Below are 57,671 nucleotides of genomic sequence, written 5' to 3' on the forward strand. Positions count from 1 at the left end.
GATGGTCGCGACCATGATCGAAATGGGCCTGCCCTGCGATAAGCACCACCACGAGGTGGCCGCTGCCCAGCACGAGCTCGGCCTCACCTTCGGCACCCTGGTCGAAACCGCCGACAACATGCAGATCTACAAGTATGTCGTGCACCAGGTCGCCCATGCCTATGGCAAGACCGCGACCTTCATGCCCAAGCCGATCAAGGACGATAACGGCAGCGGCATGCACACCCACATGTCGATCTGGGACGACGGCAAGCCGACCTTCGCGGGCAACCAGTATGGCGGGCTGAGTGAAAACTGCCTCTATTACATCGGCGGCGTCATCAAGCACGCCAAGGCGCTGAACGCCTTCACCAACCCGACCACCAACAGCTACAAGCGTCTGGTACCGGGCTTCGAAGCGCCGGTGCTGCTGGCCTATTCGGCACGCAACCGCTCGGCTTCCTGCCGCATCCCTTACGGTGCGGGCGACAAGGCGAAGCGCGTAGAATTCCGATTCCCCGACGCGATGGCCAACCCATACCTCGCCTATGCCGCGCTGCTGATGGCGGGCCTCGACGGGATCCAGAACAAGATCCACCCGGGCGAAGCGATGGACAAGAACCTCTACGACCTGCCCCCGGCAGAGCTCGCCGAGGTCCCGACCGTCTGCGGAAGCTTGCGCGAAGCACTAGAGGCGCTGCAGGCCGACCACGAATTCCTGCTGCAGGGCGACGTTTTCACCAAGGACCAGATTGACGCTTATTGCGAACTGAAATGGGAAGAAGTCATGCGTGTCGAAACGACGCCGTGCCCGGCAGAATTCGACCTCTACTACAGTGCTTAACCTTTAGCGGTCATAGCAACCCCATCACCGAGGAGGGCGTCCGGAGCGATCCGGGCGCCCTTTTTCTTCGCGGACCGGACGAGCCTCGTAACGATCATCCCCGATATGTGACGAAAGGGACCGCCAGTTCTGGCGATTTGCACCCAAACCATTTTCCTACTGCGCCATTTCCTGCTTGATCGCTTCGCGTCCTGTTTGAGCAAGGAGCGCTTTTCATGAACCGCAAATCCGTTTTCGATGCCGTCCGCCGGCTGCTTGGTCGGGGGTTTCGCCAATCCGAAGTCGATGCGCTCGACCGCGCACTCGACGAGGCGACCGGCGTTGCTACCGAGAGCCGCGACGGCGTGCAGCACAAGGCAAGTCAGCGCGGGATCGATCTCATCAAGCGCTTCGAAGGATGCGCCCGCGTCAGGCGCGACGGGCTGGTCGAAGCCTATCCGGACCCCGGGACGGGCGGTGCGCCCTGGACCATCGGCTGGGGCGCGACGGGTGCGGGCATCGGGCCCGGTACCGTATGGACGCAAGCACAATGCGACGCGCGGCTCGAACGCGATATAGCCCGTCACGGGGAGGATGTTGCGCAAGCCCTCGGCAACGCCCCGACCACGCAAGCCCAATTCGATGCTTTGGTCAGCTTCCATTACAACACCGGCGCAATCGCACGGGCCACGCTCACCAAGCGCCATCTCGCCAGAGATTACGAAGCTGCCACCGCAGAGTTCGCACGCTGGAACCGCGCTGGTGGCCAAATCATGCAAGGCCTCGTCCGCCGGCGCGAAGAAGAAGCACGGCTATATCGCTCCGGGTATCGGATGAACGCCGGCTAAACGCTCCGTTGTGAAGGAACCGCGCGCACACACGCGGCGTTGCTTTAGCCAAAGGAGACTTAACATGCGTTATATTCTGTGCGGTGCGGCAGCGGTTGCGCTTGCCGCGTCGGGAGCCATGGCGCAGCCGGGAAACGGCAAGGGCAATGGTAACGGCAACGGGGGCGGCGGTCAGTCTGCCGCCTCGATGAACAAGGGTAATGGGAATGCCAACCGCGGTAATCGCGGGAATGGCAATGCCGCCAAGCAGCGTGGGCCCGATCGTCAGGTGCAACGCGACCGTGGGCCGCAGCGCTCGGCCAATCGCGGCAATGGGAACGGAAACGGAAACGACAATGGCAATGCGATCCGTGCCGACCGGGGTAACGGGAACGGCAATGCCGCTCGCGTAAATCGCGGCAATGGTAATGGAAACGGCAATGAATTCATTCGCCGCGGCGATCGTGACGTTCGCTCGGTAACGCGTGTGGACTATCGCGATGGCCGCGACTTCCGTCGCATCGACCGATCGCGCAGCTACATCGAAGGCTGCCCTCCGGGTCTGGCGAAGAAGCGCAACGGTTGCATGCCTCCGGGCCAGGCGAAGAAGTATTACGATCGCGGCCTTTTCGGCCAGTCCTATCGCCCGAGCCTGTTCGGCCTGAACAATTATCGCGACGGTCGCTATGCCTATAACGACGGGTATCTGCTGCGGCTCGGCAGCGGCGGCGGGATCAGCGGTTATATCCCGCTACTCGGCGGCGCGCTCGGCATCGGGAATCCGTGGCCGAGTTCCTACGATTATTACAACGTCCCCGACTACTACGTCGATTATTACGACCTCGGCCGCCAGGGGCAGTATCGTTATGCGGACAATGTGATCTATCGCTACGATGCGGAAGACGCGGCGATCATGTCGGTTGCGGCCCTGCTGACCGGTGACGAGTTCCAGGTCGGCCAGCCGATGCCGCGCGGGTATGACGTCTACAACGTCCCCTATGCATATCGCGACAGGTATTACGACACGCCCGACAGCATGTACCGTTATTCCGACGGTTACGTCTATCGCATGGACCCCGAAACCCGCCTGGTCGCCGCGGCGATCGAACTGCTTATCTGAGGAGGATGGCATGAAATCGATCGTTAAGAACGCGCTTGCCGCGGCGGCACTGGCTGCCTTACCTCTCGTCGCAGCATGCTCCGACGGGGCCGAGGCCGATGCCGAGACGCTGTCGGAAACCCGCGATGAAAGCACCCAGTCTCTCGGTGGCGCGCTTGGCGCCATGAACGACGTGTCGACGTTGCGAAATGCCCTCACCGAAACGGAACTGGCCGGTATTCTCGATGGTCCCGCAAGCTATACCGTGCTCGCGCCCAACGATGCGGCTTTCGAGAAGCTCGGCGAAGCGTCCGCCGACCTGTCGGAAGAAGAGCAAAAGCCAATTTTGCTTGCCATCGTCCGCGATCACCTATTGCCGGGGCACCTCACGCCGGAAACCATCCGCAGCGCTATCGAAGCGCAAGGCGGTTCGGTGAGCATGACCACGCTCGGCGAAGGTGATGTGACTTTCGCGATGGAGGGCAACAACCTTACCGTTTCACTCGGCGATGGCGCCCAGGCGCGCATCATTGGCGAACCGGTGGCGTCCAACAACGGCGTCATCATTCCCCTCGATACCGTACTGGTCCCGAGCGAAAACGGCTGACCCGCCTTGCTCAATAATCGCGGCTGATCTCGGCGACGACACTTTCGCGTCCGACCGTCGAGACGGCCGCGAGGAGCGATAGCCAGCTGGTTACGCGGAACTCGACCTCGGTCGCGCTATATCCGCGCCCGTCGGTAATGATCTCCGCGTAGAACCTGCGCCCGAAATTCTTGCCCAGCGCAACGCCGGTCCCGCGACCCAAAGCGGGATCGGCGCTTACTATGCGCAGCCGGTCCAGCCCGATGGCACTACGCAGCTGGTTGATCGGGTCCATCCCACCGCCACCACGCAGGCTGGCCAGCGCCGCGCCGAGCTGCAGCGCATCGGTTGCCGAGAGGCTCGTGACCGATCCGCCGAACAGCAGGCGAGCGAGGATTTCCTCTTCCGGCAGTGCGGGATTGGAGCTGAAGGTGATCTCCGGTTGGGTCGCGCTGCCGCGCACATTGACTTCGACCGTCAGACCGTCGCTTTCGGTTTCCGCGCGAATGTCGAGGCGCGGATCGATCGGCTGGTTCGCATCGAATTCGATCCGTCCGCGGGTCAGCTCGAAGCGCGTTCCGGCGAAGGTATAATCGCCGCGCACCACTTCGGCGCGTCCGCCGATGCGCGGATCGTCGGTCGTCCCCCGCAGAATAATGTCGGCGCCCCATTCGCTATCGAGGCCCATCCCGTCGACGTCGATCCGGCTCGGGGCCGTCGCATCGATCAGATAGCGCCATGGCCGCGATGGTGCGACGGCCTGCTCGCGATTGGCCGGCGTGTTGATTTCGCGCGTCGCGATTTGCGGCAAGCGTAGATCGTCCGCCGCAGTTCCCAGCCGCCAGCTTGCTCTATCGACACGCACCCGGCCTGCAATCGTCCCGCCAAGGCCGTTCGATACGATCCGCAACGGCCCGCTGATAGTGGCATTGAGTCCGTTCGCTTGCAGCAATTGCGCGTTCGATGCCGAGGCCCGCAGGTCGATGATCGGCCCACGCACCTCCAGCACCCGCCCTTCGACCGGCTCGCCGATGGTGCGCAGATCGACGATCCCGCTACCGCTGACCGTGCCGCCGTTGGGCGTCTCGCCGCTGAAGCGCGTCAGTTGCAGCCGCGACCCGGAGAAACGCCCGCGCATCGCGACGCTGCGGATGTCGGTGCCTGATAGCGAACTCTGTACGCGCATAGCATCGCTCGAGACCGACCCTCGCACCGTCGGATCGGCCAGCGTGCCGGTAGCATCGGCCGCGACCGAGACCGGCCCGGTCAGGTCGAAGGCATCGATCGCGGCAAGGCGCCAGAGACTCTCTGCCGCACCATTGTAACGCAGCTGGCCGAACAATCGCCCTGCCCGCAGGCGTTCGAGCAGATCGCCCGATTGCGGCAGACCGGAAATGCGCGCCTGCAGGCGTCCGCGCCGGATGTCCTCGTTACGCATGAGCGCGCGGGTTTCAAGATCGCTTTCCGTAAGACGCGCCACCAGCGACAAATCGACCGGTCGAGACGTCAGCACCAGGCCGGAGCGCGTCAGCCCGTCGACTTTCACGCGCGCGAGCCCGACCGGCAGGCCACCTTGCCCGACGCGGTATTCGACCGTGCCCGATATCGTCCCGCCGAGTCCGGTATCCGCGCTCGCCAGATCGACCAGCGACAGCGGCATACGCGCAAGCTTGAGATCGAGCTCGGTCCGCTCGCCGCCGAACAGCCCGGCGGCGATCATTCCGCCATCGCCGTAGATCACTTGCGCCGGCGCAAGGCGCCATCCGGCGTCGGTGCTGGTGAGCACCGCGCGGCGCGGCATCTCGATCGCCTTGCCCGCGAATGTCCCGTCCAGGGCCACAGCAATTTGCTCGGGCCGGAAGCGCGCATTCATGTCCATTTCGAAGCGCGCGTTGCGGCGGCCCGAAATCGAGGCATCGACGCTACCGATCCCGTTCTCGACCTCGCCCTGCGCGGCGAAACGACCGATGAAGAGCGAGCCATAAGAGAGGCCAGCTCCGCGCGCGGAGCCGGAGAAGCTGGTCAGCCCTTCGCCGACTACGCCCGTCGCGTCGATCCGGGCGCGGGCGATCCGGATGGGGGTGGCGCCACCGAAGCTGGCATTGCGTGCGGTAAGATCGACGTCGACACCCTGGCCGCCACCGCGCGGTGCCAGCGCCACAGTCCCGTCGAGTCCCCCGCCCACGAACGCGAGATCGCCTTGTGCGCCGCCATCCACCAGCGTCAGCGCACCGGTGACGGTCGTATCGCTGACGGTAAGCGTCTCGACGTCTATGCGGGTGGGCCCGTTCGCCGGCGAAAATAGACCGAGCTGACCTGCGAACGGCCCGAGCGGCGAACCGCCTTCGGTCTCGATGGCGAACCCCTCGTCGGTCGGTGCAATCGCGACGCGCACGTCGGTGAACCCGCTGACCGGTTCGGCGAATACGAGTTCGGCCTCGGGACCGGAGTCCGTGAGCGCGGCGACGACGGTAAAATCGCCATAGTCCACATGCCGCCCGCTGCCCGCGATGCTGGTGGTGCCGTCACGCACGCTGCCGTTCAGCCGCATCGTAAGCTTGCTCGCATCGAGCCTCACGTTGTCGAACACGAGCGGGCGATCCCCGCCGATGGCCAGCCCGCCGCGCACACGGATCGGCGTCCCGGCGAGATTGGCCAGCGTGTCGTTCGTGACGGGCGAGATCCGGGCATAGAGATCGGCGGAAACGCGCCAGGGCGCGCCCGACGCAAGCGTCAGGTCAATGACGGCCGTGCCGCCTGCCGTGCCCACATTGTCAAGCGCCAGCCGGTCGGCCCGCACCGGCCCGCGGATCTGGTAACTACCGCTGTCGAGGTTGCCCCGCAGCGCAAGGTTCGCACCGAGACCGGGAAAGGCGATCCGCAAATCGTCTGCCAGCAATTGCGAGCCGCTGAGCACGATCGTGCCCTCCCCGCGTCCGTTCACAAGCCGCGGATCGACCAGCGCATTGCCGCTGGTGATACGGCCCACGGCGAGATTGAGCGGCAGCGTCCAGCGCGTCCCGTCGTAGGTCGCGGTGCCCTGCTGCCGGACATTCGCCAGAACGGTCCCGCTCGCATCGAGTTCATCGACCGTCAGATCGTGCACGATGGTCAGGTCGGAGAATGCCCCGTCGATCGTGGCATTCACCTCGCCGCCGCGGATCGCGAGGTCGGGCCCGAAGAGATTGGGGTCGCGCAACAAGCCCTGCACGACCAGGTCGTCGGCGCGGTTCTCGGCGAGGTCGACTGCGCCCTCGGCATCGAGCCGGATGCCGCTTCCGAGCAGTTGCGTGCGCCCATCGAAGATGCGGTCGTCGATAGTGGCGGAGGATTTGATTGCGACATCGCTGCCGAGCGCGGCCAACGGCAAGCCCTCGAGGAAGGCAGAAGGGTCAAGCTTGCCGACCAGGCCGAAGCGTCCGCTGCGATTGGTGATCTTCAGCGCGGCGACGCGATCCGTTTCGCTGCGCAGGAGCAGGCCACCGTTCCACGCGCTCCAGGTACCGGATCCACGCACGCGGGCTTGATAGGCTTCGTCGAGGCCTGCCAGAGCCACGACCGGGCCGTCGGCTGCCGCGTCGAGATCGAGCGACAGGTCGAAATTGTCGCCATCCGGCTCGGCATCGAGCAGCAATGCGATGCGGTCCTGCTGGCCCAGACGACCGTCCGCCTCGACCATCAACCTCCGGTCGGTGACCTGCACTTCGCCGGCCAGGTCGACTCGCTGGGCGGTGTCGCCGGCGATGCCGGGTGCGAGCATCAGATTGTCGATCTCGAACGCGTCGATCGAGATGTCGAAACCGGGCAGGATCGGCCCTTCTTCCTCGCTCGGGATGAATTCGGGAATACGTTGCAAGGTGGCACGGCGCGCTGCGAAGCTATCGATCTCCAGCCGGTTGTTCAGCCATGCGCCGGGGTTCCAGTCCACTTCGGCCCGCGGGATGGTCATGAAGACGCCCTGCGGATCGGACAGCCGCACATCGTGCAGCACGGCGGCACCGTAGAGATTCCCCTCGATCCGCCCGATCTGAATGTTGAGCCCGTTCGGCAACGTCCGCTCGCCGATCTGCTTGGCGAGAAAGCGCTCTCCCAGCGGCGTGTTTAGCACGACCACCGCGCCGACGATCAGCAGGATGATCGCCCCTATTATCCCCAGCAGCCATTTGCCGACGCGGCCCATGCGCGATTTGCGGCGCGGCGCGGGCTCTGCGGCGGGTGCCGGTTCGACTTCGGTGGCCTCTGCCATCAGAAGGCCTGCCCTAGACCGACATAGACCGCGACGGGAGAATCGTCAGGACCGGGATTGAGAGGCACGCCCACGTCGAGGCGGATCGGGCCGAAGCCCGTGGTGTAACGCACGCCGATGCCCGCGCCGATCTTGATCTCGCCGAAGTCCGGCGTTGCCGAGGTGGAGACGCTGCCCGCATCGACGAAAGGCACGACCGACACGGCGCCGTCGAGGAAGCCGGTGCCGATCCGCGCCTCGAGCGAGAATTCGACGAGGCTGCGTCCGCCGATCGGTTCGTCAAACTCGTTCTTCGGCCCGATCGAGCGATAGGCATAGCCGCGCACCGATCCGCCGCCACCGGCATAGAGCCTGCGCGACGGAGCCACACCGACGAGGTCCGCGCCCTGGATCGTCGCAAACCGCGCCCTCGCCGCAACCACATAACGGTCGCCGATCGACTGATAATACGAGGCGTCGGCCTGATTGCGCAGGTAGTAGTATTGCTGGCCCTGCGTTCGCGAGGTTTCCGGGGCAAGGAATCCGGTCAGGCGATAGCCGCGGGTCGGGTCGAGCAACGAATCGCTGGTGTCGATGGTAGCCCGCCCGAAGATCGAGCCGACGAAATAGGTCTGCCGCGGCCGCGGCATGCCGTCGACGATGCGATTGCGCTCGTCGGTAGCGAGGATTTCCGCGCCGACGGCCCAGGATAGCGGTTTCTGGAACAGGAGGGTCGACAGCCGCTCATAGGTGCCGGTCAGCGCCACGGTGTTCGCGTCATAGGCCGCATTGTCGATCGTCGAGGCATAGGCGTCGAGCGTCAGCACCTTGTCGCGGCCGCCGAGATTGTTGCGGCGGAAAGTCACCCCGGCAAGCTGCTCTTGCGTGCCGACGATGCCGCGCACGCGCAGCGATCCTTCGGGTGGGAAGAAATTGCGATGCTCCCAGCTCGCCTGGACCCGGATGCCCTCTTCCGAGCCATAGCCGATCGCGCCCGCGATGGTGCGCACCTTGGCGCGTTCCAGTTCGACATCCATCGCCACCACGCCGGGCTCGTCGCCCTGCGGTGCCTGCACCTCGCGCGGGGTAACCGAAACCGTCGAGACGAGGCCGGTCGCCGTGACCGCACGGCGCAGGTCGAGATCGAGGCTGCGCTGATAGACATCGCCCGGATCGAAGCGGGCGATCGAGGCCAGGTGTCGCGAGGACAGGAAGTCGGGATCGTTACTGACGACTTCGCCGAACACGTACTTCCCGTTCGGGCGCACCGGCATGGTCAGGTCGCCCTCTTCGCGCTCGTGATCGATCAGCAGTTCCGGCTCGTCGATCTCCGCGAAGGGATAGCCGGTCTCGCCCAGCTTACGGTCGAGATCGAAGCGTTCCTGCACGATCATATCGCTCTGCAGGAAATCGCCCGGCTGAATTTCGAATGCCGCGCGCAAAGTGTCCGCATCGGGCGCGGTGGGCAGCTCGCCGAGGTCGATGGCGCCATAGCGATACCGGTCGCCGGGAATGACATCGAAACGCACGCGCGGGCTGGTATCGGCATTGTCCTCGCCCGGCTCCGGCGAAGCGAGCGTCCGGATGACCTGCCCGTCGTAATATCCATAGACCCGCAACAGGGTCTCGAGCAGTTCCTGATCGGCCTTGGCGCGGGCGGCGACCTGCGCTGGATTTTCCTCGCCGTCGTCCTCCAGTTCCTCGATCGTCGACAGCGCCTCGAAGCGCTCGACGAAGACGGCGCTTTCGAGAAACGGGGGCTCTTTTTGCGGGAAGGCCAGCATCAGCGAGTCGGAAAGATCGAAGGTCTCGGCTTCGTCGAAGGCGAGGCGCGGGTTGTCGGGCAGCAGGTCGACGAATTCGATATCTTCGTCTGGCTCGAGATCCTGCAATGGCTCGAACTCGAGATCCTCGGGCCAGGCGAGGTCCATGCCGGGAATGTCGTCGATCGGAGTGTCCGCCTCGATCTCGGCGAAATCGTCATTCTCGGACCCCTGCGGGCCGTCGGTGCCCTGCGCTGCCCAGTCTTCCGGATTATCCAGCGCGCTGTCGGGGATCAGCTCCTCGAGTTCCTCTGCGGTCGAGCGATCTTGCGCTAGCGCGGGTTGGGTAACGAGCGCGGCCGAAGCCATGCCGAGCGCCAGGGCCCGGCGAGCCACGTCAATCGGCGAGCTTGTACTCGGCGGGGTTGCCGTCCTTGGCGGGCAGCGCACCGTCGCGCTTGCGGCTTCGCGGTGCGGTGGCTGCAGCAATGAGCCGGCGCTGCTCGTCGTCGCCCATGCGTTCCCAGCCTGCGCGTCCGAGCTTTTCGAGCGGACGATAGCGGACCTTGTACTGCATCCGCTCCGCCCCTTCGACCCAGTAACCGAGATAGACGTAAGGCAGTCCGCGCTCTGCCGCGCGGCGGATGTGGTCAAGAATGATGTAATTCCCAAGCCCAGCCCGATCCTCATGCTCCGGGTCGTAGAAGCTGTAAATCATCGACAGCCCGTCACCCTGGAAATCCGTTAGACATGCTCCGACCAGGCGACCCGGCTCGGCGCCGATTCCCGGCTCCCTGTATTCAACGACATAGCTGGATACAGGCGTGTGTTCCACCATATCCGCAAAGTCGGTATCTTCCATCTGCGTCATTCCACCACCCGGGTGCCGCGATGCAAGGTATTTCTGCAACAGCTGGAACTGCTCGTCGGTCGCCCAGGGGCGGCATTCGACCGAAACCAGGTCGTCATTGGCCTTGAGTGCACGGCGCTGCGTCTTGGATGGCTTGAACTCGTTGGCGACCACGCGCACCGAAACGCAGGCCTGGCAGTCGAGGCATGAGGGGCGGTAGGCGACCGTCTGGCTGCGGCGGAAACCGATCCGCCCGAGCGCTTCGTTCAACTCGTCGGCATTGGCGCCGCGCAGTTCCGTGAACACCTTGCGCTCGCTCTTGCCCGGCAGATACGGACAGGGCGCAGGGCTCGTCACGAAAAAGCGGGGAAAGCGGATCGGTGCTGTCACGGCTGCGGGCATCCTTTCATCGCGAAATCGGCTTACGGCAAAGCATCTTTCTGCCGCATTTACGATTTCTTGACTCTGTTATGCAGCTTCCGGTTCCGGGTTAAAAGGCCCTTAACCATGAAAAGCGGGCTTGCCTCGTCAAACGACTCGCGATTTGTGGAAAAGCGTGCAGCTGCCGATCAGGCCAGTTCGGCCAGTTCCACATCGTAGCCTTTGGCCCGCAGGCCTTGCACCAGGCCGTTTATCTGCGCCTCGTCGCGCGCCTCGCATTCGATTTCGGCCGTCAGCCCCTTGGCAGGCAGCAGAGTGAAGATGCGCTGGTGATAGATTTCGATGATATTCACATTGTGCGCATCGAATTCGCGCATCACCTTGAAGAGAGCGCCCGGGCGATCTTGCAAAGTGATCTGGAGCCGGGCAAGGCGACCGGAGCGAGCCAAGTCGCGCAGCAGAACGTTGGCGAGCAGCCGCGTGTCGATATTTCCGCCGCACAGCACCAGGCCGAGGGTCTTGCCAGCGAACTTCTCCGGATGCGACAGCACCGCCGCCAAACCCGCGGCGCCCGCGCCCTCGACGACGGTCTTCTCGATCTGGAGCAGCAGCGAGACCGAATGCTCCAGCTTCGGCTCTTCCACCAGCAGCACTTCATCGACCAGCTCGCGAATGATCTCGCGCGTGAATTCGCCGGGTGCCTTGACCGCGATGCCTTCGGCAAGCGTATCGCCGCCGCAGGGCCGCTCGTCGCCGGTGACTGCCGAATACATCGACGGATAGAGCGCAGCCTGTACGCCGATCATTTCGATGTTCGGGTTCAGCGCCTTGGCGACCGTAGCCATGCCGCTCATCAGCCCGCCCCCGCCGATGGGCACCACCAGGCAGTCGAAATCGTCCTTTTGCTCGAGCATTTCCAGCGCAACCGTGCCCTGCCCGGCCGCAACATGCGGATGGTCGAAGGGATGGACGAAAGTCAGCCCGCGCTCTTTTTCAAGCTTGCGTGCGTGCGCATAGGCCTCGTCGAATGTCTCGCCGTGCAGCTCGACATTTCCGCCGACGCTTTCGGTCTGCATCACCTTCACGCTGGGCGTGGTCTGCGGCATCACGATCGTTACCGGCACACCAAGCCGCCGCCCGTGATAGCTCAGCCCCTGCGAATGATTGCCCGCCGACGCCGCAATGACGCCCCGCGCCCGCTGTTCTTCGGGTAGTTGCAGCAGGGCGTTGAGCGCGCCGCGTTCCTTATAGGCCGCGGTGAACTGGTGGTTCTCGAACTTGAGCCAGATGTCCGCCCCGGAAATCTCCGACAACGTCTGCGAGCGCAGCATGGGCGTCTTTACCACCGCGCCGTCGATGCGCGAAGCCGCAGCCCGCACGTCGTCGAGGGTCAACAGATCGGTCGCCTTGTCGTGGGCGCGCGCGGTGGATGCAGTGCTCATGGCCCCCGCCCCTACGGCGCACACGGGGACGGCGCAATCTCGTAAAGGGTTTGCCTGCGCCAAGCTATGCCTTATCGCGCCGGGACACGATGACACGGGGCCGCTCGATGAAACTGAAATTCCTCACTGCACTTCTCGCCTGCACCATGGCGACACCAGCACTCGCCGACGTGCTGATCGACAATGTCGAGGGGCTGACCATCGACGAGGACGGCGATGTCAAGCGCTTCACGGGCCTCGTGATCGGCGACGACGGCAAGATCGTCCAGTTGCTGGAGCGCGGCGACGACAAGCCGCAGACCGATTACCGAGAAGACGGCCAGGGCCGGGTGATGATCCCCGGTCTGATCGATGCGCATGCGCACGTCATGGGTGTCGGCATCGGAGCGCTGACGCTGGACCTGTCCGACACGCGCTCGCTCGACGAAGCACTGGCGAAGATCGCCGCTTTCGCTGCCGAGAACGAGGCGCGACCCTGGATTCTCGGGCGCGGCTGGAATCAGGAGCAATGGGGCCTCGGGCGCTTCCCGACGGCGGCCGAGTTGGACCGGGCGGTTTCGAACCGGCCGGTCTATCTCCAGCGGGTCGATGGCCATGCCGGCTGGGCGAATACCCTCGCCTTGGAGGCCGCGGGCATAACCGCGGAAACGAAGTCCCCGGAAGGCGGCCGGATAGAACGGCTGGCCGGATCGCAGGAGCCATCCGGCGTTTTCGTCGATGCCGCCGAAGTGCTGATGAACCGCGCCATCCCCGCGCCGCGCCCGGTCGAGCGCGACCTTGCCTTCGCCGAAGCGCAGAAGGTTTTGCACCGGCAGGGCATCACAGCGGTGGCCGACATGGGCACGACGATCGAGGACTGGCAGGCCTTCCGCCGCGCAGGCGATCGCGGCACGCTGACGCTGCGGATCATGAGTTATGCCGCCGGGCCCGACCAGATGGAGCTGATCGCAGGCTCTCGCCCCTCGCCCTGGCTGTATGACGACAAGCTGCGGATGAATGGCGTAAAGCTCTATCTCGACGGCGCGCTTGGCAGCCGCGGAGCGTGGCTCAAGCAGCCCTATGCCGACGATCCGGGCAACACCGGCCTGCCGCTGACCAGCCCGGCCAAGCTGCGCAACATCCTCGTCCGCGCGGCGCAGGGCGATTTCCAGCCCGCCGTCCATGCCATCGGCACTGCCGCCAATGCCGAGGCGCTCAATGCCATTAGCGAGATCGCCGAGAGCTTCCCCGGCGACCGGCGCTGGCGCATCGAGCACGTGCAGATCGTCGATCCGGTCGACCTGCCGAAACTCGGGCAGAACGGCGTCATCGCCAGCATGCAGCCGGTCCACCAGATCAGCGACCGCCTGATGGCGGAAGCACGGCTTGGTCCGAACCGGCTTGACGGGGCCTATGCCTGGAACACGATCCTCGGCCTTGGCGGGAAGCTGGCCTTCGGCTCGGACGCGCCGGTCGAGAGCGCCGATCCTTTCGCCGGGATGGCCGCCGCGACGACCCGTATGGACGCCAATGGAGAACCCTTCGGCGGCTGGCGACCGCAGGACCGCGTCAATCGCGAGCAGGCGCTGGCGGGCTTTACCGCTTGGGCGGCCTATGCCGGATTTGCCGAAGGGCGGTTCGGTCGGCTGCTACCCGGCGAGCAGGCGGACTTCGTGCTGGTCGATACCGATCCGCTGATGGCGACACCAGCGCAGCTACGCGCGACGAAGGTGCTGGAGACCTGGGTCGGCGGCCGGAAAGTCTACGACGCGGACTGAGGCTCTTCAGGCTCGGCCTCGTCCTTGATCTTCTTGCGATCGGTAAAGCGCATGAGGATCAAGGAGCCTTCGAAGAGTAGCAGCAGTGGTATCGCCAAGAGCAATTGCGACCCGGGATCGGGCGGCGTGATGATCGCCGCGAGCGCGACAACGAGCACGATGACATAGCGGCGCGCGCCGACCAGCTGCTCGCGTGTCACGATGCCGGCGCGATGCAGCAGCAGGAGCAGCACCGGCAGCAGGAAGCTCATCCCGAAAGCGAGGATGAACTGCATCACGAGGCCGAGATATTCGTTCGCCGTCGGCAGCGCCTGGATTTCCAGCCCGCCAGCCGTTCCCTCGAAGCCGAGAAACCAGCGGAAAGCCGTCGGCATGACGACATAATAGGCCAGCGCCGCACCGGCTCCGAACAGGATCGGCGTCGCGAGCAGGAACGGCAGGAAAGCCCGTTTCTCCTTCGCATAGAGACCGGGGGCAACAAACGCCCACAGCTGGTTGGCGATGATCGGGAAGCTGAGGCAGAAGCCCGCGAACAATGCGACCTTCAACTCGACGAAGAACACTTCGTAGAGCTTCGTGAAGATCAGCTGCCCCTCCCCGGCCGGAAAGGCAGCCTTGAGCGGCTGGATCAGGAAGCCGAGGATCGGATCGGCAAAATAGAGGCACACGCCGAACGCCACCACCAACGCGAGGATGCAACGCACCAACCGTGCGCGCAGCTCGATCAGATGGTCGAGCAATGGGGCCTGCGTTTCGTCGATGTCCTTGATTACCGCCATGTCACGCGTCTTTCGTGGGTGGCGGAGGGGGATCGAGCGGCAGCGAAGGCTCTTCGGTTTCCGGCGGAGCGTGCTCGGGCGCTTTCACCGGTGCCGCGCGGCGAATGGCCGCTTCTGCAGCGGCGTCGGGATCGGGCACTTCGTCCGCAGCGGCCAGCGCCTCCATCTGCGGCGGGACGAGATTGTCGGGCGCACCGCCGGCGGGATCGTCTCCGGTCGGATATTCGGCCATGATCCGCTTGTTGCGGTCGGCCCATTCCTTTTCCATGTCCTCGATCTCGGCCTGCCGGACCATCTCGTCCAGCCCGGCGCGGAAATGGCCCGAGACCTTGCGCAGCTTGCCGATCCAGCGACCCGCCGTGCGCATGGCCTTCGGCATATCCTTGGGACCGATCACGATGATCGCCACCACGACGATCACCAGCAGTTCGGCAGCGCCGATATCGAACATGGAATGCCTACCGCGGTCTAGCCGGTCACTTAGTGTCGCTGGTCGATTTGACCTGACTGTCCTTCAGGCCATCGTCGGCCGGCTTCGCTTCGTGCTGGATCCGCGGGGCAGGCTTCTCGTCGTCTTCGTTCATGCCCTGCTTGAAGCTTTTGATGCCCTTGCCGAAATCGCCCATCATTTCGGAAATACGCCCGCGCCCGAACAGGACGAGGATGACGATGGCGATGATGATAAGCTGCCAGGGACCGAGCGACATGATGAAACCTTTTTCGTAGCTGTGCTGCCTATATAGGCGTGTGCGGCGCGCTACGCCAGTGAGCTATCGTCCGGCGCGTCTTCCGTTTCGCTATCGGTCACTGCCTCGCCCATCAGGTCTTCATAGGCATCTTCGACCGGGTCGAGCAGGCCAGTGCCGCGCAATTCCGCGATACCGGGCAGGTCGCGGCGGCTGGCAAGGCCGAAATGTTCGAGGAAGTCGGGCGTTGTGGCGTAGATCGTTGGGCGACCGGGCACCTCGCGCCGTCCGGCGATCTTCACCCAGCCCGCCTCCATCAGCACGTCGAGCGTCCCGCCGCTGGTCTGTACGCCGCGGATCGATTCGATTTCGGCGCGGCTGACCGGCTCGTGATAGGCGATGATCGCGAGAACTTCGGTAGCCGCTCGGCTGAGGCGGCGCAGCTGTTCTTTCTCTCGCCTAAGGAGATGCGCAAGGTCCGGCGCGGTTTCGAAATGCCAGCGCTTAGCCCGCTCGACCAATCGGATGCCGCGCTCCTCGTAATGCCCTGCTAGCTTGCGTAGCGCCTCGCGCACATCGCTGGGCGCCGCATCGCCGAGGAAACCTGCAAGCGCATCAGCAGTCATCGGCTCCTCGGCAGCGAACAGCGCGGCCTCCAGCGCGCGGGCAAGGTCATCCATGTGGCGCAGCCCGCCTAAGGTGCAGCGGCCCGAAGGTCTCCTCCTGCTGCAGCTCCGCCTTGCCTAGGCGGGCCAGTTCCAGCGCGGCGACGAAGCTGGAAGCCAGCGCCGACTTGCGCAGCCGCGGTTCGGCATGCGGCGGCAGGAAGCTGCGCAGCTCCATCCAGTCGAGCGATACGCCGAGCATGTGCGACACCCGGTCGAGCGCGCTTTCGAGCGTCATCACCGGCCGGTCGCGCACCATGTGGATGGCCGGGGCGGTGCGCGCCTTGACCCGTCCGTATGCCTCGATCAGCGCGAACTGGTCGCTTTGCCACAGCGTCTTGCGCGCGATCTCCAGCCCCTCCGGTGCGCCGCGCAGGAAAACATCGCGCCCGATGCGGTTGCCGCCCATCAGCCGCGCCGCCGCATCGCGCATCGCGCCGAGCCGCTGCAAGCGCAGCTGGAGCTTGAGCGCCAGTTCCTCCGGGCTCGGATCCTCTTGCTCGTCCTTGGGCAGCAGCATCGCGGATTTGAGGTAAGCGAGCCAGGCGGCCATCACGAGATAGTCCGCCGCCAGCTCCAGCTTCAGCGCACCGGCCTGCTCGATGTAGTTGAGATATTGGTCGACCAGTGAAAGGATCGAGATCGAGCGCAAGTCGACCTTCTGCCGCCGCGCGAGGTCAAGCAGCAGATCGAGCGGCCCTTCCCATCCGTCGAGCTCCAGATAGAGCGCATTCTCGTCCACTTTCGCCTCGGAGGCGATGCCGTCCCAGTCGTCTTCGGCATCCGCTTCGGCGAAGAGGAAGCCGTCGCCGGTCACGCCGCCGCGCCTTCGGCCACTGCCAGCAAGGCATCGCGCTTGGCCAGCAGCTCCGCCGTCTCGACGGCGTCCAGCGGATCGCCCATGGCGGCGTGCACGCGGTCCAACCGCTCGCGCGCCTGCTTCGATATCGTGCCGCAGCGTTCGACGATGCCTTCCATATCGTCACGCTTCGCCCAGCAATTGAGCACGATATCGCACCCCGCAGCGAGCGCCTGTTCGGAGCGTTCGGGAATCGTCCCGTCGAGCGCCTGCATGTCGATGTCGTCGGTCAGCAACAGGCCGTCGAAGCCGATCTGCTGCCGGATGACATCGTCGATCACCTTGCTCGACAGCGTGGCCGGGCGATCCGCATCCCACGCAGTGAAGACGATGTGCGCGCTCATGCCAAGAGGATGGTCGGATAGCGTGCGGAAGGGCTCGATATCGGCCTCGAGCTCCGCAGCACTCACCTCCACGGTCGGCAGTTCCTTGTGTGTGTCGCAGGTCGCGCGGCCATGGCCCGGCATGTGCTTGAGGCACCCGACCACCCCCGCCCGTGCCATGCCGTCGAGCAGCGCGCGACCGAGGGCGGCCACCTGCATCGGTTCGTTGCCCAGCGCACGGTCCCCGATCACGTCGTCGGTCTCCGGACGCCGCACGTCCAGGGGCGCGTGGTAATCGACGCTGATACCGGCGAGCGCCAGTTCTAAAGCCATGGCTTCGGCATTGCAGCGCATCGCCTCGATGGCGGAAGCCGGCGCGATCTCGTATAGCCTGGCGAATGCCTCCCCCGCAGGATAGCGCGGCCATTCGGGCGGCTTCATCCGCGCGACGCGGCCACCTTCCTGGTCGATCGAAACGATCAGCCGGTCGCGGCCGTGGATGCTGCGCAGATCGTCCGTCAGCCAGCGAAGCTGCTCCCGATTTTCGCAGTTGCGTGCAAACAGGATGTATCCCGCGGGATCGGCTTCCTTGAAGAAGGCCCGTTCATCGGTCGTAAGCTCGGGGCCGGAAATGCCGAAGATGGCAGGTGTCATGAACGCAAACTGCGGTGTTTCGGGGGGTGCGGCAAGCTTTTACCCCGTGCGAAGTGTGGAAATTACGTCGGCTTGCAGTCCTATTTCACGAAACAGGCAAGACCATCCGACTTCAAGGCGTTGCACAGGCGGTTTGCGGCAGCGCGGTCACCCGGCAGAGCCTGCAGGCGGTAGACCCGTCCGATGTCGACCTGAGCCTCCACCACTCGGTGCCGCACGCCGTTCAGCGCTTCGGTCTGGCGCGTCAGATTGGTCCACGCCGCTTCCGCATCCGCGCGATTGGGGAAAGCCCCGACCTGCACGGCAGTGCCGCTGGCCGCCGGCACGGGAGCCGGGGCCGGACGCGTCGCGGGGCTTTCCGCCGCGCCGTCATCGTTGAGAGTCGAAGCGATCGAAGGACCGGCGACCCTTTCGCCCTCCCGCTCGGCCTGCCCCTGTTGCGGCGAATCGGCGAGGCGGCCCTCTCGGGTTTCGCCTTCACCGACAGCGAAACTGGAATCGCCGGTGCCGGGGAAGACCTTGCCACCCTCGTTTTCCGGCTTCGTCTTGTAAGGTTCTTCCGGTGCAGCGATCAGGCTGCCGTCGGCGGGCGGCTCATCCGAGGTCGCGCGTCCGAAATACCAGATACCGCCCACGACCACCGCGAGCGCCAGCAGCGCCAGCACGCCGACCAGGACGATGCGTCCGGTGTCGAAACCGCCGCGCGGCTCATCGTCATCGGTTGCTTCGAGCCACGGCAGGCTCTCGTCCTCGGCCAGGTCCAGTTCTTCGCTGTCTTCCCAATTGTCGTCGCTGTCATAGGGCGTCGCAGCCATGCTCACATCTCCTCGACCGCTTCGACGCCGAGAATGGCGAGCCCGTTGCGGATGACCTGTCCGACGGCATCGGCGAGGAACAGGCGCGCTGCGGTGAGCTCGGCATCCCCCTCCTGAATGATCCGCTTGGACGGATCGTCGTTACCCGCATTCCAGAAACTGTGGAAGGCGGCAGCGAGATCGCCGAGAAAAAAGGCGATGCGGTGCGGCTCGCGCGCTTTGGCGGCGGATTCGACCACGCGCGGGAATTGAGCCGCCTCGCGCACCAGCGCGAGTTCGTCCGCGCCGAGCCGGTCGAGATGCTCGCCGGACGGCTCGACCCCGGCCTTACGCATGGTCGAGCGGATGCGGGCGTGGGCATATTGCAGGTAGAAGACCGGATTGTCCTTCGACGCCTCGACCACCTTGGCAAAGTCGAATTCCATCTGTGCTTCGGGTTTGCGAGTCAGCATGGAGAAGCGCACCACGTCCTTGCCCACTTCCTCGACCATGTCGGCGATGGTGACGAAATTGCCCGAGCGCTTGGACATCCTGATCGGCTCGCCGTTCCGCATCAGCTGGACCATCTGGACCAGCTTGACGTCGAAGGGGATAGCCTTGCCTTCCCCTTCCGACAGCGCGGCGACGGCGGCCTTGATGCGCTTGACCGTGCCGGCATGGTCCGCGCCCCAGATGTCGATCAGCTCGTCAGCGGACTGCGCCTTCTGCAGGTGATAGGCGAGATCGGCACCGAAATAGGTCCACGCACCGTTCGATTTCTTGATCGGGCGATCCTGATCGTCGCCGAATTGCGTGGACCGGAACAGCGGCAGTTCGACCGGCTCCCAATCCTCCGGCGGGGCCTTGCCTTTGGGCGCTTCGAGCACGCCGTCATAGACGAAGCCATGCTCGCGCAGCCACGCTTCTGCCGCTTCGGGCTTCTTCGCAGCCTGCAATTCGGCCTCGGAGGAGAAGAGGTCGTGATGGATGCCGAGCAGCGCCAGATCCTCGCGGATCATGTCCATCATCGCCGCCACCGCCTGCTCGCGGAAGATCGGCAGCCACTCGCTCTCCGGCGCATCCTTGTAGGCATCGCCGAACTGCTGCTTCAGCTGCTCGCCTACCGACCTGAGATAGTCGCCCGGGTAAAGCCCTTCGGGGATTTCGCCGATGTCTTCGCCCAGCGCTTCCCGATAGCGCAGGTGTGCGGAGCGGGCGAGCACGTCGACCTGCCCGCCGGCATCGTTGACGTAATATTCGCGCACCACGCGATGGCCGGCGAATTCCAGCAGGCCCGCCAGCGCATCGCCCACCACCGCTCCGCGGCAATGACCCATATGCATCGGGCCGGTCGGATTGGCGGAGACGTACTCGATGTTGACCGTGCGCCCGTCGCCCATGGTCGAGCGACCGTAATCCGCGCCGAGCGCAGCGATCGCTTCAAGCTCGCGCCGCCAGGCATCGTCGGCCAGGCGCATGTTGATGAAGCCCGGCCCGGCAATTTCGGTCGAGGTGATATCGGGATCGCGATCGAGATGCTCGACGATCTTCTCCGCCAGCGCGCGCGGATTGGTCTTCGCCTGCTTGGCCAGCACCATGGCGGCATTCGTCGCAAGGTCGCCATGCGAGGGATCGCGGGGCGGCTCCACCGTGACATTGCCGCGCGGCGTTTCGGGCGGAAGCGTGCCTTCCATCTCCAGCGCGTTCAGGATTGCATCGATACGCGCTGCGAAAGCCGCGTGGAGGGTCTGCATGTCAGCCATGGCGCGCGCCTAGCCCATTGGGCCAGATTCGCAAGAGAGCAGCGCTTAGCGCGTGGCGTTGTAGCGCAGCTGCGGTTCGGACAGCTGGAAGCCGACCAGCAGCTCGAACGTCGCCCGCTGCACGGCAGCACGCACCGCCGGATCGGCCAGCGGGTCGAGTGCCGCATCGGGATCGCCGGCCTTGCGCTTGCGGGTGATCTGCTCGCGGATATCGGCGGGCAGCGAAGCGTCGGCGCGGTTCACATAGGCACCTGCCTGCCCACTGGCGGAGGCGCGTTCCTGCCCGTCCGCGAATTGCAGTGTGACCTGTCCGATCCGCTTGGTCACCACCTGCGATCCGCCGCGCAACACGGTGGAGAAATAGGGCAGCGTTACGGTGCGTGCACCGCGCGTATCGGCGCGGCGGGCCAGCACGTCGAAGGTCGCCTGCGTATAAACGCGCTCCGCACCCTCGTCGCAGGTCGAACGCAGATTGGTGATCGCCGCCGTCACGTCGAGGTCGGCCAGCGTGGTCGATCCGGGCGTGCGGAAGGTCGTGATGTCGCCGGTGTAATCGGGAATGCCGACCGCCGGGCACGCGGTGCGGACTGCCTGGATACCGACGCCTTCGTTGATCACCAGTTCGCCTTCGCGGCTGCATCCGGCGAGCGCCAGTCCGACTGCGAGCACGGATAGGAGGCGATTGCGGCTGGTCATGCGGCTTGTATTCCCTTGTCGAATTCGAACTCGGCCCGCCATGCGGGACGCGAGGACGCCCTAGCTTGCGTGCGGCGAAAGCGCTAGAGGGCAGCACATGAACGCCCCCTTTCAATCCACCGATGCGGCAGCTGGCAGCGATCCGCGCCTGCCCCTCCAGCTCCTGATCGCCGCCCCGCGCGGTTTCTGCGCCGGAGTCGATCGCGCGATCGAGATCGTCGAGCGCGCGCTCGAGAAATACGGCGCGCCGGTCTATGTCCGGCACGAGATCGTCCACAATCGCTATGTCGTGGAGAGCCTCAAGGCCAAGGGCGCGATCTTCGTCGAGGAACTGGACGAGGTGCCGACCGACGCACCTGTGGTCTTCAGCGCGCACGGCGTGCCGAAGTCCGTCCCGGCAGAGGCCGAACGGCGGAACATGATGTATGTCGATGCGACCTGCCCGCTGGTGAGCAAGGTCCACCGCCAGGCCGAGCGCCAGATCGAAAAGGGGCAGCACATCCTTTTCATCGGTCACGAAGGCCATCCCGAAGTCATCGGCACGATGGGCCAGGTGCCCGAAGGCCAGATCACGCTGGTCGAGACGGTCGAGGACGTCGCGAAACTGCCGTTCACGCGCGACGACAAGCTGTCCTTCCTGACGCAGACGACCCTGTCGGTCGATGACACGCGGGAACTGGTGGAGGCCCTGCAGGAACGTTATCCGCAGATCGTCGGACCGAAGGCGGAAGACATCTGCTACGCCACCAGCAATCGGCAGGCGGCGGTCAAGAAGATCGCTCCGGCCAGCGACCTTGTGCTGGTTATCGGAGCGCCCAATTCTTCCAACTCGCTACGGCTGGTCGAAGTCGCAGAACGCCTTGGGACCGATGCGCGGCTGATCCAGCGGGCCGAGGAGATCGATCCGACATGGCTGGAAAGCGTCGGCACGCTCGGCCTGACCGCTGGTGCCTCGGCTCCCGAGAAGCTGGTTCGCGAAGTCGTCGACCGCCTGTCCGAGTGGCGCGCCGTTAGCGAGGAAACGATCATGACTGCCGAGGAAAACATGATCTTCAAGCTACCGCGCCAGCTGACCGACTAGGTGGCAGTCTACACCCACCTCGGCGCGGAGGATCTGGCGGATCTTATCGCGGCCTACGATGTCGGCGAACTGGTTTCCGCCAAGGGGATCGCCGAGGGCGTGTCGAACTCGAACTGGCTGATCGAGACGACTGGCGCGGATGGCACCGGTGCTCGCTTCATCCTGACAATGTACGAATACCGCATCGATACCGCGCAGCTGCCCTTCTATCTCGGCCTGCTCGATCATCTTTCGGCCAGGGATTGCCCGGTCCCGCGCACCATCCACGACCGGACTGGCGCAGCCTATCGCACGATTGGCGACAAGGCGGTGGCGCTGATCGAATTCCTGCCCGGCGTCTCGGTCGACCGCCCGACACCGGCGCAAGCCGAGGCGGTGGGAGCGGCTTTGGCGCGATTGCACGGTGCGGTCGGAGACTTCGACAAGTCGCTGGCGCAGGCTATGGGCTTGGCAGAATGGCGGCGGTTATTGGAGGACTGTGGCAAGGAGGGGCTGGCGGGGATCGATCCTGCACTGCCCGACCTGGCCTTTTCGGAGCTGGACTACCTCGATGCCCATTGGCCCGAGGGGCTGCCGCGAGACGTCGTCCACTGCGACCTGTTTCCCGACAACGTCCTGATGCTGGGCGACAAGGTCAGCGGCCTTATCGACTTCTATTTCGCAGCCGAAGATTTCCTCGCCTACGATCTCGCCGTGACCCATGCAGCCTGGTCCTTCGAAGACCGAGGCAAACGCTTCCGCACGGAAGTCAGCGATGCGCTGCTCGCAGGCTACGCTAATGGGCGAAGCCTGTCGGACGCCGAGAGAGCGGCGCTTCCCGTGCTGGCGCGGGGGGCTTGCATGCGCTTTATCTCGTCGCGCGCCTACGACTGGGTGAATACCCCCGCCGACGCGCTCGTGGTGCGCAAGGACCCGATGGATTTCGCCGCGCGACTGGATTTTTACCGCGAGCATGGCACAGCGCTCTTCGCATGAAGAAAGTCGAGATATTCACCGATGGCTCCTGCAAGGGCAATCCCGGCCCCGGCGGCTGGGGCGCGCTGCTGCGCATGGGTCGTCATGAGAAGGAACTGTCCGGCGGCGAGCCGGAGACGACCAACAATCGCATGGAGATGACCGCCGCGATCCGCGCGCTGTCCGCGCTGATCGAGCCGTGCGAGGTCGAGCTTTATACCGACAGCAAGTACCTGATCGATGGCATCACCAAATGGGTGCACGGCTGGAAGAAGCGCGGCTGGGTCAATGCCAGCAAGAAACCGGTCCGCAATGCCGAGCTATGGCACGATCTGATCGAGCTTACCGCGCGTCACACCGTCCACTGGCATTGGGTCAAAGGACATAGCGGCCACCCGGAGAACGAACGGGTGGACCAGCTCGCCAGCGACGCGGCCGATGCCATCGCCGCCGGCTGAGCCTGAGGCAGCTTAACTGTTGTCCATCACCTCGGCACCCGGGCCGTTCTTCTTGATCGAATCGATCGCGTTCTGCGCGCTGGCCTTGGAGCTGTAGCCCTCTGTCGAGAACATCGTTTCCGAATTGTATTTGAAGCGCACGCGGTACTCGCCTGCCTTGTCCTTATAGATTTCGAAATGATGGGCCATGGCTTGCAGCTCCCGTGTTTGCGATTGGATTCGGTCTTGCAAGCCTAACAAATGTTGTCCAATTGGCTACCCGAAGCGTGACGCCACATATGGCGATGGATCGACCGCTGCTGTCAGATCGTCGCCGGACGCCCCGGTGAACAATTGCGCTGCGAGGCGCGCAGCGGCCGGTGAGGTCTGGATTCCGAAGCCGCCCTGGCCCGCGAACCAGCCGAAGCCTTCGACATAGGGATCCCAACCGTAAACGGGTCGCCGGTCGGGCGCGAAGCTGCGCAATCCGGCCCATTTTCGCTCGACCGCTTCGACCTGCCAGTCCACCACGCTTTCGAACCGATCGATTGCCTGAGCAACGGCCAGCTCTTCGGGAGCGGCATCGCAAGGCTCGCTCGGTTCTTCGTCATGCGGGCTCAGCCAGACCCGGCCCGATTCGGGCTTGAAATAGAAACCGCCGCCGATGTCGAGCACGAGCGGGAGATCGGGCGGGACCTGCGGCGCGACCCTCAATTGCACGACCGTGCGCCGCAGCGGCTGGATCCCGACCGGGCGCGCGCCTGCAAGCTGTGCGAACTCGTCCGCCCAGGCGCCGGCTGCATTGATGAGCGCTCCGGCGGTCCAGCTTTCGCCCGCTGCGCTCGTCAACGTCCACTGGCCATCCCGGCGGGACGCGTCGACGATCCTGGCGCGACAGACAAGCTGGACGCCACCGCGCTTGGCCATAGCGAGATAGTGCTGATGCAGCGCGCCTACGTCGATGTCGGCACAGGCAGGCTCCCAGATCGCGCGGGTCCAGTCCGGGCGCAGGCCGGGCAGCCGCTGTTCCAGCGCATCCCGATCGAGCTGCTCTATCGTCACGCCCGTCCCGTCGAAACGCTGTTCGAAGCGGTCGATGGCATGCGTATCGCTAGCGCGCCCGATATAGAGCGCGCCGCGCTGCGTCAGAAAGCCGCCCTCGCGCAAATATCGTCCCGATGCGAGCGTGAGCGGAACGATGTCCGGCCCGCCATAGCATTCCTCCCAGAACGCGGCCGAGCGGCCGGTCGAATGGTATCCCGGCCGATCCTCCGCCTCGAGCAGCAAGACGGTCGCTCCGGTAGCGGAGAGTTCGGCGGCGAGGCTGGCCCCGGCGATCCCGGCGCCGACGATGGCGAAATCGAAAGTGTTCACGATGTTTGCGGTGCAACCCTGTCCAGAAATTCCTCGATCGCACTCATCGCGCGGCCCCGCACCTCATCGGTCTCGCGCAGAATCTCGTGATGCGCTTCCGGCCCGAATGCGACCAGTTCGCCTTTCGGCAGGCGCTCGCTCGCCCGAACGGCGGCGGGATGGCTGACCAGCTTGTCGTTGGATGTCGACACTATCAGCACCGGAACCTCCATGGCTTCCATTGCGCCTGTCCGTTCCAGCACCCGGCTCGAGGCATAGGCCCGCTCGACCCAGCCCCAGCTGCCCGGTCCCATCACCAGTTCGGGCCGCTGCTCGCGCCACCACAGTTCGTCGGCATAGCGTTGGGCGTCGTGGCTTAGCAGGTCGCGCCGCCGCGCAGGGATTTCTCCCGGCTTTTCGCTCCATTTCCATGCCGGGCGCGTGGGTTTGCCCAGCAACGTCATCAATTTCGCGACTCCCTGCAGCATGGGCAGCGGAAGCGGCGGCCCCGCCATGCCTAGCATCGGCGCGCTCAGGACTACGGCATCGGGATCGACAACCTGCTCGACCAGGGCACGCATGACGAGATGCCCACCCATCGAGTGGCCCGCAAGGACATGGGGTCCGGGCGTCTCCGCTTTCCATGCGGCCCACAGAGCCGCCAGATCGGCCACCCAGTCGCCGAAATCGTCGATATGTCCGGTGACGTCGTCGTCGCCCAGCCGACCAGACCCGGCCTGGCCGCGCCAGTCCGCTGCCGTCACGCGCCAGCCGGCCCGATGCCATTCCTCCAGCGTCTCGAGATACTTCTCGTAGAAGTCGCCGCGCCCGGGAAGGAACAGGATCGAACCGCGTGCAGGCTTTGCGCCAGGCCAGTCGATCCGGCGCACGGCATGTCCATCGGGTGCAGTCCAGCGGGTCTCGCTGGCATCTGCAGGAATGGAGCGGCGGTCGATCGCCGGGGTCATGGCCGTATCCGAGATATGCGGGTCCTCGCTATGGTTACTGTTTGGTAAGTCATGATCTGTACCACCGGCACCGAAAGGACTTTCGGGGACATCATGGCCGGTATCGAAATCACCTACGTATTGCTCGGCGGATTGGCAATCGCACTGCTCATTGCTGCGGTCACCGACCTCAAGAGCCGCACGATCGGCAACAAGCTCAATGCTGCAATCGCACTCGGCGCCCCGCTGTGGTGGTGGGCGAGCGGGCTGACGCTGTGGCCGGGTGTCGCATGGCAGATCGGCTTTGCCGCGCTGGTATTCGCAATTTGCACCGCAATCTTCGCTCTGCGCCAGATGGGCGGCGGCGACGTCAAGCTGCTGACCGTACTCGCGCTGTGGATTCCGCCGCTGCCGTTTCTCAAGCTGATCGTCATCATGGCCATCGTCGGCGGGGCGCTGACGATCGTTTTCGGCGCGGCGCACATCCTGCGTCGCAGCAAGGACCGCATCGCCATTCCTTACGGTCTGGCGATCGCCATCGCCGGTCTGTGGGTGCTCGGCACCGAGCAGTTGGGCCAAGTGCCTGCCGTTTCGGGAATGCTTTGAAAACCCGATCTTAACCAATTCGCCCGTAAGCGAAGAAACCATACCTGCCCGCACCAACATTTTCACGCGGGCCATACGAGGGGGCTAGATAGCCATGGACAGGAAGAAGCTGGTTCTGCTGGTAGGCGCACTGATCGTTGCGATCGGTACCGCACTGGTTGCTCGGAGCATGTTTGCAGGTGCCTCGGCACCGCAGGCAGAGGCCGCGCAGGTGGAAGCACAGGGACCCAAGGTTCTCGTCGCGCAGCGTGCGCTGCCGGTGGGGACCATCATCACCGCAGATGCGATCAACTTCCAGCTGTGGCCGGAAGAGCTGGTGCAGAACGCCTACTTCCTCGATGGCGAAGCGGATATGTCCAAGCTGCTGGGCACGGTGGTCCGCCACCCGATTACGGCAGGCGAACCGGTGACCCAGGGTGCGCTCGTCGCGCCGGGCGATCGCGGCTTCCTTGCTGCCGCCCTCGCCCCGGGCATGCGTGCCGTTACCGTGCCGGTGTCCGCCCAGTCGGGCGTGGCGGGTTTCGTCTTCCCGGGCGACCGTGTCGACATGGTGCTGACCCAGACCGTCGAGGGCGGTGACGATACCGAAATGCGCACCTCGGAAACCATTCTTCGTAACCTTCGTGTACTCGCCACCGACCAGTCGACCGTGTCCGAAAAGGCCGAAGACGGGTCTACCATCGTCAAGCCTTTCCGCGCCGTTACGCTGGAAGTGACGCCGGTAATCGCCGAAAAGATCGCCGTGGCGCAGACCATCGGTACGCTCAGCCTGTCGCTGCGTTCGCTTGCCGACAACCAGAGCGAACTCGAGATGGCGCTGGCCAAGGGTGATGTGACCATCCCGGACGACGCTACGCCGGAAGAAGAAGAAAAGCTGCTGCGCGAAGCCATGGCGCGTCCCGACGATGCCAAGGGCACCTTCGTGACCGGCGGCGACGTGTCGCGCTTCCAGCGCCGCAGCGTCCGCCCGGTCGGATCGTCCAACAAGGGCGGCGGCGGCGGCACCGCGGACTTCAACCCGGCCGATCTCTTCGGCGGACGCGAAGTCAAGCATACCGGCCCGACCGTCAGCGTGACGCGCGGCAAGGACACCGAAGTCGTGCCGATCGGCAAGAACGGTTCGGTCACCACGCCCGCAATGCGCGAGGCCTCCGTCTTCGAGAAGATGATGGAGACCGCCATCAAGGCACAGGCGGGCACCGCTGGCCAGGGCATGCCGACGCCGACCAATTCGAAGCCAGTTCGATGATTGGCCGCGATACCAAGACAGGAAGCCATTCAGGGGGCAATTCCATGAAACGTCGTCTCACTACCAAAGTGCTGCTCGCCAGCCTGGCGCTCGCGCCCTTGGCCAGCATCCCGGCCAATGTCGCCACCGCCCAGTCGGTCGCACGGCCCAGCTCGGAAATCGTGCTGTCGATCGGTCGCGGTGAACTCGTCACCGTCCCGGGCGCCATGGCCAACGTGTTTGTCGCCGACGACAGCGTTGCCGATGTGCAGGTCAAGTCGACCCGCCAGCTTTATGTCTTCGGCAAAGCCGGCGGCGAGACCACGGTCTACGCCAGCAACTCGGCCGGCGACATCGTCTGGTCCGCCAACGTCCGCGTGGGTTCGAACATCTCGAGCATCGACCAGATGCTGGCGCTGGCCATGCCGGCCGCGAAGGTCAATGTCGCGACGATCGGCACGAACACCGTATTGCTGACGGGTACGGTCGGCGCGCCGGAAGACGCTGCCGAGGCCCAGCGCCTGGTCGAAGCCTTCCTCGGCGAAGATGCCAATGTGATCAGTCGCCTGCGCACGGCAACACCCCTGCAGGTGAACCTGCAAGTGAAATTCGCCGAGGTCAGCCGCTCATTGGTGCGCGACATCAAGGGCAACCTCGCCACGCGCGACCAGTCCAACGGATTTGTGTTTGGCGCACAGAGCAATAACGCAGGCAACATCGTCGGCAATCAGCCTACGGCAAATACGGTTCCGCTCGATCCCTGCGCAGTTTACCAGTTTGCCTGCACCAGCGAACCGCGCCCATACGACTATATCAACCAGCGCTTCGTTACTCCGCAAACCACGTTCGAAACCGTGCGTGGCAATGCGAACGGACTGCTTGCACTTGGCGGCCGAGTTCTCGGGTTCGATCTTCTTGCAACGCTCAACCTAGGTGAGCAGATCGGCCTTGTTACCACGCTGTCGGAACCGAACCTGACCGCCCTTTCGGGCGAGACCGCCGAGTTCCTCGCAGGTGGCGAGTTCCCGATCCCGCAGAGCCAGGGCTTGGGCACCGTCACCGTCGAGTACAAGAACTACGGTGTCAGCCTGACCTACACGCCGACCGTGCTGGCCAATGGCCGTATCTCGATGCGCGTGCGCCCGGAAGTGTCGGAACTTTCCAGCCGCGGTGCGGTGACGCTGAACGGGTTCACCGTTCCCGCCCTCACCACCCGCCGTGCGGAAACGACCATCGAGCTCGGCTCCGGCCAGAGCTTTATGATCGCGGGCCTGATGCAGAACAGCTCGCAGAACGCCCTGGAGAAAACCCCGGGCCTGGCGGAGCTGCCGATCCTCGGCAATCTGTTCCGCTCCAAGAGCTATCAGAAGGGCGAGACCGAGCTGGTCATCATCGTAACGCCTTACCTGGTGAAGCCGGTCAACGCGAGCGACATCGTGTTGCCGACCGATGGCTTCCGCGCTCCGGACGAGGTCGAGAGCATCCTCGGCTACATGGAAAACAACGGCGAGAGCGGCGCCAAGCGCCCGATGCCGACCATGCAGGAAAGCACCGAGCCGGCCACGCCGGGTATCTCGCAGGCTCCGGCGAACGGCGCAGCAACCGCCAGCACCGCACCGGTCCAGCCGCGCCGCGCCGAGGCCGATCCGGCCGCCAAGCCCGGCTTCAGCTTCGAGTGAGAAGGAACATAGCGATGCGTAACATCATGAACCGCAAGACGACCTCCGCAATGGCCCTCTCGCTCGCGCTCGGCCTGGGTGCCTGCGTCGGCGGGGTGCCGACCAACGACACGCTCTATTCGACCAAGCAAGCGGTCGTGGAGCGCACGCACTACACCTTCGACGTGCAGACCAATGGCGACAGCCTGCCGGTCAGCGAACAGCAACGCCTGCTTGACTGGTTCGACTCGATGGACCTGCGTTACGGCGACAAGATCGCGGTCGAGGACCCGGGCTATGGCGAAGGCGTGCGCGATAGCGTGGCGCAGCTGGCCGGCCGCTACGGCCTGCTGCTGACGGACGGTGCCCCACCGACCGAGGGCTATATCTCGCCGGGCCAGGCGCGTGTCGTTATCTCGCGGACGCTTGCGAGCGTTCCGGGCTGCCCCGACTGGTCGGCCAAGAGCGACGCCAATTACAAAAACGCCACCTATCCGAATTACGGCTGCGCCACCAATGCCAACATGGCTGCGATGGTCGCCAATCCGGAGGACCTCGTCACCGGCCAGGTGGGCACGGGCGAAACCGTTATCCTGAGCTCCAACAAAGCCATCGACAGCTATCGCAACCAGGAGCCGACCGGCGCTGGCGGCCTTGCTGAAGTCGGCACCACAGAGGACTGATCCATGAGCGCTTCACTCAAATCTGCCATGCCCGGCAACCGCGATGCCTTCGCTGCATTCCTGTGCGACGAAGCGGCGCTCGACGTGTTGCGCCCGGTGGTCATCGAACTCGGCTGGCAGCCCGAGAAATGCAACAAGGGCGGGCTTCGCAATGCGACCCAGGCCCTGTCGGTCTCGGCCAGTCCGAATATCCTGATGGTCGACCTGTCGGAAAGCGGCGACCCGCTCAACGACATCAACGCGCTGGCCGAAGTATGCGAGCCCGGCACGGTGGTGATCGCGATCGGCCAGGTGAACGACGTGCGTCTTTATCGCGACCTGCTCGCGAGCGGCATCCACGACTACCTTCTGAAGCCGCTCAGCGCCAGCGTGCTGCGCGATTCGCTCAATCAGGCACAGGCGGTCTTCGCGGCTCCGCGCATGAGCGACGAGGACAAGGCCAAGCGCCATATCTCCACCGCTGTCATCGGTACACGTGGAGGCGTCGGGGCATCGACGCTTGCAACGTCGCTGGCCTGGAACTTTGCCGCCGAACGTAACCTCGCGACGGCCATGCTGGATCTCGACTTGCATTTCGGCACCGGCGCCTTGACGCTCGATCTCGAGCCGGGGCGCGGACTGACCGACGCGATCGACAACCCCAGCCGCATCGACGGGCTGTTCATCGAACGCGCCATGATCCGCGCGAACGAGAATCTCGCCATCCTGTCGGCCGAGGCGCCGATCAACCAGCCGTTGATGACCGACGGATCGGCATTCATGCAGCTGCAGGACGAATTCAAGCACGCGTTCGACATGACCGTGCTCGATATGCCGCGCAACATGATGATCAACTTCCCTCACCTTCTGAACGAGGTGAATATAGTGGTCCTCGCGGCGGAAATGTCGCTTGCCTCCGCACGCGATACGATCCGTATCCTGTCGTGGCTGAAAACCAACGCCCCGCACGCAACGCCGCTGATCGTGGCGAACAAGGTGCAGCCGGGCGCAGCCGAAATCAGCAAGGCCGACTTCGAAGCCTCGATCGAACGCAAGATCGACGTTATCATTCCGTACGACCAGAAGGCCGCGGCCAATGCGGCCAAGCTGGGCAAGACCTTCCTCGAGGCCAATAGCGGAGCGAAGGCTGCGGCGGCGATCAAGCAGGTCAGCCAGCAGGTCATCCGCCTTGATCATGACGACGAGGACGAGAGCGAAACCGAAAGCGGCAAGAAGTCGCTGCTCGGAGGCCTCGACCTCAAGGGCCTGCTTTCGAAAAAGAAAGAGCCCGCGGCAGCTGCGGAAGCGGTCGAATAAGCGCGGTGCCGGCATCCGCCCAGAGCGGGCGGCGCGGCAACCGAACGAACGGATAGGGACGGAGTCAACGAATGGATATCATTCAGGTCGTATTGCTAGCTGTCGGGGTGCTCGCCCTGCTGGTCATCGGCTATACGCTGATTGCCGGACCCGATGCTGCCAAGGCCAGCCAGCGGCGCCTGCAGCAAGTCCGCTACCGGCATTCGGAAAGCACCGACGCCAAGGTGGAGTCGCAGCTCAAGAAGGCGATTGCCTCGCGCCGGCCGAAGCGGCACGCGGCCGCCGGCTCGACTTCGCGCATCGATGCGCTTGCGATCCGGCTCGACCGGACGGGCAAGAACTGGTCGCTGAGCCAGTATGCCTATGTCTCGATCGGCATCGGCCTGGCGATTGCGACATTGCTGTTCCTGCGCTCCGGATCGCTGCCGCTATCCTTCGGCATCGGCGTGCTCGCCGGCGCGGGCCTCCCGCACTTCTTCGTCGGCCGGCAGATCAACAAACGTACGGCGCAATTCAATGCGAAGTTTCCGGACGCGATCGAACTGCTCGTGCGCGGTTTGCGCTCGGGTCTTCCGGTAACGGAAACGCTGGCAGTCGTATCGCAGGAAGTCCCGGGCCCGGTCGGCCAGGAATTCCGCGGCATCGTGGAGCGCATCAAGATCGGCAAGACCATGGAGGATTCGCTCCAGGACACCGCCGACCGCCTCGGCATCCCCGAGTTCAATTTCTTCTGCATCACGCTGGCGATCCAGCGCGAAACCGGCGGCAACCTCGCAGAGACGCTGTCGAACCTTTCCGACGTGCTGCGCAAGCGTTCGCAGATGAAGCTGAAGATCAAGGCGATGAGTTCGGAATCGAAAGCGTCGGCCTACATCGTCGGCTCGCTGCCCTTCATCGTCTTCTGCCTCGTCTACTGGATGAACCCCGAATATCTCTCCGGGTTCTTCACCGACGATCGCCTCATCGTCGCCGGCCTCGCCGGTCTCACATGGATGAGCATCGGCGGCTTCATCATGGCCAAGATGGTCAACTTCAAAATCTGAGCAGGGAAGAGACAGACCCATGGACCCCTCCACCGGCCCAACGCTTCTCGGTGTCGACGTCATGTTCGTCGGCTCGATCCTCGCCGGGATCGCAGCGCTCGCAGTATTGTTCGCAATCTACACGGCGGTCACGATCCGGGACCCGATGGCGAAGCGCGTCAAGGCGCTCGAGGGGCGTCGCGAGGAGCTGAAAAGCGGCCTCGTGACGTCGAGCGCGAAAAAGCGCCAGAGCCTGGTGCGCAAGACCGACACGACCGAGAAGATCAAGGACACGCTCGGCAGCATGAAGGTGCTGCAGCAGAGCCAGGTAGAAGCTGTTCAGCAGAAGCTGGCCCATGCGGGCTTCCGCAACAAAGAGCTGGCGGTGTACATCATCGCCGCGCGCATGATCCTGCCGGTCCTTCTCGGCGGGGCCGCCTTCACCTGCATCTTCCTGCTCGACATGTTTCCCGACTGGGGCGCGATCAAGCGTAACGGCGCCCTCGCGGCATCCGTCTTCGCGGGATACAAGGGGCCGGAACTCTATATCGGCAACATCGCCAAGAAGCGCTCCGATGCCATCCGCAAGGGTCTGCCCGACGCACTCGACCTGCTGGTCATCTGCGCGGAAGCCGGTCTCACGGTCGATGCCGCCTTCAACCGCGTCGCCAGGGAATTGGGTCGCGCCTATCCGGAACTGGGGGACGAATTCACCCTGACCGCGATCGAGCTGTCCTTCCTGAACGAACGCCGCCAAGCCTTCAACAATCTCGCCTATCGCGTCGATCTCGATGCGGTGAAGGGCGTGGTCACGACCATGGTTCAGACCGAGAAATACGGTACGCCGCTGGCTTCGGCATTGCGAGTGCTCTCCGCCGAATTCCGCAACGAGCGAATGATGCGGGCCGAGGAAAAGGCCGCGCGCCTCCCGGCGATCATGACCGTGCCGCTGATCCTGTTTATCCTGCCGGTGCTGTTCATCGTCATCCTGGGCCCTGCGGCCTGTTCGATCGGCGACGCGTTCAGCGGCGGGATCGGATAGCCCGAACCACCAGATCTGGGACTAAGCGAAAGCCTGGCCGGCTCAGTCGGCCAGGCTTTCCGCGTCGAAGTCCCCGGCATTGTCGCGCACGCGGGCGAGCATGTCGCGCAGCGCCTCGCGCTCGTCGGGGCTCAGCACGTCGAACAGCTCCTCCTCGATCTTGCGCGCCAGCGGCATGATGCCGGCATGAACCGCCCTGCCCTCGGCCGTCAGCTCCAGCATGTGCGAGCGGCCGTCCTTCGCATTGGGCGAGCGCTGCACGAGGCCGCGGTCCTCCAGCCGCTTGCAAGCCCGGTTGACCGGCACCTTGTCCATCAGGGTGAGCTGCGAGAGATCCCGCTGCGTCAGCGCGCCGCCATCGCCCAGCACCGCCATGATCCGCCACTCGGTCGTCTTGAGCGCGAACCGCTTGCGATACTGCTCCGCAATCCTGGTCGAGACGGCATTCGAGGCGATCGAGAGCTGGTAGGGCAGGAAGTCGGCAAGGCGCGGGGCGAGTTGATGCTTCGGCATACCGCCATCCTTACCCCCCAGCGCAGTCAAGGCAACCCGGTTGCGCGGGTGACTATCACGCCTGCAACTACTTGTACTCCGGCTCGTCCCACCACGGGTAGAAGTCCGGCATGTCGCCGCTTACCGTGTCTGGATACTCGGGCGCGCGCTTCTCGAGGAAGCTGGCGATTCCCTCCTTCGCGTCGTTGCTGCGGCTGAGGCGATAGATCGCGCGGCTGTCCACCCGGTGCGCGTCCATCGGGTGCCCCCCCGCGCCATTGTGCCACAGCATTGCGCGCGTCATCGCGACCGACACGGCAGAGGTGTTGTCCGCAATCTCCCGCGCGATACCGACGGCTGCATCCATCAGGTCGCCCTGCGGATGGACCGAGCGCACCAGCCCGCGCTCCAGCGCCTCGCCCGCATCGATCAGCCGGCCGGTCATGCACCATTCCAGCGAGGTCTGCATGCCGACCAGCCGCGGCAGGAACCAGCTGCTCGCCGCTTCGGGCACGATCCCGCGTCGCGCGAAGACGAAGCCGAAGCGCGCATTGTCGCTGCACAGGCGGATGTCGAACGGCAGTTGCATCGTCACGCCGACGCCGACCGCAACGCCGTTGCAGGCGCCGATCAGCGGTTTCTTCGACTGGAAGAGCCGCAGCGTCAGCCGCCCGCCCCCGTCGCGCACGCGCTCGTCGGAGAGGTCCTCCACCGGGTTCGGATCGGAGAACACGTGCCCCCCGCCCTCCGGCGTCAGGTCCGCGCCAGCGCAAAAGGCGCGATCGCCATGCCCCGTCACGATCACCGCCCGCACGCTGTCGTCCGCATCGGTCGTGTCGAGCGCATCGATGAACTCGTCCATCATCGTGCGGGTGAAGGCGTTCATCTTCTCCGGACGGTGGAGCGTGACGGTGGCGATGCCATCGGCGATATCGAGCTTGATCTGCGTGTAGGACATATGTTGGCTTTCTCTCCTCTCAGTACCCCCACATGGACCGCATGTTACACGGTCCATGCAAGAAAAACCTGCCACCGGCGTGCAACCGCGAAGCTCTCGTTCTACGGCGCGGGATAGGCGCGGGCGTCATCTGCGCGACGATAGGCACTGCATGCCGGGTAGGAAATCCCCGATCCCCCAGCGCGGACAAAACTCGGAACGATATACCCCCCGGGGGTGTAGAGTGAGAGAAAGGGGACCCTATGACAAGCCACGAAAACCGCTCGAACAGCGCTTCCCATTCCGGAAAATGGACCACGTTCTTCGCCATGATCGCAACCTCGATCGTGACCATGTTCGTGTTGAAATATTCCAACGTTTACGAGCCTGACCATATCTTTTTCAGCCAGACGCGCATGTGGATGGCGCTGATGATGGGCATGGCGATGATCGTCATCATGCTCGGCTTCATGTGGGGCATGTACAAGACCTTCGCGACCAAGATGATCGTCATGGTCGCGGCCATTGCAGGATTCTTCCTGTTCCTGTTCCTGGCGCGCAGTCAGGAAACCGTGGACGATGTTTCATGGGCGAAGGCGATGATCCCGCATCATTCCATTGCCGTGCTCACCAGCCGACGCGCCGAAATTTCCGATCCGCGCATGCGCAAGCTCGCCGACGCGATCATCGAGGCGCAGGTGAAGGAAATCGCCGAGATGAAGCTCATCCTCGAAGATATCGAGGTGAACGGCGAAATGGGCGATGGAACGCCGCTCCCGCCGCGCACAGCAGAGCTGACCCCGGAACTGCTCGAACAAGCGAAGGAAGCGGTGGAACGTGAAATCACGCCCGAATTGCGCGAAGAGGTCGAATTGGGAACGTAGTTCCTAACGGCGTTTTTCGAACAGTTCGACAAGCTCATTGAACTTGACGCGTTGCTCGGCGGGATCGCCGCTGGCGATCGCCTCGGCAACGCAGCAGGCGGCGTGGTCCTTGAGCACCTGGCTCTCTACCTTGGCCAGGGCGGATTTGATTGCCTGGATCTGATGGAGAATGTCGATGCAATAACGCTCGTCTGCGACCATCTGCTGAACGCCGCGCACTTGCCCTTCGATCCGCTTCAGCCGGTTACCGATCGCCTGTTTGTCACTCATGACCCTATTCGCCCTTGAATACCCTATGGGGGTATCTTAGACCGGCTGGCAGGAGATACAAGCCGAGTGACCACATTGCAGACCGACCGCCGCAAATTCATGCTCGGCTCGACCGGCCTTCTGGCAACCGGCCTTGCCGTGCCCGCATGGGCGAGGGGCGAGAGCCTGTCCCACGCGCGGCAGGGGTTCGGCGAGGTTTCGGGCGAGCGTATCGCGCTGTCGGTAGATCGTCACCATTTCGGCGTCGGCGGGCGCAAGGGCCATGCCATTGCGGTCAACGGCACCGTACCCGGCCCTTTGGTCCGGCTGCGCGAAGGCCAGAACGTCCGCCTCGACGTTACCAACAATCTGGTCGAAGATACCTCTATCCACTGGCACGGGCTGCTGCTGCCCTTCCAGTTCGACGGCGTTCCGGGCGTGAGCTTTCCCGGCATCAAGCCCGGCGAGACGTTCACCTACGAATTCCCGATCCGGCAGAGCGGCACCTATTGGTGGCACAGCCACTCCGGCCTGCAGGAGCAGGAAGGCCACTACGGCCCCATCGTGATCGAGAGCGCCGAGCCCGATCCGCGTTACGACCGCGACTATGTCGTTCTGCTAAGCGAGTTCAGCCCGCGCCACCCGCACGAGATCGCACGCATGCTGAAGGTCGGCGAGCACTATTTCAATTACCAGATGCAGACCGCCAGCGAAGGCGACATGCCGCTGGACGAGCGGCTGATGTGGGGCGGGATGCGGATGAACCCGCGCGACATTTCGGACGTGACGGGCGCGACCTACACTTTCCTCGTCAACGGGCACGGGCCGATGGACGGGGTGGAGTATCTCTTCGCGTCGGGCGAGCGGGTGCGGCTGCGGATCATCAACGGCTCCGCCATGACCTTCTTCAACATTCGCATTCCCGGCGTGCCGATGACGGTGATCGCTGCCGACGGCATGGATGTGGCGCCGGTCGAGGTGGACGAATTCCAGATCGGCGTTGCGGAGACCTACGACGTGATCGTCGCGCCGCCTGACGGTAGCCACGCGCTTGTCGCCGAGGCGATGGACCGCAGCGGCATGGGGCTGGCCTCGCTCACCTCGCACAGGGGCCACCGCGCCACGCCGCCGCCGCTGCGCGACCCGGTCACGCTGACCATGGCCGACATGGGCATGGGTTCGATGGACGGCGCACACGGCGGTGCGATGAACCACGATGCGCCCGGCGGTGGTCATGGCGGGATGGACCATTCGGGCATGAACCACGGCGGCGACGACGCGAGTCCCGCGACGGATCACGGATCGATGGACCATGGATCGATGGACCACTCGATGCGCGACACCTCGAAACTGCCGCCCGACGTGAAGGTCGGCCCCGGGATCGACATGGTCGCGCCCATGCCGATGGACCGGATGGACTTCCCCGGCCTCGGCCTAGAGACAGTCGATCACCGCGTGCTGCGTTACACCGACCTGAAGGCCGCGCGGCCGAACCCGCATCGCATGCCGACCCGACAGCTGACTATCCACCTGACCGGCAATATGGAACGCTACATGTGGAGCTTCGACGGCGAGAAATTCTCTGCCGTCACCGACGATCCGATCCGCTTCGCCTATGACGAGCGCGTGCGCGTGAAGCTGGTCAACGACACGATGATGGCGCACCCGATCCATTTGCACGGCCATTTCTTCGAACTGGTCAATGGCGCAGGGATGATGGACCAGCCGCTGAAGCACACGGTCGTGGTCCAGCCGGGCAGCACCGCCACCTTCGACGTTACCGCGAACGAACCGGGCGACTGGGCCTTCCATTGCCACCTGCTCTATCACATGCATGCCGGCATGATGCAGACCGTGACGGTGCGCCCCTTCCCAGCGCCGGAGGACGAGGCATGAGGGCGCACCTTTTCCTCGGCGCAGCGCTGATGCTGGCGGCGGCTCCGCTGGCCGCGCAGGATCATTCGGGCCATGCCATGCCGGATCACTCCGCGCATCAGCAGCAGGCGGAGGAGCAGCCGGATGCGCAGGACCATTCGCAGCACCAGCAGTCACCTGCGCCTTTCGTCCTGCCCGATATGACCGGCGCGCCCCGAATGGACCATTCGACGATGGACCATTCCGCGCATCAGGTCGGCGACCTGCCCGAGGGGCCGCCTCCGCCCAAAGCCTTCGAGGGTCCGCAGCACGCGGCGGATGCGATCTACGGCCCCGCCGTGATGGCCGAGGCCCGCGCAACCAATCATGCGACTCATGGCGATATGAAGACAGGCACGCTGATGGCCGAGCGGCTCGAAGCGCGCATCGGCGAGGGCGAGGACGGCTATCTGTGGGATCTGCAGGGCTGGTACGGCGGCGACATCGACAAACTCGTGATCAAGTCCGAAGGCGAAGGCGAATTCGGCGGGGCAGTCGAGGATGCCGAGGTCCAGGCGCTCTGGGGCCATGCCATCGGCCCGTTCTTCGACCTTCAGGCGGGTGTGCGGCTGGACATCGAACCGGAAACGCGCAGTCACCTCGTGCTCGGCGTGCAGGGCTTGGCGCCCTACATGTGGCACGTCGATGCCGCATCCTTCCTCTCCGACCGCGGCGACCTGACCGCGCGGATCGAGGGCGAATACGACCAGAAGCTCACCCAGCGCCTGATCCTCCAGCCGCGCGCCGAACTGGAGTTGGCAGCTCAGGACATTCCCGAGCGCGAGATCGGCGCGGGCCTGACCAAGTTCGAGACCGGCCTGCGCCTACGCTACGAAATCGCCCGCGAATTCGCGCCCTATGTCGGGGTAGGCTATGAAACCAAGCTCGGCGAGACGCGCTCCATAGCAAAGGCCGCCGGGGACGACCCCGACGGCCTCAAGCTGTTGCTCGGTCTGCGCGCCTGGTTCTGACGCATAGCGCCAATTCTCCTCGGAACGGCCCTGCCTGCCGCCGGTTCGGACCACAACCAAGGAGAAAATCGATGAAAATTCTCGTTGCCGGTTCGACCGGCAATACCGGCACCCGTCTCGTCAAGGAACTGTGCGAACGCGGGCATGACGTCATCGCGCTCGTGCGCGCCTCGTCCGATACGGGCGCACTTCCCGATACCGTCACATTGCGGCAGGGCGATCTTACCGCTCTGGACGACGATGTCGCACAGGGCTGCGAAGTCGTGATCTTCGCCGCCGGTTCGGGCGGCGATACCAGCGCCGAGATGACCGACAAGGTCGACCGCGACGGTGCGAACCGGCTGATCGACATCGCCCAAGCCAGCGATGTCCGCCGTTTCGTCATGCTGAGTTCGGTCGGCGCCGACGATCCGGACCCCGAAAGCGAACTTGCCCACTACCTCGAGGCCAAGCACGCTGCCGACGAGCATTTGAAGCAGAGCAGCCTCGAATACGCCATTCTTCGACCCGTCTCGCTCACCGACGATGGCCCGACGGGTTCGGTCCGGCTGGGCGACGACGTCGATCCCAGCGGCAAGGCCGCACGCGGCGATGTCGCGAAACTGCTTGCCGACGCAGCCGAGCAGGACGAATGGGCAGGCTCGATCCAACTGATGGAAACCGCATACTGAAACGGAAAACGCCGCCGGTTCGGGACGCGAACCGGCGGCGAATATCCTTACCTGCGAAATGACGCCTAGCGCGGTGCCATGCGGATCGCACCGTCGAGGCGCACGTCCTCGCCGTTGAAATAGCCGGTCTCGATCATGCACATGGCGAGATTGGCGTATTCTTCCGCATTGCCGAGGCGCTTGGGGAACGGCACGCTGGCGGCCAGCGCGTCCTTCACTTGCGGCGGGGCCGCATTCATCAGCGGGGTGTTGAAGATGCCCGGCAGGATGGTGTTGACGCGGATGCCTTCGCGCATGAGATCGCGCGCGATGGGCAGCGTCATGCCGACCACGCCGCCCTTCGAAGCGGAATAGGCCGCCTGGCCCATCTGGCCGTCCTCGGCAGCAACCGAAGCCGTGTTGACGATCGCGCCGCGATCGCCCTCATCGCTCAAGGGGTCGAGGCTCATCATGCCGGCTGCCGACTTGGCGATGCAGCGGAAGGTGCCGATGAGGTTCACCTGGATCACGAAATCGAAAGCGCTGATCGGGAAGTGCTTGATCTCGCCCGACTGCTTGTCGCGGCTGGCGGTCTTGATCGCATTGCCGATGCCGGCGCAATTGACCAAGATCCGCTCCTGCCCGTGCGCCTCGCGCGCCTTGGCGAAACCGGCGTCCACATCCTCGTCGCTGGTGACGTTGACCTTGCAGAAGACGCCGCCGATGTCCTTGGCGACCGCTTCGCCCTTTTCCTCGTTCATGTCGAAGATGGCGACCTTGGCGCCCTTGGCTGCGAGCGCGCGCGCGGTGGCTTCACCGAGGCCCGATGCGCCGCCGGTGACGACGGCGGGGGTGTTGGCTGATACTTCCATGAAAAATGTCCTCTCGTAAGATTGAAACTTGGAGCGCCTCGACGCCCGAGCGCGGATGCTCTCAAAGGGCCTCGACGATGGTGACATTGGCGACGCCGCCGCCTTCGCACATCGTCTGCAGGCCGTATTTCTTGCCGCGCGCCTTCAGCGCATGGACCAGGGTCGCCATGAGTTTGGTGCCCGATGCGCCGAGCGGGTGGCCGAGCGCGATCGCGCCGCCGTTGACGTTGAGCTTCTCGGGGTCCGCTCCGGTGTGCTTGAGCCAGGCAAGCGGAACGGGCGCGAAAGCCTCGTTCACCTCGTAAAGGTCGATATCGCCGATGCTCATGCCGGCCCGCTCCAGCGCGCGATCGGTGGCGAACAGCGGCTCTTCCAGCATGATCACCGGATCACCCGCCGTCACGGTCAAATTGTGGATGCGCGCCATCGGGGTGAGGCCGTATTCCTTTAGTGCCTTCTCGGACACGACCAGCACCGCGCTCGATCCGTCGCAGATCTGGCTGCTGGTGGCTGCGGTAATTTTGCCCTCGGGGCTCAGCAGCTTGACGCCGGCAATCCCCTCGAGCGTGGCGTCGAAGCGGATGCCTTCGTCGACCGTGTGGCATTCCTCGCCCTCGGGCGTCTCGATCTCCACGCCGACGATCTCGTTTTCGAAAGCGCCGGACTTCGTGGCCTCGATCGCCTTTTCATGGCTGTGCAGCGCAAAGCGGTCGAGATCGTCCTTGGAGAAGCCGTGCTTCTGCGCGATCATTTCCGCGCCCATGAACTGGCTCCACTGGATGCCGGGATACTTCTCTTCGAGTCCGGGCGACTTGTAGTTGCCGAGGCCCTCTTTCATGTGGAACATCGCGGTCGAGCCCATCGGCACGCGGCTCATGCTTTCCACACCGCTGGCGATGACCACGTCCTGCGTGCCGCTCATGACAGCCTGCGCGGCGAACTGGATTGCCTGCTGGCTGGAGCCGCATTGGCGATCGATAGTGACGGCGGGCACGCCCTCGCCCAGGCGTTTTGCTGCCAGAACGGCGTTCCGCCCGACCTGCATCGCCTGTTCGCCCCCCTGGCTGACGCAGCCCATCACCACATCATCGACCGCCTTCGCTTCGAGGCCGCTACGCTCCATGATCGCATCGAGCGAGGTGGCGGCGAGATCGACCGGGTGGACCCCGGCGAGCCGGCCCCCGCGGCGGCCACCGGCAGTGCGGACGGCTTCTACGATATAGGCTTCGGGCATGGCAGGCTCCTCGTTGACTGGATCGGTTTGAGTTTCGTTTCGCCACTCGCCTATGGGCGCCTTACGTTAAGGTCAAGCGGCACGGAAGGGCGCGCAGAAAATGACGTGCATACGTAAGCGCAATCGCATCGTCTCGCAGCGCCCAACATGTGTGGGATTCGCGCAACACACGTTCGAGCATTACGGAAATCCGCCAGATTTGCTTTGCAATGTAACTATCCTGCGAGGCAGATACCATATTCCGCCGATGGGCCTGTCGTCCGGAAAACCGGTGCAGGCAGTCCATCCATGGGGGTTCTTACACATGCATCGAGTGGTCGATGCATGTAACGGAAGAAGGACACAATCGAGTGAAACTCCAGACATATTTCAAAGCCAGCGCGGCTCCTGCCGCTCTCGGTCTCGCGCTGATCGCGCAGCCGGCGATGGCCCAGGTTTCGGAAGAAACGCCTGAAGCAGAAGCAGCAACGGCTCCGGCAGGACAGGCGATCGTCGTCACCGGCTCGCGCATTGCAGACCCCAATATCGAAAGTGCGAGCCCGGTTGCGGTCGTGACCGCCGAAGAATTGACGCTGCAGCAGGCCAACACGGTCGAAGAATCGCTGCGTCAGATTCCGGGTATCGTCCCTAGCGTCGGTTCCAACGTCAACAACGGTAACGGCGGTTCGACCTACATCAACCTTCGTGGCCTCGGCGCCAACCGCAACCTCGTGCTGTTGAACGGCACGCGCGTCGTTCCGCAAGGTCTCAACGGCCTTACCAACATCGACGTGATCCCGGTTGCTCTGCTCGAGCGGATGGACGTGCTGACCGGCGGTGCCGGCGCAGCCTACGGTGCCGACGCCATCTCCGGCGTCGTCAACTTCATCACCAAGCAGGACTTTTCGGGCGCAGAACTCGCCGCGACCAACGCGATCACCGAAGAAGGTGACGGTTACACGTTCCGTGCAGACCTCACGGTCGGTGGCAACTTCGCCGATGGCCGCGGCAACGCGGTGTTCTCGGTCGGCTACACCGATCGCGAAGCCGTCTTCCAGGGCGACCGGGAATACGGCCGCGAGAACATCTCGTCGTTCAGCGGGCTTCCCGGCGGTTCGTCGACCGCAGTCCCGTCCGTCATAACCGTTCCCGGCACGACCAGCGGAACGCTGCAGGTCGACGGCGATTCGCTGCGTCCGTTCTACGCACCGTTCAACTTCAACCCGTTCAACGTCTACCAGACTCCGCTGGAACAGTACCGCATGTTCGGTTCCGGCCGCTTCGAAATCACCGACGCGATCGAAGTCTTCGCCGAAGGTATGTTCGTTCAGAACACGACTTCGACGATCATCGCTCCGTCGGGTACTTTCCGCAACGTTCTCGAAACCCCCCTCTCCAACCCGTTCCTGACGGCCGGCATCCGCAACCAGATTTGCGGACTCGACACCGATGGGGACACGGCAGGCGTACAGGCCCTCTTCGGCCAGGCGGAATGTGATGCCGCTGCACTGGCGACCGATCCGAACGATCCGAACTATCGTACGGTCGGCATCGACTATGGTCGTCGCTTCGTGGAATTCGGGCCGCGTCTCAACGAGTACCGGACCCGCCTTTTCCAGGTCAAGGCCGGTGCGCGCGGCGCCCTGACCGACAATCTGGACTGGGAAATCTTCGGTGCATACGGCGAGAGCGAAAATGTCTCGCGCCAGTCGGGTAACGGTACGTTCACCCGGCTTCAGCAGTCCGTGCTCTCGACGAACCCGGACACCTGCCTCGACACCTCGAACGACTGTGTGCCGATCAACCTGTTCGGTCCTCTCGGTAGCCTGACCCCCGAAGTTCAGGATTTCCTCGACGTCGGCAACTCCGGCACCGAAGGCGCAGAGCTCAGCCAGATCCAGGCCTTCATTTCGGGCGATCTCGGCTTCGGTATCGCTGCTGATCCGATCAGCATTGCGGCCGGTGTCGAATATCGCGACTACTACGCCTTCAGCCGCTCGGACCTGCTTTCGCAGACGCCCGGCGAGGTGCTCGGCAATGGTGCAGCATCGCCCGACGCCGATGGTAGCTACGACGTGAAGGAAGCCTTCGGCGAACTCATCGTTCCGCTGGTGGTGGATTCTCCGATCGGTGAGGAACTGACGCTCGAACTGGCGGGCCGTGTGTCCGACTATTCGACGACCGGCACCGAATACACCTGGAAGATCGGCGGTACCTATACCCCGGTTTACGGTGTGCAGTATCGCGGTGGTTTCCAGAAGGTGACGCGCGCTCCGAACATTGCCGAACTGTTCGCAGTTCCGACGACGGGCCTCGACAACTTCAGCAACGACCCGTGCGCGGGCGCAGCCCCGACCAACAACGCGAACCTGCGTGCCGTCTGTCTTGCACAGGGCGCCCCGGCTTCTTCGATCGGCAATATCATCGTCGATCCGGCCGGCCAGGTTAACGTCACTTCGGGCGGCAACCCCAACCTCGACGCCGAGAACGCGGAAACGTGGACTGTCGGTGCCGTGATCCAGCCGGGCTTCCTGCGTAACTTCACGCTGACGTTCGACTACTACAACATCACGCTTACCGACGCGATTACCACTCCGACGATCGATGACGTGTTCAGTGCCTGCTTCACCGGCACGCCTTCGGCCACCAATCCGGCATGTACCGCAATCCGTCGTAACCCGGCGACCGGTAACCTGTTCGGCAGCGTCGCGACCACGCCGGGTCTGCCGCTGGTCCTGACCAACCAGGGCCGCGTGTTCACGGACGGCATCGACCTGACCATGAACTTCAACACGGACCTGGGCTTCGGAGGACTCGACCTGAGCTTCTTCGGCAACTGGACGAACCGTTCGACGTTCAAGGCGAACCAGAACGATCCGAACAGCCTCAATCGCGATTGCGTAGGCTACTACAGCATCAACTGCCCCTCGATTCAGCCGGAGTTCTCCTTCACGCAGCGTACCACGCTGAGTGTCGGCGATGCCGATCTGTCTCTGCGGTGGCGCTTCATCGATGCCGTCGAAGTGGAGCCGGAATTCGCTGGTGACTTCCTCGAGGAATTCACCACGATCGGTGCCGAACACTACTTCGACCTGACCGCCAACTTCAACGTTACGGACAACTTCGGCTTCACCGCCGCAGTGATCAACCTGTTCGACAACGAACCGAAGGTGGTCGGCAGCAACATCGGCTCGACCGCATATAACAGCGGCAACATCTACCCCTCGACGTACGACCCGCTCGGCCGTCGTTACTCGGTAACCGCACGTATGACCTTCTGATCTTCGAAGGTAATCGACCAAGGAAAGGGGCGGCGGTTGCCGCCCCTTTTTTTATAAGCTATCATTCGTGGGATTTATGCATTCGGCCCACAGCATTGCGATTTGATCGCTGAAGGACTTCATCATGAAAGCAGCCACCGTCATCATCGCCCTGAGCCTATGCGCTCTCACGACGCCCGTGCACAGCATGCAGTCGAATTCGAAGCAGGCCACATCGGCTGAAACTCGCACGACCGATCGTGAGAAGCGGGACGCAGGCGATGATGCGAAAATCTGCAAATCCTTCAAGGTGACCGGCTCGCGGGCGAAGAGGGAGCGGCTGTGCAAGACACGTGACGAATGGATCGCCTTCTACAGCGAGACTCGCGACGAGGCGGGACGGCTCGCCAATCGCGAGGGCGTCTGCAGCGACGCGAGCATCTGCGGCGGAAACTGATCAACCGGCTGGCCATTCAGCCAGATTGGCCTTTCTACCTGAATGAAATCGAGCCAGGCCCGAAATTTCTGCGGGTTCGCCAGGGGGTGCCGGATGTCAGCAGCTCCTCTGTGGACCGAAAGATCTGACGATCTCGCAAAACTGTTGCAAATTGGTGACCCTTCAATCCCGATCTGCCCTGCTCCAAGGGTTTTCGCCTAGCATTGCTTGCGTCCACCCCAAACGCTTGCTTTTATCGCGCCATCAGCCGGACAACCCCGGCTTGAGTAGGGGACTGACAATCATGAAGAAGACCTTTTCCACCCTGGGTGGACGGGCCGCGCTGTTTACCGGTGCCGGTCTCGCCGCCCTTGCGCTGGCCAATCCGGCCTATGCGCAGGACGTCGATACGTCCGAGCAGGACGCGTCCGAAACGGCCGACGAAGGCCCGGATGCTGTCGTCGATCCGGCTCCGGCAAACGCTATCATCGTTTCGGGTTCGCGTATTGCGCGTCCGAACCTCGAATCGCCGGTTCCGGTCACCAGCGTTACTGCCGAAGACCTGACCAACCAGGGCGACATCTCGCTCGGTGACGCGCTGAACGATCTTCCGTCGCTGCGCACCACCTTCAGCCAGGGCAACTCGACCCGCTTCATCGGCACGGCCGGTCTCAACCTGCTCGACCTTCGCGGCCTCGGCACAAGCCGTACGCTGGTCCTCGTCAACGGCAAGCGCCACGTGACCGCGCTGCCGGGCGACTTCATCGTCGACGTCAACACGATCCCGGTCGACCTGCTCGAGCGTGTCGATGTGGTGACCGGTGGTAACTCCGCCGTTTACGGTTCGGACGCTGTCGCCGGCGTGGTGAACTTCATCCTCAAGCGTGACTTCGAAGGTTTCGCCGTTCGCGGCCAGGCCGGTATTTCGGAAGAAGGCGACCGTGCGACCCGCTTTATCTCCGCAACCTACGGCAAGAACTTCGCCGACGGTCGCGGCAACATCGCGGTTTCCGGCGAGTACGCCAAGTCGGACCCGCTGTACTTCCGTCAGCGCGACGATCTGACCGGGGCCTATAGCGGCCGCTGCCAGTACAATCTTGTCAGCGACGATCCGGGCGACGAAGGTGACTTCGGGAGCGACGGCATCACCGATCTCGAGCCCATTTGCGGTGTTCGCAACGGGTCGATCTCCGACGGTGGTACGCTCGGCAGCCTCGGCGGCGGCGTATATCTTCGCTTTGCGCCGAACGGCAATCTGTTCGTCGATACGCCGGACGATCCGCTTCCGTTCTCGGGCAACGTCGTCGGTGGTGGCGGCTCCACGCTGCGCAACACCGGCCAGCTTGCTGCCGGTCTCGAGCGCTACACGGCGAACATCCTTGCCCGTTTCGACGTCACCGACGCTTTCCGTCCATTCGTCGAAGCGAAGTATGTTCGTCTCGAAGCCATCCAGGAAGGCCAGCCGAGCTTCTTCGTTGGCGGTCCGACCTACGTTGGCGGCAACCCGCTGTTCTGCGACAACGCCTTCCTGAACGATCAGGCGCTCGGCACGCTGCAGAGCTTCGGCCTTTGCTCGGCGGGCCGCACGAACACGCAAACCGTTCCGCTCAGCCGCTTCAACATCGACTTCGGTGGTCGCGGCGAACTGCAGACGCGTGAGACCTATCGCATCGTCGGCGGTATCGAAGGTACGTTCAACGACGACTGGAACTACGAGCTGTCGGCGAACTACGGTCGTCTCGAAACCGACCTGCGTTCGCTGAACAACCTCGTCCTGTTCGATCTCGACGGCAATCCGGCAGGCTTCAACCTGGCTGCCGATGCCGTCCTGAACGGTGCAGGTAACCCGGTCTGCCGCATCAATGCGGACTCCGATCCGAGCAATGACGACCCGAACTGTGTGCCGATCAACCTGTTCGGCTTCGGTGCTCCGAGCCAGGCAGCTCTGGACTACGTCAACACGACCGGTCGCCGCGAAGGCAATGCCGAACAGTTCGTGGTTCTGGCTTCGCTGGCCGGCGACCTGTCGGGTCTGTTCGAACTCCCAGGCGGTCCGATCGCTTTCGCAATCGGCGGTGAATACCGTGAAGAGCGCGCTTTCGAGGCATTCGACGAACTTACCGCAAGCGGCGGCACGTTCCTGAACGCCATCGCGCCGTTCGACCCGCCGGCCCTGAAGGTCAAGGAAGCTTTCGGCGAACTTCGCGTTCCGCTGCTGGCCGACCTGCCCTTCGCCGAAGAGCTGACCCTCAACGGTGCAGCTCGTGTTTCGGACTACAACACCGCAACCGGCACGACCTTCTCGTGGAACGTGAACGGCATCTACGCACCGATCCCGGATATCCGCTTCCGCGCGGGTTACGCCGTCTCGGTTCGTGCGCCGACGCTGAGCGATCTTTACTCGCCGCAATCGGAGAACTTTGCCTTCCTGGCGGACCCCTGTGACATCGGTCAGGGCAATATCAGCGTTAACCCGAACCGCAGGGCAAACTGCGCTGCGGCCGGCGTTCCGACGACCCTGAACGCGGCGGCGGTCGCTGCGTGTGAAGGAAGTTCGGTCGAAGCTGATCGTCGTGAACTCGGCGATCCGTTCATCAACTGCCCTGCGATCACAGCATCGACGGCATACACGTCCGGAGGCAATCCGAACCTTTCGGAGGAAAAGGGTAAATCCCTCACTCTTGGCGTGGTTGTCGAACCGCGCTTCCTGCCCGGCTTCAGTGTGACAGTCGACTATTACAATATTGAGATTGAAGATCAGATCGCCGTCCTCGGCGCTCAGACGATCCTCAACAACTGTTACGATTCGCCGTCTGGGATTGATAACCCCTTCTGTACGACAGTTGCACGCGACGCGACGACCGGGTTCTTCCTTGAGCCGGCCGTGCTTTCGAGCGGTGTCAACTTCGCCTCGCGCGAAACCGAAGGCATCGACATCGACGTGCGGTACAACCGGACCTTCGACAATGGTGACCGTTTGAGCGTGCGCGCAATCGCAACGCACCTGCTCAAGCTGAACTTCTACGAAGATCCGACGCTTCCGGACAATCCGAACCGTATCAAGAGCGAACTGGGCGATCCCGACTGGGCCGCCTCGCTCAATACGACCTACGATTTCGGCGATGTCGCCCTGACCTGGTCGGCGCGTTACATCGGTCCGATGTACAAGAGCGCGTACGAGAACCAGAACCCGTATCCGGGTCTCTGCCCGCCAGAAGGTACGGTAGGCTCGTCGGGTGGTACCTGTACGCCGGGCGAACTGGTCACCCTCGATCCGAACAACGCGGACCAGTATGAAGATCCGACCTTCTCGGATAAGATCTACAACAACTTCCGCGTGACCTTCGATGTGCAGGAAGAGTTCAGCTTCTACCTCGGCGTGGACAACGCGTTCGACGTGAAGCCGCCCTTCGGCCAGCTCGGCATCGCCGGCGGTGAACCTTACGACAACTTCGGTCGTTACTGGTACGCCGGTTTCAACATCGAGCTGTAGGTTCGAGCGAAGGGCGACCTTCGGACCAAAAAGGAAAGGGCCCCGGGAAACCGGGGCCCTTTTTCGTGTGGTGACTGTTTGCGGAGACGGACCCAGCCGCCATCCGGTCTCAGCTGACTGCCATCTCCAGCGCGCCGTCGCCCTCGTCGACCGCCACAGTGGCGCCGTCCGGCACCTCACCGCGCAGGATCTTGTCCGCCAGCGGGTCCTGCAGGTAACGCTGCACCGCCCGCTTCAGCGGCCTTGCGCCATAGACCGGATCGTATCCCACCCGGCCGAGCCACTTCTTCGCGCCCTCTGTCAGGTCAATCGTGATCTTGCGATCCTTCAGCAGCTTCTGCACGCGCGCGACCTGTATTTCGACAATCGGGGCCATGTGCTCCTGCGCCAAACGATGGAAGAGGATGATCTCGTCCAGCCGGTTAAGGAACTCGGGGCGGAAATGTCCGCGCACCACATCCATCACCTGCGGCTCGACATCCTCGACCTTCTGCTCGTCGGTCATCTGCGCGAGATATTGGCTGCCGAGGTTCGATGTCAGGATGATCAGCGTATTGGTGAAATCCACCACGCGGCCCTGCCCGTCGGTCAGGCGCCCGTCGTCGAGCACCTGCAGCAGCACGTTGAATACGTCGCTATGCGCTTTCTCGACCTCGTCGAACAGTACGACCTGATAAGGCCTGCGCCGCACCGCTTCGGTCAGCACGCCACCCTCTTCATAGCCGACATAGCCCGGAGGCGCGCCGATCAGGCGGGCGACCGCATGCTTCTCCATGAATTCGCTCATGTCGATGCGGACCATCGCCTGGTCGTCGTCGAACAGGAAGCCGGCGAGCGCCTTGGTCAGCTCGGTCTTGCCGACACCCGTGGGGCCGAGGAAGAGGAAGCTGCCGAGGGGCCTGTTCGGGTCCTGCAGTCCGGCACGCGCGCGGCGCACGGCCTTGGATACGGCATCGATGGCCTGCGATTGGCCGATCACCCGCTTGGCGAGGATGTTCTCCATATCGAGCAGCTTCTCGCGCTCGCCCGCCATCATCCGGTCGACCGGGATGCCGGTCCAGCGGCTGACGACACCGGCAATGTCGTCTTCGGTGACCTCTTCCTTGAGCAGCGCGTTCTCGGTCTGGCCGCTGGCTTCCGCGAGCTGCTTTTCGAGCTGGGGGATCTTGCCGTATTGCAGCTCGCCCGCCTTGGCGAGGTCGCCTGCCCGTTGCGCCTGCTCCATCTCAATGCGCGCCTGATCGAGCTCTTCCTTGACCCGCGCCTCGGCGTGGATCTTGTCGCGTTCGTTCTGCCAGCGCGTGGTCAGCTCGGAGGACTGCTGTTCGAGTTCGGACAACTCCTTGCGCAGAGCTTCGAGGCGATCCTTCGAGGCGGAATCGCTCTCCTTCTGCAGGGCCTGCTCCTCGATCCGCAGCTGGATGATGCGGCGGTCGAGGCCCTCGATTTCCTCGGGCTTGGATTCGACCTCCATGCGGATCCGCGACGCCGCTTCGTCCATCAGGTCGATGGCCTTGTCGGGCAGGAAGCGGTTCTGGATGTAGCGATTACTGAGCTGCGCCGCCGCGACGATCGCCCCGTCGGTGATGCGCACGCCGTGGTGCAGCTCGTACTTGTCCTTGATGCCGCGCAGGATCGAGACCGTGTCCTCGACGCTCGGCTCGTCGATATAGACGGGCTGGAAGCGCCGCTGGAGTGCGGGGTCCTTCTCGACATATTTCTGGTATTCATCGAGCGTGGTCGCGCCGATGCAGTGCAGTTCGCCGCGCGACAGGGCAGGCTTCAGCAGATTGCCCGCATCCATGCTGCCTTCGCTCGCACCCGCACCGATCAGCGTGTGCATTTCGTCGATGAACAGGATGATCTGGCCATCGGCACCCTTCACCTCGTCGAGCACGGCCTTGAGGCGTTCCTCGAACTCGCCACGATATTTTGCGCCCGCGATCAGCGCGCCCATGTCGAGCGCCATCAGCGTGCGTCCCTTGAGACTGTCGGGCACGTCGCCATTGGCGATGCGGAGCGCGAGCCCTTCGGCAATCGCGGTCTTGCCGGTGCCGGGTTCGCCGATGAGGGCGGGATTGTTCTTGGTCCGCCGGGCGAGGATCTGCACGGTCCGGCGGATTTCCTCGTCGCGGCCGATGACCGGGTCGAGCTTGCCGTCGCGCGCCGCCTGCGTCAGGTCGCGGGCGTATTTCTTCATCGCGTCGTAGCTTTCCTCAGCGCTCGCACTGTCCGCGCTGCGACCACCGGTCGCTTCCTGGATCGCCTCTTCGAGCGACTTCGCATCCACACCGGCGGACTTGACCGCCTTGCCTGCGTCATTGTCCGACAGGGCGAGAGCCTGGAGCAGCCGCTGCACGGGCACGAAGCTGTCGCCCGCCTTCTCCGCCAGCTGTTCGGCCTGGTCGAGTGTGCGCACGGCATCGTTGTCGAGCCCCGGCGTCGACTGCGCCCCGCCGCCGGAAACCGCCGGGATCTTGCCCAGCGCCGTATCGACTTCGGTAATCGCCACGCCAGGATTGCCGCCCGCGCGCTGGATCAGCTGCGCCGCCATGCCCTGATTGTCCTCGAGCAACGCCTTGAGGATATGCAGCGGCGTGATCCGCTGATGGTTCATGCGGATCGCAACGGTCTGCGCGCTCTGCAGGAAGCCCTTGGCGCGGTCGGTGAACTTTTCGAGATTCATCTGGAAACCCCTGTGCTTGAATATACGCTCGCATATGGTGTTGCGATTATGCAACACAAGCCCTCGCCACAAATTGTACGAGGTGTGTTAGTCGGATATAGGGGTGCGCCCGCGCTTGGCGAGAGGGCGCGCGAATTTTTCTTCGCGATTGACCGGAGGCGTGCTCCGCGCAACTCTTGTGGCCATGACAGCATTCGACGACTGGCGCGCCCGCTCCCCCTTCTATGACGAAACCCACGACGCGCTCGCGCAAAGCGTGCGGCGCTTCGTCACCCGCGAGATCGCGCCGCAGATCGACAGGTGGGAGGCCGAGGGCGAGTTGCCACGCGAATTGCACCGTAAAGCCGCCGAAGCGGGCATCCTGGGGCTGCGTTATCCGGAGAAGTATGGCGGGCACGAGGAAGGGTTCGACATCTTCCACGGCCTCGTCGTGACGGAGGAACTGGCAGCCGTGGGGGCCGGCGGGCTTGGCGCTTCGCTGATGACGCACGGCATCGGGCTTCCTCCCGTCCTCGCTCTAGGATCGGACGAACTGAAGCAGCGGGTCGCTCCGCCGGTCCTTGCGGGGGAGAAGATCATCGCCCTCGGCATTACCGAAGCAGGCGGCGGATCGGATGTCGCCAATCTTTCGACCACTGCCGTGCGCGACGGCGACGATTACGTTGTCAATGGCGGCAAGATGTTCATCACTTCCGGCATGCGGGCCGACTGGCTGACCTGCGCGGTGCGCACCGGCGGGCCGGGCGCCGGCGGTATCTCGCTGCTGCTGATCGAGATGGACAGCGAAGGGGTTGAGCGCACCCGGCTCGACAAGATGGGCTGGCGCTGTTCGGATACGGCCGCGATCCATTTCAGCGATGTGCGCGTACCGGCCGAGAACCTCATCGGTCCGGAAAATGGCGGCTTCATCGGCATCATGCGCAATTTCAACAGCGAGCGGCTCGGAATGGCGATGGGCTGCTGTGCCTTTGCCCGCGTCGCGATGGCAGAGGCAGCGGATTGGGCGCAGAACCGCGAGACCTTCGGCAAGCCGCTGGTCGGCCACCAGTCGATCCGCATCAAGCTGGCCGATATGGAACGGCAAATCGAGGCGACGCAGGCATGGGTAGACCTGTGCGCATGGCAGGTGCGCGAGGGGCGCGACCGCCCGGCCGATTTCGCCATGCTGAAAGTACAGGCGACGCGCATGCTCGAATCCGTCGCCCGCGAGGCGGCGCAGGTCCTTGGCGGGGCAAGCTACATCACCGGCAGCAAGGTGGAGCGGATTTACCGCGAGGTGCGCGTCAATGCGATCGGCGGGGGCAGCGAAGAGATCATGCTCGATCTCGCCGGACGGCAGCTATTCGGCGGCAGTCGCTAGATCGCCTAACCCGGGCACCATCACCGTGCGATCCCCCCCGAAGTCCTCGCGCACGACAACGAGGCCCTGCCGCTCGAGGTGGTCGAGCAGGCGGCGGATGCGTCCGGGCGAACTGGTGCCATAGGCACGGGCAAGCGCCTCCTCGTCGACCTGCGTTTCGCCCGCATGAGCGGCGCGAGCGATCACCAGGAAGGGTGCGAGCAAATCTTCCTCGACCGCCTCGGCCAGTTCCATGATGCGCGCGGCCGTCTCTTCCGGCAACTCGTCAAGACCAGCGCCCGCCATGGCGAAGCGGCGGCGGAAGGCGCGCATGTCGGGCATCGGACCGATGATCCGTTCGCGCCGGCAGCGGGTGAGGAAGGTCTGGTATTGCGCGCTGGCGGACTGGAAGGCGACGCCATCTTCGTTCGCCATTGCATGGATAATCGCCTCGAGCTGCTCCGCCACGGCGGATGTGTCGCGCGGTTCGGCGGGCGGCGCAACCTGACGCTCTTCCGCTCGCGCGATACTCTGCTCGACGTCCTCGACCCGCGGTGCGGGCGGCGGCGGAGCCGGTGCCGCCTTGGCGACATCTCCGGCAAGGTCGCGTGTCAGCAGCGCTTCCATGTCGGCAGGCGCGGTATCGGGTAGCGCCATTAAACCTTCCGCGCGCGCCTGATGGCCGGTCTTCACAGGGCCGATCTTGCAGGCCAAGGGAAGCCGCGTGATGGCCGGACCGAGCGCGAGGAAGTGCCCGCGCTCCAGCTCGCGAATACGCTCCGCCTGCCGCCGCTCCATGCCAAGCAGGTCGGCAGCGCGCACCATATCGATGTCGAGAAAGGTGCGCCCCATCAGGAAGTTCGACGCTTCGGCGGCGACGTTCTTGGCGAGCTTCGCCAGCCGCTGCGTCGCGACGATGCCCGCCAGCCCGCGCTTGCGCCCGCGGCACATGAGGTTGGTCATGGCCGACAGCGTCATGCGCCGCGTGTCCTCCGCCATCTCGCCCGCAGCCGAGGGGGCGAACATCTGCGCCTCGTCCACGACGACCAGCGCCGGGTACCAGTGCTCGCGCGGAGCATCGAACAGGGCGATAAGGAATTGCGCGGCACAGCGGATCTGTTGTTCCACCTCCAGCCCGTCGAGATCGAGCACAACGCTGGCCCGGTGTTCGCGGATGCGGCGGGCGAGCGCCTCGATCTCGCCCGGCGAATAGGCCGCGCCGTCGATCACTACATGGCCGAATTCCTCGGCCAGCGAAGGGAAATCGCCTTCAGGATCGATCACCACCTGCTGGACCATGCCGGCACTTTCCTCCAGGAGGCGGCGGAGCAAGTGCGACTTGCCGCTGCCCGAATTGCCCTGGACCAGCAGGCGCGTGGCTAGCAGTTCCTCGACATCGAACTCGACCGGTTTGCCGGTGGCGTCATGGCCGATGGTGATCTGCGTGCTCACATACTCTGGCTAGCGAGCCGAATCCCGTTAACGAAATAGCGCACGGCGGGTTTTGCCCAGCCCAATGCGGCCTCTTTGCACTGCCCGCCTTTCTCGCTAGGCCACTAGCCAAGAGAGGAATTGTCTTAATGCGTAAATGGTTCGCGCGCGGCGGGTTCGCGCTGCTCGTCCTGTTGCTCGTCGTTTTCGTGGCGCTGGCGACGTGGGAGCCCTTCTGGGCTGAGCGGGACGATGTCCGTCCCTCTAACGGCACTTACACTGCCGAAATCGTGCGCGACGAATTCGGCGTGCCCCACATTTATGGCGAGCGGGATGCCGACGTTGCCTATGGCGTGGCCGTCGCCCATTCGGAGGACGATTTCGCCACCCTGCAGGATGTGATCGCGATGAGCCGGGGGCGCTATGGCGCGATCGCCGGGCAGGACGGTGCGGCCTTCGACTATGCCTACCACCTGCTCGACGCACGCGGCACTGCCGAGCAGCGCTTTCCCGAACTGCCGGAGGATACGCGCGCGCTGTTCGAAGCCTACGCTGCGGGTCTGAACGACTATGCGGCAGCGCACCCGGGCGAAGTGAAGCTCGGTAATCTCTTCCCGGTCGACGGCGTGGACGTCGCCGCAGGTTTCGCGCTGCGCCAGCCGTTCTTCTTCGGTCTCGGCAATGTCATCGGCCCGCTGGTCGAAGGCGAGCCGCTGCGGCGCGAGCAGGGGCCGGCGATCCCGATGGACGACTTCGCAAGCGATGCACCGCCGATCATGGACGGCACGCGCTCCGAACCTCTCGCCTACACCCGCCCGCTCGCCCTGCCCTCGCGCGAGGAAGCGGCGATGAGCGGCTCCAACGCGTTTGCCGTCACGCCCGAGAAGTCCGGCGGGCCGACGACGCTGATCTCCAACTCGCACCAGCCCTGGCGCGGCGGCGTCGCGTGGTACGAGCTGGTGGTCGAGAGCGGCGAAGGCTGGCATTTCGCCGGGGCGAATTTCCCCGGCAGCCCCTACCCCTTCCTCGGCCACAATGCCGATCTGGGCTGGACCAACACGGTCAACACGCCCGACATGGTCGATATCTACCAACTGGTGCTGGACGACAGCGGCACACGCTATCGCCTCGACGGCGAGTGGCGCGACCTCGAAAAGCGCGCGGTGACGCTGCCGGTTCGCGTCGGGCCGATCGTCCTGCCGATCCGGCGTAATATCTGGCGCAGCGTACACGGTCCGGTGGTGAAGAACGACAAGGGCGCCTTCGCCATCCGCTATGGCGGGATGGGCAATCTCGGCCAGCTCGACGCCTACTACCGGCTCAACAAGGCGAGCTCGCTCGACGAATGGCAGGGCATCCTTGCACGGATGGACATCCCTTCGACAAACTTCATCTATGCCGACAAGGCGGGGAATATCGCCAATATCTACAATGCCGCGATCCCGGCCCGGCCCGCGACCGTGGATGGCGAGCGGATCGACTGGCGCGGCATCCTGCCCGGCGATCGCAGCGACCTGATCACGCGCGGCCCGGTCAGCTACGAGCAATTGCCCCGGTATGTGAATCCGGCCAGCGGCTGGCTGGTCGAGGCAAACAACAACCCGTTCCTCGACGCAGGCCCCGGCAGCAATCTCTCGCCCGAGGACTTCCCGCCCGAACTCGGCATCGAGACCAAGAACACCAATCGCGGGACGCGTGGGGCGAAACTGATGGCCGAAGCGGATGTGCTCGATCGCGCCGCGCTGGAGCGGATCAAATACGACACCGGCTACGAGGACACCGGCTATGTGGGGCAAATGCTGAAAGACGTCGCGGCAATCCGTACCGATGACGAGCAGTTGCTCGCCGCCCAGCGCCTGCTCGCCGATTGGGACCTGAAAGCCGACAATATCGGCCGCGCGGACAGCCTTGCGCTGCTGATGATCCGGCCCTTCATGGGGTCGAGCTACAACAACGAACCGTGGCCCGACGCGGAGGAGGAACTGCAACGCTCGGTCGACCACCTGCTGACTCATTTCGGGAGGCTCGACCCGCCGATGGGCGAACTGCTCCGCTTGCGGCAGGGCGAGGTCGACCTCCCGCTCGATGGAGGTTCGGACACGCTGCGTGCTTCGACGCTGTGGGATATCGACGACGATGGCCGCCTGTCCGTGCGCCACGGCGACAGCTTCATCCAGTGGGTCGAATGGATGCCGGGCGAGCGGGTCAAATCGCGCTCGATCCAGCCCTTCGGTTCTGCGACCACGCGGCCCGATTCCCCGCATTACGCCGATCAGGCTACGCTGTTCATCCAGCACCGCTTGAAGCCGGTGCACTTCTGGCGCGAGGATGTGCTTGCCAACGCCGTGCGCCGCTATACCGTTTCATCAAACCGAACTCGCTAACAGGAACTCGACCATGCGCCATATCCTGCTCACCGGAATTGCCACCTTCGCTCTTGCCGGATGCGCCAGCGTGCCCGGCGAGCCGATGGCAACGGCAGTCACTCCGCCCGCCACCGACGGCTCGCTCGCCAGCCTCGTCGACAAGGTCGACATTCCCTACGAGCAGTTCACGCTGGACAATGGCCTCACCGTCCTCGTTCATACCGACCGCAAGGCGCCGATCGTGGGTGTGACGACCTATTACCGCGTCGGATCGAAGCACGAACCGCGCGGCCGCACCGGCTTTGCGCACCTGTTCGAGCACCTGATGTTCGGCGGCAGCGAGAACGTGGAGAATTTCGACATTCCGCTGGAGGCCGCAGGCTCGACCAGCACCAATGGCTCGACCAATTTCGACCGGACCAATTACGTGGAAACCGTTCCCACCGGTGCGCTCGACCTCGCGCTGATGATGGAAAGCGACCGCATGGGCTACCTCCTCGGCGCAATCAGCCAGGAGAAGCTCGATAAGCAGCGCGGCGTGGTTCAGAACGAGAAGCGGCAGGGCGACAACCAGCCCTATGGCCTGACGTTCTATACCATCCTTGAGGGGCTGTTTCCCGTCGGCCATCCCTATCGCCATTCGACCATCGGCTCGATGGCCGATCTCGACGCGGCGAGCCTCACCGATGTGCGCAACTGGTTCATCGACAATTACGCGCCGAACAACGTCGTCCTCTCGCTGACCGGCGATATCGATGCTGCGACCGCGCGCCCGATGGTGGAGCGCTGGTTCGGCGATATCGAGCGCGGGCCGGAAGTCACGCCGGTGCAGGCCGCGCCGGTCACGCTGGCGGCGGAGAAGACCCGCGAGCTGGTCGACCAGGTGCCGCAGACCCGCGTCTATCGCGCCTGGACCGGCCCGGGCATCAATCACATTGACGCCGTGCCACTGTCGATCGGTATGAACATCCTCGGCGGCCTTGCCAGCTCGCGGCTCGACAATGTGCTGGTCCGCGACGAACAGCTCGCCACCAGCGTCAGTGCCTATAACTGGCAGTCCGAGCAGGTCGGCATCCTGATGGCGCAAATGGACATCAAGCCGGGCGTCGACCGCGCACAGGCGGAAGCTCGGCTCGACGCCGTCATGGCCGAATATCTCGCCAGCGGGCCGACGCCAGCCGAGATGGACCGCGCGGCCACCAGCTGGGTATCGAGCGAGA

The 57,671-nt window shown here is 64.2% G+C and carries 48 protein-coding genes (2 of these 48 cut by a window edge); 25 read left to right on the top strand and 23 right to left on the bottom strand.

Annotated elements, in window-relative coordinates:
• The 4 genes from glnA to P8R33_RS02545 form a co-directional block, all read left to right on the top strand.
• Positions 1-823, top strand: the 3' portion of a protein-coding gene (glnA, locus tag P8R33_RS02530) for a type I glutamate--ammonia ligase (RefSeq protein ID WP_278327415.1). The gene continues 587 nt to the left of window position 1, outside the view; 823 of the gene's 1,410 nt are visible here — the last part of the coding sequence; its start codon lies off the left edge, out of view; its stop codon occupies positions 821-823.
• A 215-nt stretch (positions 824-1,038) separates the two neighbouring features.
• Positions 1,039-1,650, top strand: a complete 612-nt coding sequence (locus tag P8R33_RS02535; RefSeq protein ID WP_278327416.1) for a lysozyme — start codon at positions 1,039-1,041, stop codon at positions 1,648-1,650.
• Positions 1,651-1,714: 64 nt separating this feature from the next.
• Complete coding sequence (locus tag P8R33_RS02540) at positions 1,715-2,749, top strand: hypothetical protein (protein ID WP_278327417.1); 1,035 nt, start codon at positions 1,715-1,717, stop codon at positions 2,747-2,749.
• Between the two features lie 10 nt (positions 2,750-2,759).
• Positions 2,760-3,335, top strand: coding sequence for a fasciclin domain-containing protein (locus tag P8R33_RS02545; protein ID WP_278327418.1), 576 nt, complete (start codon positions 2,760-2,762; stop codon positions 3,333-3,335).
• Positions 3,336-3,345: 10 nt separating this feature from the next.
• Here P8R33_RS02545 and P8R33_RS02550 read toward each other — a convergent pair whose 3' ends face one another.
• The 4 genes from P8R33_RS02550 to P8R33_RS02565 all read right to left on the bottom strand — a co-directional run bounded on the left by P8R33_RS02550 (position 3,346) and on the right by P8R33_RS02565 (position 11,975).
• Positions 3,346-7,560 (bottom strand): translocation/assembly module TamB domain-containing protein, encoded by a 4,215-nt coding sequence (locus P8R33_RS02550; RefSeq protein ID WP_278327419.1) that lies wholly within the window; start codon positions 7,558-7,560, stop codon positions 3,346-3,348.
• Positions 7,560-9,698, bottom strand: a complete 2,139-nt coding sequence (locus P8R33_RS02555; protein ID WP_278327420.1) for an autotransporter assembly complex protein TamA — start codon at positions 9,696-9,698, stop codon at positions 7,560-7,562. The genes P8R33_RS02550 and P8R33_RS02555 overlap by 1 nt, the downstream gene beginning before the upstream one ends.
• A 1-nt stretch (position 9,699) precedes the next feature.
• Complete coding sequence (locus P8R33_RS02560) at positions 9,700-10,542, bottom strand: arginyltransferase (protein WP_278327421.1); 843 nt, start codon at positions 10,540-10,542, stop codon at positions 9,700-9,702.
• Positions 10,543-10,721: 179 nt separating this feature from the next.
• Complete coding sequence (locus P8R33_RS02565; RefSeq protein ID WP_278327422.1) at positions 10,722-11,975, bottom strand: threonine ammonia-lyase; 1,254 nt, start codon at positions 11,973-11,975, stop codon at positions 10,722-10,724.
• 107 nt (positions 11,976-12,082) lie between these two features.
• Between P8R33_RS02565 and P8R33_RS02570 the strand changes: the two genes are divergently transcribed.
• Positions 12,083-13,732: an amidohydrolase gene (locus P8R33_RS02570; protein WP_278327424.1), complete on the top strand. Its 1,650-nt coding sequence runs from the start codon at positions 12,083-12,085 to the stop codon at positions 13,730-13,732.
• Here the strand turns inward: P8R33_RS02570 and tatC are convergent.
• From tatC to P8R33_RS02615, 9 genes are all read right to left on the bottom strand, one after another.
• A complete protein-coding gene (gene tatC / locus P8R33_RS02575; protein WP_278327425.1) occupies positions 13,717-14,511 on the bottom strand; it encodes a twin-arginine translocase subunit TatC in 795 nt (264 codons plus the stop codon). The two genes, P8R33_RS02570 and tatC, sit on opposite strands and share 16 nt — an antisense overlap.
• 1 nt (position 14,512) lies before the next feature.
• Entirely contained in the window at positions 14,513-14,962 is a 450-nt protein-coding gene (tatB, locus tag P8R33_RS02580) for a Sec-independent protein translocase protein TatB (protein WP_278327426.1), read from the bottom strand.
• Between the two features lie 25 nt (positions 14,963-14,987).
• Entirely contained in the window at positions 14,988-15,218 is a 231-nt protein-coding gene (gene tatA / locus P8R33_RS02585; RefSeq protein ID WP_278327427.1) for a twin-arginine translocase TatA/TatE family subunit, read from the bottom strand.
• A 50-nt stretch (positions 15,219-15,268) separates the two neighbouring features.
• Positions 15,269-15,877 (bottom strand): SMC-Scp complex subunit ScpB, encoded by a 609-nt coding sequence (gene scpB, locus P8R33_RS02590; RefSeq protein ID WP_278327428.1) that lies wholly within the window; start codon positions 15,875-15,877, stop codon positions 15,269-15,271.
• Positions 15,870-16,679, bottom strand: a complete 810-nt coding sequence (locus tag P8R33_RS02595) for a segregation and condensation protein A (RefSeq protein WP_278327429.1) — start codon at positions 16,677-16,679, stop codon at positions 15,870-15,872. The genes scpB and P8R33_RS02595 overlap by 8 nt, the downstream gene beginning before the upstream one ends.
• Positions 16,676-17,698, bottom strand: coding sequence for a beta-N-acetylhexosaminidase (gene nagZ / locus P8R33_RS02600; RefSeq protein ID WP_278327430.1), 1,023 nt, complete (start codon positions 17,696-17,698; stop codon positions 16,676-16,678). Before nagZ ends, P8R33_RS02595 begins: the two co-directional genes overlap by 4 nt.
• Before the next feature lie 80 nt (positions 17,699-17,778).
• Positions 17,779-18,513, bottom strand: a complete 735-nt coding sequence (locus P8R33_RS02605) for an SPOR domain-containing protein (RefSeq protein ID WP_278327431.1) — start codon at positions 18,511-18,513, stop codon at positions 17,779-17,781.
• Between the two features lie 2 nt (positions 18,514-18,515).
• Complete coding sequence (gene argS, locus P8R33_RS02610) at positions 18,516-20,255, bottom strand: arginine--tRNA ligase (RefSeq protein ID WP_278327432.1); 1,740 nt, start codon at positions 20,253-20,255, stop codon at positions 18,516-18,518.
• A gap of 45 nt (positions 20,256-20,300) precedes the next feature.
• The gene (locus P8R33_RS02615) at positions 20,301-20,951 is read right to left on the bottom strand and encodes a hypothetical protein (protein WP_278327433.1); all 651 of its coding nucleotides are present in this window, start codon (positions 20,949-20,951) and stop codon (positions 20,301-20,303) included.
• A gap of 97 nt (positions 20,952-21,048) precedes the next feature.
• Here P8R33_RS02615 and ispH point away from each other — a divergent pair, with 97 nt between their 5' ends.
• The 3 genes from ispH to rnhA are packed head-to-tail and all read left to right on the top strand — an operon-like array spanning position 21,049 to position 23,444.
• Positions 21,049-22,032, top strand: a complete 984-nt coding sequence (ispH, locus tag P8R33_RS02620; protein WP_278327434.1) for a 4-hydroxy-3-methylbut-2-enyl diphosphate reductase — start codon at positions 21,049-21,051, stop codon at positions 22,030-22,032.
• Positions 22,033-23,007 carry a homoserine kinase gene (locus P8R33_RS02625; RefSeq protein ID WP_278327435.1) on the top strand — a complete coding sequence of 325 codons (975 nt, stop codon included), beginning with the start codon at positions 22,033-22,035 and terminating at the stop codon, positions 23,005-23,007.
• A complete protein-coding gene (gene rnhA / locus P8R33_RS02630) occupies positions 23,004-23,444 on the top strand; it encodes a ribonuclease HI (protein ID WP_278327436.1) in 441 nt (146 codons plus the stop codon). Before P8R33_RS02625 ends, rnhA begins: the two co-directional genes overlap by 4 nt.
• Before the next feature lie 12 nt (positions 23,445-23,456).
• On the opposite strand, the gene P8R33_RS02635 is transcribed toward rnhA, so the two are convergent.
• The 3 genes from P8R33_RS02635 to P8R33_RS02645 form a co-directional block, all read right to left on the bottom strand.
• Positions 23,457-23,633, bottom strand: coding sequence for a YegP family protein (locus P8R33_RS02635; protein ID WP_278327437.1), 177 nt, complete (start codon positions 23,631-23,633; stop codon positions 23,457-23,459).
• A 66-nt stretch (positions 23,634-23,699) separates the two neighbouring features.
• Positions 23,700-24,797, bottom strand: a complete 1,098-nt coding sequence (locus tag P8R33_RS02640) for an NAD(P)/FAD-dependent oxidoreductase (RefSeq protein WP_278327438.1) — start codon at positions 24,795-24,797, stop codon at positions 23,700-23,702.
• Positions 24,794-25,744, bottom strand: a complete 951-nt coding sequence (locus P8R33_RS02645; RefSeq protein WP_278327439.1) for an alpha/beta fold hydrolase — start codon at positions 25,742-25,744, stop codon at positions 24,794-24,796. Before P8R33_RS02645 ends, P8R33_RS02640 begins: the two co-directional genes overlap by 4 nt.
• Before the next feature lie 93 nt (positions 25,745-25,837).
• Between P8R33_RS02645 and P8R33_RS02650 the strand changes: the two genes are divergently transcribed.
• The 7 genes from P8R33_RS02650 to P8R33_RS02680 all read left to right on the top strand — a co-directional run bounded on the left by P8R33_RS02650 (position 25,838) and on the right by P8R33_RS02680 (position 33,258).
• Positions 25,838-26,329: an A24 family peptidase gene (locus tag P8R33_RS02650; RefSeq protein WP_446532494.1), complete on the top strand. Its 492-nt coding sequence runs from the start codon at positions 25,838-25,840 to the stop codon at positions 26,327-26,329.
• 94 nt (positions 26,330-26,423) lie between these two features.
• The gene (cpaB, locus tag P8R33_RS02655) at positions 26,424-27,578 is read left to right on the top strand and encodes a Flp pilus assembly protein CpaB (RefSeq protein ID WP_278327441.1); all 1,155 of its coding nucleotides are present in this window, start codon (positions 26,424-26,426) and stop codon (positions 27,576-27,578) included.
• Positions 27,579-27,622: 44 nt separating this feature from the next.
• The gene (locus P8R33_RS02660; RefSeq protein ID WP_278327442.1) at positions 27,623-29,236 is read left to right on the top strand and encodes a type II and III secretion system protein family protein; all 1,614 of its coding nucleotides are present in this window, start codon (positions 27,623-27,625) and stop codon (positions 29,234-29,236) included.
• A gap of 14 nt (positions 29,237-29,250) precedes the next feature.
• The gene (locus P8R33_RS02665; RefSeq protein ID WP_278327443.1) at positions 29,251-29,898 is read left to right on the top strand and encodes a CpaD family pilus assembly protein; all 648 of its coding nucleotides are present in this window, start codon (positions 29,251-29,253) and stop codon (positions 29,896-29,898) included.
• A gap of 3 nt (positions 29,899-29,901) precedes the next feature.
• Positions 29,902-31,194, top strand: a complete 1,293-nt coding sequence (locus tag P8R33_RS02670) for a pilus assembly protein CpaE (protein WP_278327444.1) — start codon at positions 29,902-29,904, stop codon at positions 31,192-31,194.
• Positions 31,195-31,265: 71 nt separating this feature from the next.
• Positions 31,266-32,237: a type II secretion system F family protein gene (locus P8R33_RS02675; protein WP_278327445.1), complete on the top strand. Its 972-nt coding sequence runs from the start codon at positions 31,266-31,268 to the stop codon at positions 32,235-32,237.
• Positions 32,238-32,256: 19 nt separating this feature from the next.
• Entirely contained in the window at positions 32,257-33,258 is a 1,002-nt protein-coding gene (locus tag P8R33_RS02680) for a type II secretion system F family protein (protein WP_278327446.1), read from the top strand.
• A 42-nt stretch (positions 33,259-33,300) separates the two neighbouring features.
• On the opposite strand, the gene P8R33_RS02685 is transcribed toward P8R33_RS02680, so the two are convergent.
• A complete protein-coding gene (locus P8R33_RS02685) occupies positions 33,301-33,771 on the bottom strand; it encodes a MarR family winged helix-turn-helix transcriptional regulator (protein WP_278327447.1) in 471 nt (156 codons plus the stop codon).
• A 67-nt stretch (positions 33,772-33,838) separates the two neighbouring features.
• On the bottom strand, positions 33,839-34,708 hold the full coding sequence (locus P8R33_RS02690; protein WP_278327448.1) for a crotonase/enoyl-CoA hydratase family protein: 870 nt from the start codon (positions 34,706-34,708) through the stop codon (positions 33,839-33,841).
• Between the two features lie 242 nt (positions 34,709-34,950).
• On the opposite strand from P8R33_RS02690, the gene P8R33_RS02695 reads away from it, so the two are divergent.
• A complete protein-coding gene (locus tag P8R33_RS02695) occupies positions 34,951-35,571 on the top strand; it encodes a DUF305 domain-containing protein (protein ID WP_278327449.1) in 621 nt (206 codons plus the stop codon).
• 3 nt (positions 35,572-35,574) lie between these two features.
• On the opposite strand, the gene P8R33_RS02700 is transcribed toward P8R33_RS02695, so the two are convergent.
• A complete protein-coding gene (locus tag P8R33_RS02700; RefSeq protein WP_278327450.1) occupies positions 35,575-35,841 on the bottom strand; it encodes a metal-sensitive transcriptional regulator in 267 nt (88 codons plus the stop codon).
• A gap of 75 nt (positions 35,842-35,916) precedes the next feature.
• Between P8R33_RS02700 and P8R33_RS02705 the strand changes: the two genes are divergently transcribed.
• The 3 genes from P8R33_RS02705 (at position 35,917) to P8R33_RS02715 (ending at position 39,376) form a co-directional block, all read left to right on the top strand.
• Positions 35,917-37,716, top strand: a complete 1,800-nt coding sequence (locus tag P8R33_RS02705) for a copper resistance system multicopper oxidase (protein ID WP_278327924.1) — start codon at positions 35,917-35,919, stop codon at positions 37,714-37,716.
• Complete coding sequence (locus tag P8R33_RS02710) at positions 37,713-38,705, top strand: copper resistance protein B (RefSeq protein ID WP_278327451.1); 993 nt, start codon at positions 37,713-37,715, stop codon at positions 38,703-38,705. The genes P8R33_RS02705 and P8R33_RS02710 overlap by 4 nt, the downstream gene beginning before the upstream one ends.
• 71 nt (positions 38,706-38,776) lie before the next feature.
• Positions 38,777-39,376: an SDR family oxidoreductase gene (locus P8R33_RS02715; RefSeq protein WP_278327452.1), complete on the top strand. Its 600-nt coding sequence runs from the start codon at positions 38,777-38,779 to the stop codon at positions 39,374-39,376.
• Positions 39,377-39,441: 65 nt separating this feature from the next.
• On the opposite strand, the gene P8R33_RS02720 is transcribed toward P8R33_RS02715, so the two are convergent.
• Positions 39,442-40,227: an SDR family NAD(P)-dependent oxidoreductase gene (locus P8R33_RS02720; protein ID WP_278327453.1), complete on the bottom strand. Its 786-nt coding sequence runs from the start codon at positions 40,225-40,227 to the stop codon at positions 39,442-39,444.
• Between the two features lie 61 nt (positions 40,228-40,288).
• A complete protein-coding gene (locus P8R33_RS02725; RefSeq protein ID WP_278327454.1) occupies positions 40,289-41,461 on the bottom strand; it encodes an acetyl-CoA C-acetyltransferase in 1,173 nt (390 codons plus the stop codon).
• A gap of 350 nt (positions 41,462-41,811) precedes the next feature.
• Between P8R33_RS02725 and P8R33_RS02730 the strand changes: the two genes are divergently transcribed.
• From P8R33_RS02730 to P8R33_RS02740, 3 genes are all read left to right on the top strand, one after another.
• Complete coding sequence (locus tag P8R33_RS02730; protein ID WP_347569025.1) at positions 41,812-44,721, top strand: TonB-dependent receptor domain-containing protein; 2,910 nt, start codon at positions 41,812-41,814, stop codon at positions 44,719-44,721.
• 124 nt (positions 44,722-44,845) lie between these two features.
• A complete protein-coding gene (locus P8R33_RS02735) occupies positions 44,846-45,157 on the top strand; it encodes a hypothetical protein (protein ID WP_278327455.1) in 312 nt (103 codons plus the stop codon).
• A gap of 283 nt (positions 45,158-45,440) precedes the next feature.
• Positions 45,441-48,629 carry a TonB-dependent receptor domain-containing protein gene (locus P8R33_RS02740; protein WP_278327456.1) on the top strand — a complete coding sequence of 1,063 codons (3,189 nt, stop codon included), beginning with the start codon at positions 45,441-45,443 and terminating at the stop codon, positions 48,627-48,629.
• 109 nt (positions 48,630-48,738) lie between these two features.
• On the opposite strand, the gene clpB is transcribed toward P8R33_RS02740, so the two are convergent.
• Positions 48,739-51,315: an ATP-dependent chaperone ClpB gene (gene clpB, locus P8R33_RS02745; RefSeq protein ID WP_278327457.1), complete on the bottom strand. Its 2,577-nt coding sequence runs from the start codon at positions 51,313-51,315 to the stop codon at positions 48,739-48,741.
• Positions 51,316-51,499: 184 nt separating this feature from the next.
• Here clpB and P8R33_RS02750 point away from each other — a divergent pair, with 184 nt between their 5' ends.
• On the top strand, positions 51,500-52,675 hold the full coding sequence (locus P8R33_RS02750) for an acyl-CoA dehydrogenase family protein (protein WP_278327458.1): 1,176 nt from the start codon (positions 51,500-51,502) through the stop codon (positions 52,673-52,675).
• On the opposite strand, the gene P8R33_RS02755 is transcribed toward P8R33_RS02750, so the two are convergent.
• Positions 52,655-54,106 carry an ATP-binding protein gene (locus tag P8R33_RS02755; protein WP_278327459.1) on the bottom strand — a complete coding sequence of 484 codons (1,452 nt, stop codon included), beginning with the start codon at positions 54,104-54,106 and terminating at the stop codon, positions 52,655-52,657. The two genes, P8R33_RS02750 and P8R33_RS02755, sit on opposite strands and share 21 nt — an antisense overlap.
• 128 nt (positions 54,107-54,234) lie before the next feature.
• On the opposite strand from P8R33_RS02755, the gene P8R33_RS02760 reads away from it, so the two are divergent.
• Both P8R33_RS02760 and P8R33_RS02765 read left to right on the top strand, forming a co-directional pair.
• A complete protein-coding gene (locus P8R33_RS02760; RefSeq protein WP_278327460.1) occupies positions 54,235-56,469 on the top strand; it encodes an acylase in 2,235 nt (744 codons plus the stop codon).
• A gap of 13 nt (positions 56,470-56,482) precedes the next feature.
• On the top strand, positions 56,483-57,671 hold the 5' end (the start) of the coding sequence (locus tag P8R33_RS02765; protein WP_278327461.1) for a M16 family metallopeptidase. The gene runs 1,685 nt beyond the window's last position; 1,189 of the gene's 2,874 nt are visible here — the first part of the coding sequence; its start codon is at positions 56,483-56,485; the stop codon falls past the right edge of the window.

Origin of the sequence: Qipengyuania flavescens (genome assembly GCF_029688735.1) — a bacterium.
GTDB lineage: Bacteria > Pseudomonadota > Alphaproteobacteria > Sphingomonadales > Sphingomonadaceae > Qipengyuania.

Coding starts and splice junctions, on each gene's coding strand:
- P8R33_RS02565 (WP_278327422.1), bottom strand. CDS start 11,975: ATGAGCACTGCATCCACCGCGCGCGCCCACGACAAGGCGACCGATCTG.
- P8R33_RS02670 (WP_278327444.1), top strand. CDS start 29,902: ATGAGCGCTTCACTCAAATCTGCCATGCCCGGCAACCGCGATGCCTTC.
- P8R33_RS02540 (WP_278327417.1), top strand. CDS start 1,715: ATGCGTTATATTCTGTGCGGTGCGGCAGCGGTTGCGCTTGCCGCGTCG.
- P8R33_RS02680 (WP_278327446.1), top strand. CDS start 32,257: ATGGACCCCTCCACCGGCCCAACGCTTCTCGGTGTCGACGTCATGTTC.
- P8R33_RS02645 (WP_278327439.1), bottom strand. CDS start 25,744: ATGACCCCGGCGATCGACCGCCGCTCCATTCCTGCAGATGCCAGCGAG.
- P8R33_RS02725 (WP_278327454.1), bottom strand. CDS start 41,461: ATGCCCGAAGCCTATATCGTAGAAGCCGTCCGCACTGCCGGTGGCCGC.
- P8R33_RS02735 (WP_278327455.1), top strand. CDS start 44,846: ATGAAAGCAGCCACCGTCATCATCGCCCTGAGCCTATGCGCTCTCACG.
- P8R33_RS02675 (WP_278327445.1), top strand. CDS start 31,266: ATGGATATCATTCAGGTCGTATTGCTAGCTGTCGGGGTGCTCGCCCTG.
- P8R33_RS02665 (WP_278327443.1), top strand. CDS start 29,251: ATGCGTAACATCATGAACCGCAAGACGACCTCCGCAATGGCCCTCTCG.
- P8R33_RS02545 (WP_278327418.1), top strand. CDS start 2,760: ATGAAATCGATCGTTAAGAACGCGCTTGCCGCGGCGGCACTGGCTGCC.
- P8R33_RS02615 (WP_278327433.1), bottom strand. CDS start 20,951: ATGACCAGCCGCAATCGCCTCCTATCCGTGCTCGCAGTCGGACTGGCG.
- P8R33_RS02685 (WP_278327447.1), bottom strand. CDS start 33,771: ATGCCGAAGCATCAACTCGCCCCGCGCCTTGCCGACTTCCTGCCCTAC.
- P8R33_RS02700 (WP_278327450.1), bottom strand. CDS start 35,841: ATGAGTGACAAACAGGCGATCGGTAACCGGCTGAAGCGGATCGAAGGG.
- P8R33_RS02690 (WP_278327448.1), bottom strand. CDS start 34,708: ATGTCCTACACGCAGATCAAGCTCGATATCGCCGATGGCATCGCCACC.
- ispH (WP_278327434.1), top strand. CDS start 21,049: ATGAACGCCCCCTTTCAATCCACCGATGCGGCAGCTGGCAGCGATCCG.
- nagZ (WP_278327430.1), bottom strand. CDS start 17,698: ATGACACCTGCCATCTTCGGCATTTCCGGCCCCGAGCTTACGACCGAT.
- P8R33_RS02760 (WP_278327460.1), top strand. CDS start 54,235: ATGCGTAAATGGTTCGCGCGCGGCGGGTTCGCGCTGCTCGTCCTGTTG.
- P8R33_RS02570 (WP_278327424.1), top strand. CDS start 12,083: ATGAAACTGAAATTCCTCACTGCACTTCTCGCCTGCACCATGGCGACA.
- P8R33_RS02550 (WP_278327419.1), bottom strand. CDS start 7,560: ATGGCAGAGGCCACCGAAGTCGAACCGGCACCCGCCGCAGAGCCCGCG.
- tatA (WP_278327427.1), bottom strand. CDS start 15,218: ATGTCGCTCGGTCCCTGGCAGCTTATCATCATCGCCATCGTCATCCTC.
- clpB (WP_278327457.1), bottom strand. CDS start 51,315: ATGAATCTCGAAAAGTTCACCGACCGCGCCAAGGGCTTCCTGCAGAGC.
- tatC (WP_278327425.1), bottom strand. CDS start 14,511: ATGGCGGTAATCAAGGACATCGACGAAACGCAGGCCCCATTGCTCGAC.
- P8R33_RS02750 (WP_278327458.1), top strand. CDS start 51,500: ATGACAGCATTCGACGACTGGCGCGCCCGCTCCCCCTTCTATGACGAA.
- P8R33_RS02740 (WP_278327456.1), top strand. CDS start 45,441: ATGAAGAAGACCTTTTCCACCCTGGGTGGACGGGCCGCGCTGTTTACC.
- P8R33_RS02635 (WP_278327437.1), bottom strand. CDS start 23,633: ATGGCCCATCATTTCGAAATCTATAAGGACAAGGCAGGCGAGTACCGC.
- P8R33_RS02535 (WP_278327416.1), top strand. CDS start 1,039: ATGAACCGCAAATCCGTTTTCGATGCCGTCCGCCGGCTGCTTGGTCGG.
- P8R33_RS02660 (WP_278327442.1), top strand. CDS start 27,623: ATGAAACGTCGTCTCACTACCAAAGTGCTGCTCGCCAGCCTGGCGCTC.
- rnhA (WP_278327436.1), top strand. CDS start 23,004: ATGAAGAAAGTCGAGATATTCACCGATGGCTCCTGCAAGGGCAATCCC.
- P8R33_RS02695 (WP_278327449.1), top strand. CDS start 34,951: ATGACAAGCCACGAAAACCGCTCGAACAGCGCTTCCCATTCCGGAAAA.
- tatB (WP_278327426.1), bottom strand. CDS start 14,962: ATGTTCGATATCGGCGCTGCCGAACTGCTGGTGATCGTCGTGGTGGCG.
- P8R33_RS02710 (WP_278327451.1), top strand. CDS start 37,713: ATGAGGGCGCACCTTTTCCTCGGCGCAGCGCTGATGCTGGCGGCGGCT.
- cpaB (WP_278327441.1), top strand. CDS start 26,424: ATGGACAGGAAGAAGCTGGTTCTGCTGGTAGGCGCACTGATCGTTGCG.
- P8R33_RS02720 (WP_278327453.1), bottom strand. CDS start 40,227: ATGGAAGTATCAGCCAACACCCCCGCCGTCGTCACCGGCGGCGCATCG.
- argS (WP_278327432.1), bottom strand. CDS start 20,255: ATGGCTGACATGCAGACCCTCCACGCGGCTTTCGCAGCGCGTATCGAT.
- P8R33_RS02715 (WP_278327452.1), top strand. CDS start 38,777: ATGAAAATTCTCGTTGCCGGTTCGACCGGCAATACCGGCACCCGTCTC.
- P8R33_RS02650 (WP_446532494.1), top strand. CDS start 25,838: ATGGCCGGTATCGAAATCACCTACGTATTGCTCGGCGGATTGGCAATC.
- scpB (WP_278327428.1), bottom strand. CDS start 15,877: ATGGATGACCTTGCCCGCGCGCTGGAGGCCGCGCTGTTCGCTGCCGAG.
- P8R33_RS02605 (WP_278327431.1), bottom strand. CDS start 18,513: ATGGCTGCGACGCCCTATGACAGCGACGACAATTGGGAAGACAGCGAA.